The sequence below is a fragment of the Chryseobacterium sp. HNCC26DJ238 genome (genome assembly GCF_057180465.1).
This window is the reverse complement of record NZ_JBXUGI010000021.1, coordinates 1-57,671: the sequence shown is the minus strand read 5'-3', so window position 1 is coordinate 57,671 and position 57,671 is coordinate 1. Positions and strand designations below refer to the sequence as shown.

General features: G+C 35.5%; 49 protein-coding genes. 39 read left to right on the top strand and 10 right to left on the bottom strand.

The genetic code is table 11. The annotated features are described in order from the left end of the window. Positions 1 to 29 precede the first annotated feature (29 nt). The 3 genes from infB to rimP form a co-directional block, all read right to left on the bottom strand. Positions 30 to 3,020 carry a translation initiation factor IF-2 gene (gene infB / locus AC2A07_RS17710; RefSeq protein ID WP_484051484.1) on the bottom strand — a complete coding sequence of 997 codons (2,991 nt, stop codon included), beginning with the start codon at positions 3,018 to 3,020 and terminating at the stop codon, positions 30 to 32. 77 nt (positions 3,021 to 3,097) lie between these two features. Next, complete coding sequence (gene nusA / locus AC2A07_RS17705; protein ID WP_484051483.1) at positions 3,098 to 4,333, bottom strand: transcription termination factor NusA; 1,236 nt, start codon at positions 4,331 to 4,333, stop codon at positions 3,098 to 3,100. Positions 4,334 to 4,350: 17 nt separating this feature from the next. Further along, complete coding sequence (gene rimP, locus AC2A07_RS17700) at positions 4,351 to 4,818, bottom strand: ribosome assembly cofactor RimP (protein ID WP_314493654.1); 468 nt, start codon at positions 4,816 to 4,818, stop codon at positions 4,351 to 4,353. 412 nt (positions 4,819 to 5,230) lie between these two features. Between rimP and AC2A07_RS17695 the strand changes: the two genes are divergently transcribed. The 22 genes from AC2A07_RS17695 to AC2A07_RS17590 all read left to right on the top strand — a co-directional run bounded on the left by AC2A07_RS17695 (position 5,231) and on the right by AC2A07_RS17590 (position 27,193). Continuing rightward, positions 5,231 to 6,541, top strand: coding sequence for a UDP-glucose dehydrogenase family protein (locus AC2A07_RS17695; protein WP_484051482.1), 1,311 nt, complete (start codon positions 5,231 to 5,233; stop codon positions 6,539 to 6,541). A gap of 92 nt (positions 6,542 to 6,633) precedes the next feature. Then, positions 6,634 to 7,713: a dTDP-glucose 4,6-dehydratase gene (rfbB, locus tag AC2A07_RS17690; RefSeq protein WP_484051481.1), complete on the top strand. Its 1,080-nt coding sequence runs from the start codon at positions 6,634 to 6,636 to the stop codon at positions 7,711 to 7,713. 17 nt (positions 7,714 to 7,730) lie between these two features. Continuing rightward, entirely contained in the window at positions 7,731 to 8,591 is an 861-nt protein-coding gene (gene rfbA / locus AC2A07_RS17685) for a glucose-1-phosphate thymidylyltransferase RfbA (protein WP_484051480.1), read from the top strand. 219 nt (positions 8,592 to 8,810) lie between these two features. Beyond that, positions 8,811 to 9,551 (top strand): ABC transporter permease, encoded by a 741-nt coding sequence (locus AC2A07_RS17680; RefSeq protein ID WP_484051479.1) that lies wholly within the window; start codon positions 8,811 to 8,813, stop codon positions 9,549 to 9,551. A gap of 1 nt (position 9,552) precedes the next feature. Then, positions 9,553 to 10,746 (top strand): ABC transporter ATP-binding protein, encoded by a 1,194-nt coding sequence (locus tag AC2A07_RS17675; protein ID WP_484051478.1) that lies wholly within the window; start codon positions 9,553 to 9,555, stop codon positions 10,744 to 10,746. Between the two features lie 8 nt (positions 10,747 to 10,754). Beyond that, positions 10,755 to 11,837, top strand: a complete 1,083-nt coding sequence (locus AC2A07_RS17670) for a DegT/DnrJ/EryC1/StrS family aminotransferase (protein ID WP_484051477.1) — start codon at positions 10,755 to 10,757, stop codon at positions 11,835 to 11,837. A 1-nt stretch (position 11,838) separates the two neighbouring features. Next, entirely contained in the window at positions 11,839 to 12,543 is a 705-nt protein-coding gene (locus tag AC2A07_RS17665; protein WP_484051476.1) for a WbqC family protein, read from the top strand. A 9-nt stretch (positions 12,544 to 12,552) separates the two neighbouring features. Further along, the gene (locus tag AC2A07_RS17660) at positions 12,553 to 13,233 is read left to right on the top strand and encodes an acetyltransferase (protein WP_484051475.1); all 681 of its coding nucleotides are present in this window, start codon (positions 12,553 to 12,555) and stop codon (positions 13,231 to 13,233) included. 4 nt (positions 13,234 to 13,237) lie between these two features. After that, on the top strand, positions 13,238 to 14,167 hold the full coding sequence (locus AC2A07_RS17655) for a glycoside hydrolase family protein (RefSeq protein ID WP_484051474.1): 930 nt from the start codon (positions 13,238 to 13,240) through the stop codon (positions 14,165 to 14,167). Next, the gene (locus AC2A07_RS17650) at positions 14,158 to 15,045 is read left to right on the top strand and encodes a glycosyltransferase (protein ID WP_484051473.1); all 888 of its coding nucleotides are present in this window, start codon (positions 14,158 to 14,160) and stop codon (positions 15,043 to 15,045) included. Before AC2A07_RS17655 ends, AC2A07_RS17650 begins: the two co-directional genes overlap by 10 nt. 47 nt (positions 15,046 to 15,092) lie before the next feature. After that, on the top strand, positions 15,093 to 16,217 hold the full coding sequence (locus AC2A07_RS17645; RefSeq protein WP_484051472.1) for a glycosyltransferase WbsX family protein: 1,125 nt from the start codon (positions 15,093 to 15,095) through the stop codon (positions 16,215 to 16,217). A gap of 1 nt (position 16,218) precedes the next feature. Next, a complete protein-coding gene (locus tag AC2A07_RS17640) occupies positions 16,219 to 17,055 on the top strand; it encodes a glycosyltransferase family 2 protein (RefSeq protein WP_484051471.1) in 837 nt (278 codons plus the stop codon). Then, the gene (locus tag AC2A07_RS17635; protein WP_484051470.1) at positions 17,052 to 17,936 is read left to right on the top strand and encodes a glycosyltransferase family 2 protein; all 885 of its coding nucleotides are present in this window, start codon (positions 17,052 to 17,054) and stop codon (positions 17,934 to 17,936) included. The genes AC2A07_RS17640 and AC2A07_RS17635 overlap by 4 nt, the downstream gene beginning before the upstream one ends. Beyond that, complete coding sequence (locus tag AC2A07_RS17630) at positions 17,933 to 18,832, top strand: glycosyltransferase family 2 protein (protein WP_484051469.1); 900 nt, start codon at positions 17,933 to 17,935, stop codon at positions 18,830 to 18,832. The genes AC2A07_RS17635 and AC2A07_RS17630 overlap by 4 nt, the downstream gene beginning before the upstream one ends. Then, the gene (locus tag AC2A07_RS17625; RefSeq protein WP_484051468.1) at positions 18,829 to 19,638 is read left to right on the top strand and encodes a glycosyltransferase family protein; all 810 of its coding nucleotides are present in this window, start codon (positions 18,829 to 18,831) and stop codon (positions 19,636 to 19,638) included. Before AC2A07_RS17630 ends, AC2A07_RS17625 begins: the two co-directional genes overlap by 4 nt. Positions 19,639 to 19,682: 44 nt before the next feature. Next, positions 19,683 to 20,489: a glycosyltransferase gene (locus tag AC2A07_RS17620; protein WP_484051467.1), complete on the top strand. Its 807-nt coding sequence runs from the start codon at positions 19,683 to 19,685 to the stop codon at positions 20,487 to 20,489. 195 nt (positions 20,490 to 20,684) lie between these two features. After that, positions 20,685 to 21,632, top strand: coding sequence for a glycosyltransferase family 2 protein (locus tag AC2A07_RS17615; protein WP_484051466.1), 948 nt, complete (start codon positions 20,685 to 20,687; stop codon positions 21,630 to 21,632). A 113-nt stretch (positions 21,633 to 21,745) separates the two neighbouring features. Then, entirely contained in the window at positions 21,746 to 22,495 is a 750-nt protein-coding gene (locus AC2A07_RS17610) for a class I SAM-dependent methyltransferase (protein WP_484051465.1), read from the top strand. Positions 22,496 to 22,509: 14 nt separating this feature from the next. Next, entirely contained in the window at positions 22,510 to 24,306 is a 1,797-nt protein-coding gene (gene asnB / locus AC2A07_RS17605) for an asparagine synthase (glutamine-hydrolyzing) (RefSeq protein WP_484051464.1), read from the top strand. Then, the gene (locus tag AC2A07_RS17600) at positions 24,306 to 25,253 is read left to right on the top strand and encodes a glycosyltransferase family 2 protein (RefSeq protein WP_484051463.1); all 948 of its coding nucleotides are present in this window, start codon (positions 24,306 to 24,308) and stop codon (positions 25,251 to 25,253) included. The genes asnB and AC2A07_RS17600 overlap by 1 nt, the downstream gene beginning before the upstream one ends. Beyond that, positions 25,240 to 26,247 carry an acyltransferase family protein gene (locus tag AC2A07_RS17595; RefSeq protein ID WP_484051462.1) on the top strand — a complete coding sequence of 336 codons (1,008 nt, stop codon included), beginning with the start codon at positions 25,240 to 25,242 and terminating at the stop codon, positions 26,245 to 26,247. The genes AC2A07_RS17600 and AC2A07_RS17595 overlap by 14 nt, the downstream gene beginning before the upstream one ends. A 4-nt stretch (positions 26,248 to 26,251) precedes the next feature. Beyond that, a complete protein-coding gene (locus AC2A07_RS17590) occupies positions 26,252 to 27,193 on the top strand; it encodes a glycosyltransferase family 2 protein (RefSeq protein WP_484051461.1) in 942 nt (313 codons plus the stop codon). Here AC2A07_RS17590 and AC2A07_RS17585 read toward each other — a convergent pair. Further along, entirely contained in the window at positions 27,174 to 28,073 is a 900-nt protein-coding gene (locus tag AC2A07_RS17585; protein WP_484051460.1) for a glycosyltransferase family 2 protein, read from the bottom strand. The genes AC2A07_RS17590 and AC2A07_RS17585 overlap by 20 nt on opposite strands. Before the next feature lie 365 nt (positions 28,074 to 28,438). Between AC2A07_RS17585 and AC2A07_RS17580 the strand changes: the two genes are divergently transcribed. From AC2A07_RS17580 to AC2A07_RS17540, 9 genes are all read left to right on the top strand, one after another. Then, positions 28,439 to 28,987 carry an acyltransferase gene (locus AC2A07_RS17580; RefSeq protein ID WP_484051459.1) on the top strand — a complete coding sequence of 183 codons (549 nt, stop codon included), beginning with the start codon at positions 28,439 to 28,441 and terminating at the stop codon, positions 28,985 to 28,987. Continuing rightward, entirely contained in the window at positions 28,984 to 29,823 is an 840-nt protein-coding gene (locus AC2A07_RS17575) for a glycosyltransferase family 2 protein (protein ID WP_484051458.1), read from the top strand. Before AC2A07_RS17580 ends, AC2A07_RS17575 begins: the two co-directional genes overlap by 4 nt. Beyond that, positions 29,824 to 30,981, top strand: coding sequence for a glycosyltransferase (locus AC2A07_RS17570; RefSeq protein ID WP_314493699.1), 1,158 nt, complete (start codon positions 29,824 to 29,826; stop codon positions 30,979 to 30,981). Between the two features lie 3 nt (positions 30,982 to 30,984). Next, positions 30,985 to 31,551, top strand: coding sequence for an acyltransferase (locus tag AC2A07_RS17565; RefSeq protein WP_314493701.1), 567 nt, complete (start codon positions 30,985 to 30,987; stop codon positions 31,549 to 31,551). Then, the gene (locus AC2A07_RS17560) at positions 31,551 to 32,702 is read left to right on the top strand and encodes a glycosyltransferase (RefSeq protein WP_484051457.1); all 1,152 of its coding nucleotides are present in this window, start codon (positions 31,551 to 31,553) and stop codon (positions 32,700 to 32,702) included. The genes AC2A07_RS17565 and AC2A07_RS17560 overlap by 1 nt, the downstream gene beginning before the upstream one ends. A 49-nt stretch (positions 32,703 to 32,751) precedes the next feature. Then, on the top strand, positions 32,752 to 33,312 hold the full coding sequence (locus AC2A07_RS17555) for a serine O-acetyltransferase (RefSeq protein WP_484051456.1): 561 nt from the start codon (positions 32,752 to 32,754) through the stop codon (positions 33,310 to 33,312). 151 nt (positions 33,313 to 33,463) lie between these two features. Then, positions 33,464 to 34,129: a carbonic anhydrase gene (locus AC2A07_RS17550; RefSeq protein ID WP_484051455.1), complete on the top strand. Its 666-nt coding sequence runs from the start codon at positions 33,464 to 33,466 to the stop codon at positions 34,127 to 34,129. Between the two features lie 25 nt (positions 34,130 to 34,154). Then, positions 34,155 to 34,457, top strand: a complete 303-nt coding sequence (locus tag AC2A07_RS17545; protein WP_484051454.1) for a hypothetical protein — start codon at positions 34,155 to 34,157, stop codon at positions 34,455 to 34,457. Positions 34,458 to 34,577: 120 nt separating this feature from the next. Continuing rightward, positions 34,578 to 36,173, top strand: a complete 1,596-nt coding sequence (locus AC2A07_RS17540) for a SulP family inorganic anion transporter (RefSeq protein WP_484051453.1) — start codon at positions 34,578 to 34,580, stop codon at positions 36,171 to 36,173. A gap of 75 nt (positions 36,174 to 36,248) precedes the next feature. Here the strand turns inward: AC2A07_RS17540 and pth are convergent, their stop codons facing one another. The 6 genes from pth to mfd all read right to left on the bottom strand — a co-directional run bounded on the left by pth (position 36,249) and on the right by mfd (position 47,731). Continuing rightward, positions 36,249 to 36,812, bottom strand: a complete 564-nt coding sequence (gene pth / locus AC2A07_RS17535) for an aminoacyl-tRNA hydrolase (RefSeq protein WP_484051452.1) — start codon at positions 36,810 to 36,812, stop codon at positions 36,249 to 36,251. A gap of 87 nt (positions 36,813 to 36,899) precedes the next feature. Next, positions 36,900 to 37,832: a hypothetical protein gene (locus AC2A07_RS17530; protein ID WP_484051451.1), complete on the bottom strand. Its 933-nt coding sequence runs from the start codon at positions 37,830 to 37,832 to the stop codon at positions 36,900 to 36,902. A 199-nt stretch (positions 37,833 to 38,031) separates the two neighbouring features. Beyond that, positions 38,032 to 39,678, bottom strand: a complete 1,647-nt coding sequence (locus AC2A07_RS17525; RefSeq protein WP_484051450.1) for a RagB/SusD family nutrient uptake outer membrane protein — start codon at positions 39,676 to 39,678, stop codon at positions 38,032 to 38,034. A gap of 10 nt (positions 39,679 to 39,688) precedes the next feature. After that, entirely contained in the window at positions 39,689 to 42,802 is a 3,114-nt protein-coding gene (locus tag AC2A07_RS17520) for a SusC/RagA family TonB-linked outer membrane protein (RefSeq protein ID WP_484051449.1), read from the bottom strand. Positions 42,803 to 43,310: 508 nt separating this feature from the next. Next, positions 43,311 to 44,204: a hypothetical protein gene (locus AC2A07_RS17515; RefSeq protein WP_484051448.1), complete on the bottom strand. Its 894-nt coding sequence runs from the start codon at positions 44,202 to 44,204 to the stop codon at positions 43,311 to 43,313. 146 nt (positions 44,205 to 44,350) lie between these two features. Beyond that, entirely contained in the window at positions 44,351 to 47,731 is a 3,381-nt protein-coding gene (gene mfd / locus AC2A07_RS17510; RefSeq protein ID WP_484051447.1) for a transcription-repair coupling factor, read from the bottom strand. Positions 47,732 to 47,978: 247 nt separating this feature from the next. On the opposite strand from mfd, the gene AC2A07_RS17505 reads away from it, so the two are divergent. The 8 genes from AC2A07_RS17505 to AC2A07_RS17470 all read left to right on the top strand — a co-directional run bounded on the left by AC2A07_RS17505 (position 47,979) and on the right by AC2A07_RS17470 (position 57,646). Continuing rightward, complete coding sequence (locus AC2A07_RS17505; RefSeq protein WP_484051446.1) at positions 47,979 to 48,371, top strand: hypothetical protein; 393 nt, start codon at positions 47,979 to 47,981, stop codon at positions 48,369 to 48,371. A gap of 255 nt (positions 48,372 to 48,626) precedes the next feature. Beyond that, entirely contained in the window at positions 48,627 to 48,872 is a 246-nt protein-coding gene (locus AC2A07_RS17500) for a hypothetical protein (protein ID WP_484051445.1), read from the top strand. A gap of 156 nt (positions 48,873 to 49,028) precedes the next feature. Next, the gene (locus AC2A07_RS17495; RefSeq protein ID WP_484051444.1) at positions 49,029 to 50,528 is read left to right on the top strand and encodes a GH3 auxin-responsive promoter family protein; all 1,500 of its coding nucleotides are present in this window, start codon (positions 49,029 to 49,031) and stop codon (positions 50,526 to 50,528) included. 68 nt (positions 50,529 to 50,596) lie between these two features. Beyond that, the gene (locus tag AC2A07_RS17490) at positions 50,597 to 50,959 is read left to right on the top strand and encodes a hypothetical protein (protein ID WP_314493725.1); all 363 of its coding nucleotides are present in this window, start codon (positions 50,597 to 50,599) and stop codon (positions 50,957 to 50,959) included. Positions 50,960 to 51,052: 93 nt separating this feature from the next. Further along, on the top strand, positions 51,053 to 52,288 hold the full coding sequence (locus AC2A07_RS17485) for an MFS transporter (protein ID WP_484051443.1): 1,236 nt from the start codon (positions 51,053 to 51,055) through the stop codon (positions 52,286 to 52,288). A 126-nt stretch (positions 52,289 to 52,414) separates the two neighbouring features. Continuing rightward, positions 52,415 to 53,035 (top strand): hypothetical protein, encoded by a 621-nt coding sequence (locus AC2A07_RS17480; RefSeq protein WP_484051442.1) that lies wholly within the window; start codon positions 52,415 to 52,417, stop codon positions 53,033 to 53,035. A 31-nt stretch (positions 53,036 to 53,066) separates the two neighbouring features. Further along, positions 53,067 to 55,157: a T9SS type B sorting domain-containing protein gene (locus AC2A07_RS17475; protein ID WP_484051441.1), complete on the top strand. Its 2,091-nt coding sequence runs from the start codon at positions 53,067 to 53,069 to the stop codon at positions 55,155 to 55,157. A gap of 101 nt (positions 55,158 to 55,258) precedes the next feature. Next, positions 55,259 to 57,646, top strand: coding sequence for a T9SS type B sorting domain-containing protein (locus tag AC2A07_RS17470; protein ID WP_484051440.1), 2,388 nt, complete (start codon positions 55,259 to 55,261; stop codon positions 57,644 to 57,646). The last annotated feature ends 25 nt before the right edge of the window (positions 57,647 to 57,671 follow it).

Below are 57,671 nucleotides of genomic sequence, written 5' to 3'. Positions count from 1 at the left end.
GTGGGTTTTATATTCATAAAATGAAATAATTACTTCAATTTTTTCTTCACAGCAACTTCCTCATAAACTTCAAGAATGTCATTCTGCTCAATATCATTGTAACCCTTCAGGTTTAATCCGCATTCATAGCCTTTCGTAACTTCTCTCACATCATCTTTAAAACGTTTTAAACTTTCAAGTTCACCATCGAATTTGACAATACCGTCTCTTAACAAACGTACTTTAGACTGTCTTGTTACTTTTCCGGTAAGAACCATACAACCTGCAATAGTACCGATCTTAGAAATCTTGAAGACTTCACGAATCTCTACATTACCGATTACCTGCTCCTGAATTTCCGGAGAAAGCATTCCTTCCATGGCTTCTTTTACCTCATCGATTGCCTTATAGATAATAGAATACGTTCTGATTTCAATTTCCTCACGATCTGCAAGTTCTTTTGCATTGGCTCCAGCTCTTACATTAAATCCTATTATAATAGCATCTGACGCCGCAGCCAGGTTAATATCAGATTCTGTAATCTGTCCTACGCCTGAATGAAGTATATTTACACTGATTTCTTCTGTTGATAATCTTTGCAGCTGATCAGAAAGTGCCTCTACAGAACCATCTACATCACCTTTAAGGATAATATTCAGTTCTTTGAACTCTCCTAAAGCAATACGTCTACCCAATTCTTCAAGCGTCGTATGTTTTTTCGTTCTGATGGAAAGCTCTCTTTGTAGCTGTTCTCTCTTGTTAGCAATCGTCTTACCCTCACTTTCATCTGCATAAACACGGAATTTATCACCAGCTGTCGGTGCTCCGTCAAGACCTAAAATGGTAGCCGGTATCGAAGGACCTGCTTCTTCAAGGTTTTTCCCTCTTTCGTCAAGCAGAGCTTTTACTTTACCGTGATTTTTACCTGCTACAACATAATCTCCAACTTTTAAAGTTCCGGTCTGTACCAACATCGTTGCTACATAACCTCTACCTTTATCTAATGAAGCTTCAATAACTACCCCCTGCGCAACGCGTTCAGGATTAGCTTTTAGTTCAAGCATCTCAGCCTGAAGCAATACTTTCTCTAATAAAGTATCCATATTGTTCCCCATCTTAGCCGAAATTTCCTGAGCCTGAACATTTCCACCCCATTCTTCAACAAGAATATTCATTCCTGAAAGTTGCTGACGGATATTGTCCGGATTGGCATTCGGTTTATCTACTTTATTGATCGCAATAATCATTGGAACTCCAGCAGCCTGTGCATGAGAGATTGCTTCTTTTGTCTGTGGCATTACATCATCATCCGCAGCAATTACAATAATTGCAATATCGGTAACCTGTGCACCTCTTGCTCTCATTGCCGTAAAGGCTTCGTGACCCGGAGTATCTAAGAATGTAATTCTCTGTCCGTTTTCAAGTTTTACATTATAGGCACCGATATGCTGAGTAATTCCACCGGATTCACCTGCAATAACGTTTGTTTTTCTGATATAATCCAATAATGAAGTTTTACCGTGATCAACGTGCCCCATTACTGTTACGATTGGTGCTCTTGAAACAAGGCTTTCTTCAGTATCTATATCTTCTTCAGAATCCGCTTCTTCAAGATCAGCATCTGAGAATTCAATTTTAAATCCAAATTCGTCAGCCACTAATAATAATGTATCAGCTTCAAGTCTTTGGTTCATTGTTACCATTACGCCTAATGAAAAACAAGCAGAAATTACCTCAGTTGCACTTACATCCATCAAACTTGCCAATTCTCCGACAGTAATAAATTCAGTAACTTTCAATGATGTATCTCTTGCATCTGCTTCCTGTTGACGCTCATCCTGCTCTCTACGGTAACTTCTTTTATCTTTTCTGTGTTTGGCAGATTTAGATTTACCTCCTTTATTAGTCAGTTTTTCAAGAGTTTCTTTGATCTGATTTTTAACCTGCTCATCTGTTAATTCAACAGGCATGGTTCTCTGACCCGGTCTGGTATTGTTTCCAAAACGGTTTCCACCTCCCTGTCCTGCCGGACGGTTTTGTCCTCCCTGTCCCGGAGGTCTGTTTCCCTGAGGTCCACCCGGGCGGTTTTGCCCACCTTGTCCAGGAGGTCTGTTACCCTGAGGCCCACCCTGACCTGGAGGACGGTTTCCACCGGGACCATTCTGACCCTGTGGACGGTTTTGTCCGCCTTGATTATTTCCGCCTTGCTGGTTGTTACCTGTATTCTGATTGGGACCACCTGGCTTTTCAATTCTTTTTCTTTTTTTCTTGGCTCCGGAATTTGGCTTTGGCGCAAACTGCGTCAAGTCAATTTTTTCACCAACAATTTTCGGCCCATCTAATTTTTGATAAACCGTTTCAATTTTCTGAGATTCCTGAGGCTCTTCGGCTACAGGTACTGGTTTTTTTTCTTCCACTTTCTCAATTGGTTTTTCAACCGCTTTAGGTGTTTCTTTTACAGGTTCTACAGGTTTAACTTCTGCTTTCACCTCTTCTGATTTTGGTTTATCTTTTCTTGCAGGTCTGTTTCTATTTCCCTCAATCTGAGACAAATCGATTTTATCCAACACTTTGAACTCCTGCTTTTCAGGTGCTGGTTTAGTTTCAGAAACCACTTTTGGTTCTTCCTTTGCCACTTCTTTCACTTCTTCAACTTCCTCTTTCTTTTCCTCGACAGGAGCAGGAGCAGGCTTCGGAGAAGATATTTCTTCCGCAGCTTCAGGTTTTTTAGGTTCAAGATCAATTTTACCTAAAATTCTGGTTTCTGGTTTATTAGCTTTAGCTCTTATTACTTCAGGTGCTTTTTTCTCTTCAATTTCCAGTTTTTCTTCCGGAACTTTTGAAATAACAACCTCATGGGAAGCTTTACGCTGTTCACCATCTTTGGCAAACTCAGCTTCCAATGCAGAATATGCCGCCTCTTCTAATTGAGCGTTAGGATTATTTTCAACCACGATATCTTTAGACTGTAAAAATTCTACCAGTCTCGACATCGATATATTGAATTCCTTAACCGCTTTATTTAATCTTATTTTTGGCATCTATATTATTTACTGTTTTTTTTAATTTTTAAAATTAAAGTGTTCTTTTTTACTGTTTTAAAATTTATTTTTAAATTTTAATCTTCAAATTCTGCTTTCAAGATACTTTTTACGTCATTAATCGTTTCCTCTTCCAAGTCAACCATTTTTAACAGGCTCTCTGTATCTTTATCCAAAACTGATTTTGCAGTCGTAAGACCTACCTTCTTAAATTCATCCAGAATCCACTGTTCGATATCGTCATTGAATTCTCTCAAATCAACATCATCATCTTCGCTGGCCTCTCTGTATACGTCAATTTCATAACCAGTCAACCATGAAGCCAGTCTGATATTCTGACCTTGCTTTCCGATAACTTTAGAAATTTCATCAACAGGGGTATAAACCATTGCATAATTAGCTTCCTCGTTTATATCAATCTTATTGATCGTAACATTGCCTAAAGCTCTCTTCACTAATATTTCAGGGTTATTTGACCACTGAATTACATCAATATTTTCGTTTCTTAATTCTCTTACCACACCATGAATCCTTGATCCTTTTACTCCAACACAAGCTCCTACCGGATCTATTCTGTCATCATAAGCATCAACAGCAATTTTTGCTTTTTCTCCAGGAATTCTGACTGCTTTTTTAAGAATAATTGTTCCATCCTGAATTTCAGGAATTTCCAACTCCAATAATTTTTCCAGAAATTTAGGAGCTGTTCTTGAAATAATGATCTGAGGCTTCGAACCTTTGAAATCGACTGATTCTACTATAGCTCTGATATTTTCACCTTTCTTGAAGAAATCAGAAGAAATCTGATTTTCTTTTGGCAGAATAAATTCATTTTCCTCGTCGTCCAGTAAAATTACATGTTTATGGCGAATATGATGAATTTCTCCTGTTACAATCTCACCGATTTTATCTTTAAACTGCTCATACAGCATCGCATTGTTATGCTCCTGCAATTTCGTAGCCAAGATTTGCTTCAGTGTAAGAATATTTCTTCTACCTAACTGAGCAACCGGGATTTCCATTGTAAAGTCCTCACCAACTTCAAAAGTCGGATCAATTTTTTTAGCTTCGGTAATTTCAATTTCCAGATCATCATCTTCAGACATTTCGTCTTCTACGATAGTTTTATTTAAGAATATCTGAAAATCACCTTTATCAGGGTTTACAATTACATCAAAATGATCATCAGAATCAAATCTTTTTCTTAAAAGAGTTTTCAGAGAATCCTCAATAATTGCCATAAGATCGATCTTACTGATCCCTTTTTCGTCTTTAAAATCACCAAAGGATTCAATCAACGCTATATTATCCATTTATCTTTTTTTCTTTATTAAAATTTAACTACTACCAAAGCTTTTTTGATCTCAGAGTACAAAATATCTTTTTCTTCCTCCACATCCACTTTACCTTTACCAATGTCTTTGGGCTTTCGGTAACGAAGAATCAGCGTAATCTTCTCATCATCTACTTTAGCCAGCTCTCCCTCAACAATTGAAGAATCCTCCAGAATTACTTCGATTTCTCTTCCTATATTTTTATTAAACTGTCTGGGTGTTGCCAAAGGCTCACTCAATCCGGCTGACATCACCTGAAGGCTGAAATCATGTTCATCACGATCTGCATTGAATTCAATGGCACGGCTTGCATCAAGACAGTCCTGTAAAGTTACACCGTTATCACCGTCTAAAATCACAGTAACATCATCTGCTGCGGAAATCTTTAAATCAATAAGAAATAAATCTTCTCTTGTTTCAAGAAAAGCACTTAATAATGTTTCAATATTTTTTCTAAACTCCATATATTTATTATCATGATCTACCTGTACGAAAAAAGGCTTTCTTGCGAAGCCTTTTCATTTTTCCGTAAATCATATGCAAATATAATACATTTTTCTAAAAAAAACAAATAAGTCTAATTATCAAGCAAATAACATTTATTATTATTGCCACAATAAAAGATGCTAATACGGTTACAATAATTCAATAGGACTATTTACAAAACAACATTATCTTATCTATATGATAAAAGCAAATAAAAGCACATTTACATCCAGGCGGCAAAATTATCATCAGTCAGGAGAATTATTAGTGAACATTTTAAGATTCTTACCTTATATATATACCATTGCTCTAATACTTTACCACGATTTAAAAAGACCGTCAAAGTATTTTTTAGTATTTTTGTCAAGAATTTTTAAAAAAACATACATTTTGAATATAACAATAGTAGGAACTGGCTATGTAGGATTAGTTACAGGAACTACCCTTGCAGAACTTGGAAATTCTGTATACTGTGTTGATATTGATGAAAAAAAAGTTACGGACATGAAAAATGGCATAGTGCCGATTTATGAGCCAAATCTTGAAGAAATGTTCCTTAGAAACATCCAGGCTGAGAGGCTTTTTTTCACCACAAATCTACAAGAGGCCTTAGATATAAGTGAAGTCATTTACCTTGCATTACCTACACCTCCGGGTGAAGATGGTTCAGCAGACCTGTCCTATGTCTTAAAAGTTGCCAATGACATCAGTGAAATGATGACCCAATATAAGGTAATCGTGAATAAAAGCACGGTACCTGTAGGAACAGCAGACAAGGTGACACAAGTCATAGCGTCAAAAACAGAGATTCCTTTCGATGTTGTTTCTAATCCTGAATTTTTAAGGGAAGGATTTGCGGTTGAAGACTCTATGAATCCTGCCAGAGTAATTGTAGGATCAAGCTCTGAAAAGGCTAAAGAAATCATGTCTAAGATTTATCAGCCATTTACCACTACTGGGATTCCTATTATTTTTATGGATGAGAAATCATCTGAATTAACAAAATATGCTTCCAACTCTTTCTTAGCTGTTAAAATCACCTTTATGAACGAAATCGCCAATTACTGCGAAAAAGTGGGTGCTGATGTTGATAAGGTAAGACTTGGGATGGGAAGTGATGACAGGATTGGTCACCGTTTTTTATTTCCGGGAATAGGATATGGAGGGAGCTGTTTTCCTAAAGATGTGAAAGCACTCATCAGATCAGGAAAAGATGAAGATTTTAATTTTCAGATTTTAGAAGCTACAGAAAACGTCAATCTTTCTCAAAAAGTCATTCTGATTTCTGAAATAGAAAAGTATTTCGGTGGAAATATAGAAGGAAAAACAATTGCTGTATGGGGACTGGCATTTAAAGCAAATACCGATGACATTAGAGAAGCATCTTCTTTAGACAACATCGATTTACTTTTAAAAAAGGGAGCAAAAGTAACCGCATATGATACTATTGCTGAGAAAAATGTAAACAAAATCCTTGGTAACAAAATAAAGTATGCTAAAACAATGTATGAAGCATTGGAAAACGCAGACGCCTTATTCATTGCTACCGAATGGCCGGAATTTAAAAATCCCAATTTTAAACTGATGGCTGAAAAAATGAATAATAAGGTTATTTTTGACGGAAGGAATTTGTACCCTTTGGAAACTCCTGAGCAAAACGGTTTTTTCTATAAAAGTATCGGTAGAAAAACGGTGCAGTAAATATAATAAGACTGCAGTAAGAAATTTATAATAATAATTAAGTATAAATAAAAAAGAGTCGGAGTTTAACCTCATAACTCATCTCAAATATCATGAAGAATATCATCATCACAGGCGGTGCAGGATTTATTGGATCTCACGTTGTAAGAGAATTTGTTAAAAATAATCCTGACTCAAAAATCATCAATCTTGATGCGTTGACCTATGCAGGAAATTTAGAGAATTTAAAGGATATTGAAAACGAGCCAAACTACGTTTTTGAAAAAGCAGATATTACAAAACCAGACGAATTGAGAACGGTTTTTGAAAAATATAATCCTGATGCTGTAGTGCATCTTGCGGCAGAAAGTCATGTTGACAGAAGCATCACAGATCCGAATGCATTTATCAATACGAATGTTAACGGAACAGCTAATCTTTTGAATCTTTGTATAGAATTTTGGACTTTGGATCCGGATCACACTCATGGAAGGTTCCCGAATGAGCAAAGAAAAAATTTATTTTATCATGTTTCGACAGATGAAGTATACGGAAGTTTAGGTGAAACAGGATTTTTCCTTGAGACGACCCCTTACGATCCACAATCTCCATATTCTGCAAGCAAAGCTGCTTCTGACCATTTGGTGAGAGCGTATGGAAATACATATGGGATGCCGTTTATTTTATCTAACTGCTCAAACAACTACGGACCGAATCATTTCCCTGAGAAATTAATTCCGCTTTGCATTTCAAATATTATCAATGAAAAGCCATTACCTATCTATGGTGACGGAAAATACACCAGAGACTGGTTGTTTGTCATTGATCACGCAAAAGCAATTCATCAGATTTTTAATGACTCTAAAACCGGAGAAACGTACAATATAGGAGGTTTTAATGAATGGCAGAATATTGACCTGGTAAGAGAGCTCATCAGACAGATGGATGAGAAACTTGGAAACCCAGCCGGACACTCAGAAAAACTGATTACCTATGTGAAAGACAGGCCGGGACACGATAAGCGTTATGCAATTGATGCGACAAAACTCAATAAAGATCTGGGATGGAGACCATCGGTGACTTTCGAGCAAGGCTTAGGAAAAACCATTGACTGGTTTTTAGAAAACAAAGAATGGCTGGAAAATGTAACCTCAGGAGATTACCAGAAATATTATAACAAACAGTATAATTAATAACAAGCACCAGATATATGAAAGGAATTATTTTAGCCGGCGGCTCAGGAACAAGACTTTTCCCATTAACCATTGCCGTAAGCAAACAGCTGATGCCGGTTTATGATAAGCCAATGATTTATTATCCGTTGTCTACCTTATTATTAGCGGGCATTAAAGAGATATTGATTATTACCACCCCTCACGATCAGGCAGGGTTTATCAAACTTTTAGGTGACGGTTCACAGCTTGGGTGCAACATCGAGTACGTGGTACAGCCAAGCCCTGATGGTCTGGCTCAGGCATTTATTCTGGGAGACCAATTTATCGGTAATGATTCTGCCGCTTTGGTTTTGGGAGATAACATCTTCTATGGTTCTGAAATGGGAACTCTTTTAAAGAACAAAACCAATCCGGATGGTGGAGTTGTTTTTGCTTATCATGTCGCAGATCCTGAAAGATATGGTGTTGTGGAGTTTGATGAAAACCATAAAGCAAAATCTATAGAGGAAAAACCAACACATCCTAAATCGAATTATGCTGTTCCGGGATTATATTTTTACGACAATGAAGTAGTAGAAATTGCTAAAAACATACAGCCTTCTCCAAGAGGGGAACTTGAAATTACAGATATCAATAATGTTTATTTAAGCAAAGGAAAATTGGAAGTCGGCGTTTTAGATCGTGGTACAGCATGGCTGGATACAGGAACTTTTGATTCCCTTAACGACGCATCAGAATTTGTAAGCGTTATAGAAAAAAGACAGGGTTTCAAGATTGGTTGTATTGAAGAAATTGCTTTCAGAAATGGATTTATCGATGAAGATAAACTTCTTGAAACTGCAGCAAAATATGGAAAAAGCGGATATGGGGAGTACTTAAAAAAACTCGTTATATAAGCTATATCAGATTTAAATTATATCATTATCGTCAAACTGTGAAATCCCCCTCATGATCAGTTTACTATTATCTATACGGTAGTTATTTAATTATTATAAATTTACAAAAAATCTACTTTGAAAACCGTAGTATACACATCTGACAAGAAAACTCATTTTTTCCAGGAGCTTAAAGCAATTTATCAAGACATTAAATCATCTAATTTTTTGGCTTATCAAATGGCAAAAAGAGACCTGCAGTCACAATACCGCCAGTCTTTTTTAGGCTTCTTCTGGGCATTTGCTCCTATACTTACCAATTCTTTAGTCTGGATATTCCTTAGCAGCTCCGGAACCGTTAATGTCAATGCAGACCAAAGCATTCCCTACATTGCATTTGTTGTAATAGGAACGACACTTTGGAGCATTTTTAATGAAACGCTTTTCATTCCTATCACATCGGTGAATGGTGCCAAGGGACTGCTTTCTAAAATTAATTTTCCGAAAGAAGCGTTGCTTATCTCGGGAATCTATAAGATGATATTCAATTTAATTCTTAAACTTCTGCTCATAGCAGGAACTTTAATTGTTTATGGAATTACTCCAGGAATAGAGATCGTATATTTTCCATTGATTATACTTGCTCTCATTATTTTCTCTATCAGTTTGGGGATTTTATTTACTCCGCTAGGACTTATTTATACAGATATTAACAAGATCGTGTCTACCGCTGTTTCATTTTTGATGTATATGACTCCGGTGGTATATGCTGTACCTAAACAGGGAATTTTCAAAAAGCTTTTTGAGTTCAACCCACTTACTTTTATTTTCAATGATGCAAGAAACAGCCTGACAGCCGTAAAACCTGAAAATTTATTATTCTGTTTAATATTGACCTGTATAAGTTTTATTATAATGATGATAGGCATGGTTATTTTCAGAAAATCAATGCCTATTATAATTGAAAAAATCGGAGGATAGTATGAAGTACGATGAAAAAGAAGTTCTGGTCAATGTAGAGAATGTATCCAAGAAGTTTTCAATGGATTTGAAATCTTCTTTAAAATACGGAGCATTTGATATTATCAAGAGTACGTTAGGATTAAAAATAAATAAAGAATTGCGGCCTAAAGAATTTTGGGCAGTAAAAGATATCAGTTTTAAACTCCACAGAGGTGAATGCATCGGACTTATTGGCCATAATGGTGCGGGAAAGAGCACACTTCTGAAAGTTCTGAATGGTCTCTATGCACCTGATAAGGGCCAGATTGTTATGAAAGGAAAAATCGGAGCCCTTATTGAGTTGGGTGCCGGATTTAATCCTATTCTTACAGGCAGGGAAAATATCTATAACAACGCATCTATTTTAGGCTTTACAAAAAAAGAAGTTGTTGATCGTTTAGATTCAATCATTGACTTTTCTGAGATCGGTGAGTTTATTGATATGCCGATTCAGAATTATTCATCAGGAATGAAAGTAAGATTAGGATTTGCTATTGCCGCACATCTCGAACCTGACATTTTAATAATTGACGAAGTGCTTGCAGTAGGAGATTTAGGATTTGTACTCAAATGTTTTAATAAGATAGATGAACTTCTTCCTAATACTGCGGTGATCTTTGTTTCACACAGTATGCCAATGATTTCAAGAATCTGTAATGAAGTCATTTTGATGGATCATGGGCAGGTAGAATATTATGGTAATGATATTGGCAAAGGAGTACAACTATACTATAACAAATTTTCAAACAATACTAAAAATACGGTATTTGACAACAAAACTTTCGAATTGGTTTCTCAACAATCTGACCTGAAAGAAAATACAGTATACCGCAATCATGATTTTAAATTAGCTTTTGTGTTTAAAGTTAATAGAGAAATACGAAAAGCACCAACCCTCTACCTTGAATTTAAAGATAAGGAGCAGCGGCCGATTGCGGGAATTTATGTAAGAGAAGAAAAAAAATTTAATTCACAAAACAATACTATAACGTATACCATAACGATTAAAAATCCGTTGTTTACTTTAGGTAAATATATAACTGATCTTAGCCTTTATGACTCAACCACTCCACATCTTCGAATAAATAATATTTTTGAATTCATCGTTACCGGTGAAGAAGAGCAGTGGATTCCATTTGAACTGGAAGCAGAAAGTAACATCATTTTAAATTAAAAAACACTATGATCCCTGTAACCCGACCTTTCCTTCCCCCACAGGAAGAATATCAAAAATATTTAAGCGGCATCTGGAAAAGAAACTGGCTTACCAATATGGGGCCTTTAGCCAGTCAATTGGAAATGGAACTAAAAAACCATTTAAACATCCGTCATCTTCTTTTTGTAACGAATGGCACTGTTGCCTTACAAATCGCTATTAAGGCATTGGAACTTCAGGGAGAAATTATTACGACTCCATTCTCTTTTATTGCTACCACCAGTTCTATTGTCTGGGAAAACTGCACGCCCGTATTTGTAGATATAGATGAAAAGTCTCTGAACATTGATGCAACTAAAATTGAAAAGGCTATTACTGATAAAACTTCTGCAATCTTAGCGACTCATGTCTATGGAAACCCATGTGACGTGCTCACCATAGAAAAAATTGCAAAAAAGAATAATTTAAAAATTATTTATGACGCTGCTCATGCATTTGGTGTCGAAGTAAACGGAAAATCTATATTTGAGTACGGAGATATTTCTACATGCTCTCTTCACGCGACTAAACTCTACCATTCAATTGAAGGAGGATTATTAGTTACAAAGAATTCAGAGTTATTGAAAAAGCTTGCGACAATAAGAAATTTTGGAATCTCAGGTTTTGACACCTTTTCGGATTTGGGAATTAACGGGAAAAATTCTGAATTTCATGCGGCAATGGGATTAGCAAATCTTAAATACATTCGGGAAATTCACGAGAAGCGAAAAGCTTTAACGGATCTATATGACAAAAGGCTATTAACTTTTAAATTTGAGAAGCCCACCTGGAATATTTACTCTACAAATAATTATGCTTATTACCCTATTATCGTGGAAAGTGAAGAAGTTCTTTTAAAATTAATGAAAGAATTAGAAAGACAACAAATTTTCACCAGACGTTATTTCTATCCAAGTCTTGCTTCGGCCTTACCATACCTTCCAAAACAAGAGTTACCTGTTACTGAAAACATTTCAAAAAGAGTTCTTTGTCTTCCTTTTTATTATGATTTGACATTTGAAGAGATTGAGTATATTTCAAGAATTATTTTAAGATTTCAAAACAATTGATATGACTATTGCAATCATGCAACCCTATATTTTTCCTTATATAGGATATTTTCAGATGATACATGCTGTTGATAAATTTATTTTTTATGATGATGTCAACTTCATAAAGCAAGGATGGATTAACCGAAATAATATTTTAGTTTCAGCAAAAAGTTTTTTGTTTACAGTTCCCCTGTCTAAAGCTACCTCCTTCAGTATGATTAAAGACACACTTATTAATGAAAGTTTATATGAAAAATGGAGGTCAAAATTTTTAGTCACTTTATCACAGAACTATAAAGATGCACCGTTTTTTACATCGACTTACGACTTAATATCACAAATTTTAAATAAAAAACATATTACGATCAGTGAACTGTCGATTGACAGCATAAAATCCATTTCTTCACACCTAGGTTTTACTACTCAATTCATCATATCATCTCAGGCTTATCACAACAAAAGCTTAGAACGGCAAGAACGATTATTGGATATATGCTATCAGGAAAAAGCAGTTAATTATATCAACTCTATTGGTGGTCAGGAATTATATAAAAAGGAAGATTTCAAAAAACGAGGAGTATCATTAAAATTTATTAAATCTTTATCTTTGGAATACAAACAGTTTAAAAATGATTACGTGCCCTATCTTTCGATTATTGACATTCTGATGTTCAACAGTTTAGATGAGATAAAAAGTCTTTTAAATAAATACGAATTAATATAATAACATAAAATGGAAAAAATTGTAATTTTTGGAACCAGTCAATTAGCAAGCTTAGCTCATTTTTATTTTACACATGACTCCCCTCATGAAGTCGTAGCCTTTACATTGGACAGTGATTATATTACTGAAAATGAATATAGAGGTTTGCCAGTCGTGTCTTTTGAGGAAATTGAAAAACAATACCCACCGTCTGAGTACAAAATATTCTTACCGATTAGTTTTAAACAAATGAGTTTTTTACGTAAAAGAAAATTTGAAGAAGCAAAAACAAAAGGATATTCCTGTGTTAGCTATGTATCCAGCAAAGCCACAACATGGCCTGATTTAACGATAGGTGAAAACTGTTTTATTTTCGAAGACAATACGATTCAACCTTTCGTAACAATCGGTGACAACTGCGTTTTATGGAGTGGTAATCACATTGGTCACCATACAAACATTCATGATCATGTATTTATTACTTCCCATGTTGTCATTTCAGGATGCTGTGAAATCGGTGAAAATTCATTTTTTGGTGTGAATGCAACCGTAAGAGATGAAACGAATATCGGAAAAGCTTCGTTAATCGGTATGGGTGCTATTATTACAAAGGATACTCCGGAATATAGTATATGGCTGGGTGCCAAATCAACGATGAGAGACGAAAAGAGTATAGATATCGACAGTATTTCACATAAAACTAAAGGTTAAGAAGATGTGGATAAAAAAAGGGAGAATACATAACGTTAACCATTTTAATGAATGGATGGTTTCACATGCCTGTGTTCCCACTGCACTGTTATTAGATACTGAAACCATAAGAGTATATTATGCTCCGAGAAATTCTGAAGGAAAAAGCATTCCTACTTATATTGATTTGTCTGCAAAAGATCCCGGTATCGTAAAGTATGTGCATGATCAGCCGATACTTGAGCCAGGAGAATTAGGAACTTTCGATGACGGGGGTATTATGCCGTGCTCTGTAGTTCGTTTATCAGACACATGCATCTATCTTTATTATGTAGGATGGAATGCAAGTGTGATGGTTCCTTATCGAAACGCAATTGGTCTTGCGATCAGCCATGATAATGGCAAAACATTTAAAAAAGCCTTTCCCGGGGCAATTGTTGAACGAAACAGAGATGAGCCATTTTTCACAGCATCACCTTGCGTAATCAAGCAGGAAAACAATTGGATAATGTGGTATGCATCAAGTACTGGTTTTGTACTTAATAAAGAAGGCAAGCCTGAACCTTTGTATGAAATTAAATATGCCCATTCAAAAAATGGTATCGATTGGGTTCGCCCGAACATTACTTGTATAGCTCCTGCAGAAAAATATCAATGTACAGCCAGACCTACAGTAATTGTTGAGGATGGGAAGTATAAAATGTGGTTTACATACAGAGGCTCTTTCGATTACAGAGATGGCAAAGACAGTTACAGAATAGGGTATGCAGAGTCTGAAGATGGTATTCAGTGGACACGCAACGATGCTGATGCAGGTATTGAATTTTCATCCGAAGGATGGGATTCCTCCATGCAGACCTATCCTTCCGTAATACAGGTTGACGAAAGAAACTTTTTGTTCTATAATGGTAATGGTTTTGGTAAAACCGGAATAGGGTATGCTGTATGGAAATAAATTTGCGTAAAAAAGTCAGTTGTCACGTAATAACTTATAATCACATCAATTATATATCCCAATGTCTTGATGGAATTCTGATGCAGAAAACCGATTTTGATTTTGAAATTATTATTGGTGATGATCTTTCTGACGACGGCACCAGAGAACTTGTACAGCAATATGCAGATAAATATCCGGATTTAATAAAACTTAACTTAAGAGAAAAAAGAGGAATCGGAATTCCAGGAAAAGAGAATTTCGTATCAACTCTAAATATGTGTCATGGAGAATATATCTCTTTATGTGATGGTGATGATTACTGGACCGATCCTTTAAAACTGCAGAAGCAGGTTGATTTTTTAGAAGCCAATAAGGATTATGTCCTTTGCTTTCATAAGGTTGACATACTACAGCCTGACGGCAAAATTGTGGATGATTTTATTACAAAAATACCTACAGAATATAGGTTACGAAAAAATATCATAAATAATGCAAATTATATTCATTCACCAACAGTTCTTTTTAGAAATCTGATCAGAGATGAAATAAATTCACTTGAGTTTCAGAAAAGTCCTATCGGAGATTATTTTATCTATACCATTCTCACACAATATGGTAAAATAGGTTTTTTGGATATGACAATGGCTGTATATAGGTTTGGTGCAGGAGTTTACAGTTCACTCAATAATTTAAAGATGATTACTGCAGATGCTTTGTTATTTGTTAATTTATATTCTTTTGAAAAAGATACTTCTTACAGAAATGTCTTCTACAATAATATTATAAATACACTTAGTGGTTTTGAATTGATTGTTAAAAAACTTGAAAATGAAAATAAACTGCTTAAGACACGCAGACATATTTTTATTGAAAAGATTTATAAGCTCTTTAAATAAAACCAAGTGATTTCTCAGAATTACCTGAAATTCTAACACAATATAATATGAAAAAAATAAAACCTCTTGCATTTTATCTCCCTCAATACCATCCCATTCCTGAAAATGATCAATGGTGGGGAAAAGGTTTTACAGAATGGACGAATGTCGGTAAAGCAAAACCTTTGTTTGAAGGCCACGAACAGCCCCTCTGTCCGGGAGAACTCGGATATTATGATCTCAGAGTTCCTGAAGTGAGGGAACAACAGGCTCAAATGGCAAAGGATTATGGGGTACATGGATTTATTTATTATCATTATTGGTTTGGAAACGGAGTACAGCTTCTTGAAAGAATTGTCAACGAAGTTTTAGAAACGGGAAAGCCTGATTTCCCATTTTGTTTTTGCTGGGCAAACGAAACCTGGTCAGGAAGATGGCATGGATTGGATAAAAAAATACTGGCAGAACAGGTTTATCCCTCAGAAAAAGATTTAAATGCACACTTCAGTTATCTTTTGCCTTTCTTTAAAGATGAAAGATATATAAAAGTAGACGGTAAACCTGTTTTAGTTATTTATGATCCTTCCGATCTTAATGAAAAAGCTCCTGATTATATCTTAAAATTCCGTGCTTTGGCTAAAAAAAATGGTTTTGATGACCTTTATATAATGGCAAGCAATAAGATGAGTGACAGTCTTCCCTATAAAAAAATGGGCTATGACGGAAAGATTTCCAATGCATTTCAAAAAGCATGGATTCCTTACATTGAAGGAAAAGAATATACTTCAGGAAAAGAATATTATACCAGAAAAGTAAAAAATATTTTAGGAATAAAAAATCAGGATAAAAAACAAGACATTGAAACAAAAACTCTAACACAGGACGCATCTCTGGTGGTCAATGAAATGAATTTTGTGAATGCGGATGTAGAAACATTTCCGATGGTACTGTCAAATTGGGACAATACACCAAGAAGTGGTGATAAAGGAATCATTCTCTCCAATAACAGCCCTGAAGTTTTCAGAAAGCAGTTGGACAAAGCGGTAGAATTTTTAGGAAAAGAAAATCACACAGAAAAATTTCTTATTCTCAAATCATGGAATGAATGGGCTGAAGGAAATATTCTGGAACCTGACCTGAAAAATGGATTTTCATTTATTAAAGAAATAAAAAAAGCGATAAACCGTCAGTAGTATGTCAAATCCAAAAATTTCTGTCATTGTTCCATGTTATAATCAGGCTGTATATCTTGATGAATGTTTGCAATCTGTCTTAGATTCAAGTTTTCAGTATTGGGAGTGTATTATTATTAATGACGGTTCTTTAGACAATACAGAAGAAATTGCAAATAACTGGTTGAAAAAAGATCCACGTTTTTTTTATTACAATAAAAGAAATGAGGGAGTTTCTTCCACAAGAAATTTTGGCATTGAGAAATCTGCCGGAAAATGGATTCTACCTTTAGACGGGGATGATAAAATTGGAAAAGATTATCTGAGTTCTGCTTTAAAAAAAGCTGAGGAGGGATATGATCTTGTTTATTGCTTTGCAGATTATTTCGGATTAGTGAACAGAAAATTTGATTTGCCTGATTATTCATTTAAAGAATTATTAAAAAATAATGTAATTTTTTGTACTGCACTTTTTAATAAAGAAAAACTTCATGGCTTGCAATATGACGAAAAGATGGTCTATGGCCTGGAAGACTGGGAATTTTGGATCAGTTATTTGTCTCAAAATGATATCAAAGTATTTAGATTATCTGAGACTCATTTTTTTTACAGGATAAAGGATATTTCACGAAATCAATCAATTAATGATGATGAAAGCAAAATTAACAGCGCAAGAATGTATGTTCTGACAAAGCACAGAAAATTGTTTGATGAGTTTTATGGCAATTACTTTCACGTAATTGACAGGCTCACAAAACTTGAAGAAGAAAATACTTACTACAAAAAAATCATCAACAGCAAAAAATATAAAATGGTTGACAAAATCATTTCGCTGATTAATAAAATACAATCTCGATGATGTCAGATATAGATCTAAATCCTCTGGTATCCATCTGTATCCCTACATTTAATGGGGAAAAATATCTTCTTGAAGCATTAGATTCGGTCAGCAGCCAAACTTATAAAAATATTGAAGTCATTATTTCCGATGATCATTCAAAAGACGATACAATAAAAATCTGTAAATTATTCAAAGATCGGGCTCCATTCCCGGTACATATTTATCAGCACACTCCTGCCGGAATCGGTTCAAACTGGAATCACTCTATTGAAAAAACAAATGGAGATTATATCAAACTTCTCTTTCAGGACGATATTTTAGAAAAGAACTGTATTGAAGTCATGATCAGAAATCTATTGAAATATAATTTACAGATTGTAGTTTGTAAAAGAAGTATTGTTGATGAAGATTCTGAGCCTATAAATGCCGGTAATTGGTTTAACAAGTATTCTGATTTACAGGAGCTGGCAAATATTGATGTTAATCAATTTTATATCCTTTCCAAAAAAGACCTGAAAAAATTGAACTTTGAGATTTATTCAAGAGAAAATATAATAGGAGAACCTTGTGTGAGCCTTTTTACAAAAAGTCTTTTCAAAAGAGTGGGAAAATTTGACTCAAATCTGAAACAGGCTCTTGACTATGAATACTGGCTGAGAGTTTTAGCTAAATTCGATATTGGAATCATTGAGGAAAAACTGGTTCGTTTTAGATTTCATAAAGATCAGACTACCAACATCAATTCTGAAAATAAAGTGAGTGAAGGCTTTGCCATTGATAAAATCTTATATGGGAAATTGCTTTTTTATATTGACAGAAAATATTCAAAATATTATATTAAAAATAAACATCCACTAATCCTGAAAATATTATCATTAAGATATAAAATATTTCCATGAAACTTGCTATCATTATCCCCTACTATAAAATAACGTTTTTTAAAGAAACGTTACTGTCACTGAAAAACCAGACCGACAGGAGATTCGCTCTGTATATCGGAAATGATGCAAGCCCGGAGAATCCTGAAAACCTTATCAGAGAAATTATACACGATATTCCCTACCTATATTTTAACTACACTGAAAATCTTGGTGGAAGAAATCTTGCTTTGCAGTGGGAAAGAATTCTTGAGAACGTAAGGGAAGAATGGTTTCAGATTCTTGGAGATGACGACGTAATCAGTGAAAATTTCGTTGCAGAATTTTACATGAATCTTGATGAAATTGAAAAAAACAGATACAACGTTATCAAATATGCGCTTTCAAGAATTAATGATGAAAGTATAGTAACGGATGAAGGTCCACGCTTTGAGAAACTTGTTGATCCTGTTGATAATTTCATGGGAAAATTTACTGAAGGAAAGCTAAACAGTTTGAGTGAACATATTTTCAGAAAGAGCAAGTTTGACCAATACGGATTCAAGAAATTTCCTCTTGCATGGGCAACGGATGATCTTGCCATTTTAGAATTCAGTGACAGGAAGCCCATTTTTTACATTGATACAGCCATGGTTCGTGTGCGAGTGAGCGAAATGAGCATCAGTGGGAAACAGGAAAATATGCCTGAAAAATTATTTGCGATTTATCTTTTTGAGCAGTATATTGTTCAGAATTTTTATACCGAAATCCCGAAAAGTTATCTACAGAAACTGATCAACCAACAGATCAGCTATGCCTATAAAAATAAAAAAAAGCTAAAAATAAATCTTTTGAAACTCTATTTTTACCTGAAAGATTATCAAAAACTTTTAGCACTTCCAAAAACATATTATTATTTAGCTGAAAGAAAAAAATGAATCTGTTCTCAAAAATAAAAAAATATTATCACTATCTCCATTATCTTTTTTTGCTCAAAACTAATTCTTTAGTTGCAAGTCAGGTAAAAGATCCGTTGACTATTCCTATCATTATTGTCAACTATAATCAGCTGCATTATCTTAAACAGCTGATACAGTTTTTACTGAAAAGAAATTTTAAAAATATTATCGTACTTGACAATCATTCAGATTATCTGCCACTATTAAATTACTATAAAGAAATCAGCAGTAAAGTAACCGTGGAAATACTTGATCACAACAACGGTCATATGGTCTTTTTTGAAAGTACAAAACTTCGTACAAAATACGGACAAGGATTTTTTGTAGTAACTGATGCTGATATAATCCCTAATGAAAATCTTCCGGAAAACTTTATGAGTATCCTGCTCGGCACTCTTCATACTTACTTTAAAAATGTTACAAAAGTTGGCTTTGCATTGGACCTGAAAACAATCCCTGATCATTATCCTATGAAAGAAAAGGTGATTTCCTGGGAAAAACAGTTTTGGGAAATGGAAGTTGAAAAAGATCTTTATAATGCACAGATTGATACTACTTTTGCGTTGTATAAACCAGGCTATCCTTCTTCTTTCAATGGTCTCAACTTTTTAAAAGGGATGAGACTGGGGGGAAAATTTACCGCCGCTCACGGAGGATGGTATATCAACCCTGATAAATTTACCGATGAAAACCTTCATTACATAAAATCTGTTGGAAAATCAAGCACCTGGAAACTGGATGAACAAGGTCAACATGATAACAAAGGGCAGGCAAATTATGAGTAAATTTGAAAAAAAATTTTATTGACTTATTAATCTCAACACAAATTATGAATTTCACCCATATTATTACGACCTCATTTAATGTTCCCTCCCAAAGCTGGCAGCAGACCAGAGAAGGTAAAAATACACTGACAGATGAATGGTTTACAGACAGGATTGAAATTTTTGACAAATACTGTCTTCCTTCATTTAAAAACCAGACAAATAAAAATTTTTACTGGATCGTATTTTTTGACATCAATACTCCTGATTTTTATAAAGAACGTATAAAAGAAATTGAAAATGAATTTCCTAATTTCAAGCCTTACTTTGTGATTGATCATGATGAAAAAAAAATGAAACTTCTTGAGGTTATCCCTTTATACATAGAAAATTCAACATTTTTAATTTCGACTGATGTTGACAATGATGATATTTTACATAGAGAATATGTAGAAACCATTCAAAACTTATATCAACCTGTTGACGATCTGGTAATTGATCTCAGGCGAGGCCTTCAGCTGACACGTATATCCGATCAGAAAGCATTCATTACAGAATATTATTCTGCCGCAAATCCCTTTGTAAGTCTGGTGGAGAATACAAAAAATTTTAAAACCGTTACCCAATATTTTCATCATAAATACAGAGATTTCAAAAATATAACTGTTTATGACCAGAAAGCACTCTACATCCAGTTCATTCACCAGAATAATCTTATGAATGAAACATTTAACAATAAGAGATTTTCAAAAATCAATTTCGAAGAATTTGGAATACAGCCTGAAAACTATTTCAAGATCTCTTTCATGGAAACTTGTATGTATAATTTAAAGAGGTATTTCTCTCTTTTAATAAAAAAATTTAATCAATAATATCATATACGAACTCTGATAATTTTGCTGATAAAAATTTAAAAGTCTTTAACCTTTTTTGAGAAATAAGGTTTGAAAGCGACACAAATTTAGGAATCAATCTTGTAACTGGATAATTAAAATCATTAAACTTTTACAAGATTTGACATACAAATATTTTTATCTAAAAAGTTATTAATTTAAAAATAAAAAATAATGGAAATATCTGTTGTGATCCCCACATATAACGCCGCTGAATTTATTGAAAAAGCAGTAGAATCCGCCTTACAGTTTGATTTTGTAAAAGAAGTCATTATCGTTGAAGATGCATCTACAGATAATACTCTGGAAAAATGTAAGACACTTAATACCAATCATACCCGTGTAAAACTTTTTCAACATCCTGACGGAAAAAACCACGGAGATTCTGTCACCAGAAATTTAGGAATTGAAAAAGCACAGTATGAATATATTGCTTTTTTGGACGCGGACGATTATTATCTGCCCAACAGGTTTGATGCAGAGTTAGAGTTATTCAAAGATCCCAAAATCGATGGGGTATTTGGAGCAATAGGCACAGACTTTGTCACCGAGAATGGCAAAAAACAATATATTGAAAAATTCGGTGAAAGTTTTTTGTGTACGGTTAATTTTCCAGCTGAAGGAAGAGATATCTTTTATAATATGATTCAGGAACCGTGTCCTTTTGGGAGTTCCTTCTCTATGATTGCTTTAACTGTAAAGAAGACCGCACTCGAAAATCCAAAAATCCGAATGCAGGATCATTTAACAATAGCTCAGGACAAGGAATTTATAATACGTCTGGCATATCATTCCTATCTCAAAACAGGAAGTATTAAACATCCTGTTGCGATGAGGACAGCTCATGATTCTAACAGTATTACAAAAATAAAAAATCACTCCATAAAATACTATCAGAACAACACCCTTCTTTATAAATCCCTGTTCGACTGGGCAAAAAATCAAAAAGAGATGCCTACCGATTCAAAAATTTTCTTTAAATTAAAATTCTTATCTTCAAAAATTGCAGCTCAATCTGGTTTATGGAAATACATTTCATTCATCTATTATATAATTACAAATCCTCAGCTAATAAAAACACGATATCGGTATTATGCGTTAAGGGAAAATCCAAATTATTGAAGAAACGTAAAAATACTGTTAGATCTGAGCTTTTAATACATTGAACAAGTCTTGATTAATATATATTATTAAAACAGAAATTCACGATTACCAACTTAACGAGGACAACAGACATGAGAATCATTACGAGAATCAAAAAAAAAATTAAGCTTCTGTTACATTCCGGGTCAAAATACCACTGTCCGTACTGTGGTTATAATTCGAAAGATCTTAAGATAGTAGGTCATGATCTAAAAGTGCTGAGGGATCTACAGGTAGTTGGTGGAGGCAAAAGAGCAGCAGGATGTTTTAAATGCGGATCACGAGACCGCGAAAGGCTGCTGTATGCTTTTATCATTGGAGAACTTAAGCTTCCACAAAACACCTCGATTCTTCATATTGCGCCGGAGCCTAAATTATCAGGAGTAATCTCAAAGCAGGATTTTGAAGAATATATCTGTGGTGATCTTTTTACAGAAGGTTATGAATACCCTGATTACGTAAAGAATATCAATGTTCTTGATATCCCTTATGAAGAAAACCATTTTGATTTAGTGATATGCAATCATGTTTTGGAACATATCCCTGACGATGAGAGAGCGATAAAAGAAATTTACAGGGTACTGAAGCATGGAGGAAAAGCAGTTCTACAGGTTCCGATTTCTAAGAATCGTAATGTTACTTGTGAGGATTTCTCCATATCTGATCCTAAAAAAAGAGAAGAGATGTTCGGACAGTTTGATCATGTCAGAATCTACGGACAGGATTATATACAAAGGTTAGGAAATGCCGGCTTTCAGGTCAGCAGAATAAATATATCAAAAGATTATAAAAAATTTGGAGTAAATCTGGATGAAGATATTTTCTTTTGTGAAAAACGATGAAAAAATAAATTATTATGTGTGGAATTGCAGGGATTATAACCCGTAATGCAGGAAATCATGCTGAAGAACTCAAAAAAATGACGGATGCCATTGCGCATCGTGGACCGGATTCTTCAGATTTCGAATTTTATGAAAATGCAGCATTGGGTCATCGCAGGCTCTCTATTATTGATCTTTCAGAAAATGGAAAACAGCCCATGTTTTCTTCAACAAAAAATGAATGTATCGTTTTAAATGGAGAAATTTATGGTTATCAGAAATTGAAAAACCAATATTCCGACTATTCTTATCATGGAAATTCGGACACAGAAGTCATTCTGGCAATGTACCACAAAAAAGATGAAAAGCTGATTCATGATCTTCCCGGAATGTTTGCGTTTGCCCTGTGGGATGACAAAAAACAGGAACTTTTCTGTGCAAGGGACCGTTTTGGAGAAAAACCTTTTTATTATGCAATAGGAGAAAAAAACGAATTTATTTTTGCATCCGAGATCAAAGCTATTTTAGCATCAGGATTGATTCAACCCAAAGTGAATCATGAAGCACTTTCTCATTATCTCCAATATGGATACGTAAGTACTTACCATAGTATCTATAAAAATATCTACACACTCCCTCCCGCTCATCAGCTTATCTGGAAGGAAGGAAAAGCCTTCATATCAAGATATTACAGTATTCCTGAAAAAGACAATGTTCTCAGCTTATCTGATGCTAAAGAGGAATTTGTATATCTTTTAAAAAATGCAGTTCAGAAACAACTGATCGCTGATGTGGAAGTCGGAAGTTTTTTAAGCGGAGGATTAGACTCTTCATCAATCGTGGCTTTGGTTTCCGAATTTTCACCTAAGCAGACTACCATAAGTTTCGGATATGATCATACTGACAGCGAACTGAAATATGCCAGGGAGATTGCTGAAAAATACAGGACAAATCATATTGAAATCCATGAAAAAAAGAAAGATCTCGCTACTTCCCTATTAAAGGTAACCCCTTATCTGGATGAGCCGTTTGCAGACCGTTCTTTTATTCCTCATTATGAAATCTGCAAAGCTGCACGGGAAAACCTTACCGTAGTACTGTCCGGAGATGCAGGCGACGAATTATTCGGGGGTTATCATTTTTACAAAGGAGAATATCAATTAAGAAATCATTTCAGCTATCATAATATTATTGCCAAATTTGGTCTCCGCATGTATCAGAAATTAAGACCGGTTTCTTTTTACTCAAAGAAAAATCTGGAGCATGATACTATTTTAGATTTTCATCAGAATTTTGTCAGAAATTCATTTAACAAAACGGAGAGAACCCAACTAGGTGTATCAGCTGATTATCAGCAACCATACAGTTTTACCCCTGATCCTGATTCACTGAATGACATTATGAGAACAGATCTTGAAAAATTTGTACCCGGAAATATGATGGTAAAATCAGACCGTATGGCGATGGCCAATTCTCTGGAAGTAAGAACTCCTTTTCTGGATATCGATTTTGCAGAATTCTGTATCCAGCTTCCGGAACAGTTGAAAATTGAAAAGGAAAATGATAAGATCATTCTCCGGGAATCGATGAATTCTTATTGGACAGAAACCATCAGAAACCGAGATAAACAGGGTTTTGGAATGAGTGCAGAAACCTGGTTTGAAGAAAAAAGTATGATCAGGCTTTCTGATGACCTACTCAGAGATAAAGACCAGAAACTATTTAGTATTATCGATTTTAATGCTGCACAAAAGTTTCTGAAAAAAGATAACAAACATTGGAATCTCCTGCAACTGGCACTCTGGGCATATAATAATAAATCTGTATTGTAATGCTGGAAATCTCTGTAATTATACCGGTATATAACGCTTCTGAATTTTTGGAAAAAGCTGTAGATTCAGCTTTGCAGCATGAAGAAGTAAAAGAAATTATCCTGATTGAAGATAAATCTACAGATAATTCTCTGGAAATTTGTCGAAAATTGGCTTCTAAAAACCCTAAAATATTAGTATATCAGCATCCTGACAAAGAAAATCATGGTGCTGGTGCAACAAGAAATTTAGGTATTGATATGGCTCGTTCTAAATACATTGCATTTCTGGATTCCGATGACTTTTATCTTCCGAACCGCTTTGATGCAGAGAAACAACTTTTTCAAGACCACAAAATCGATGGAGTTTTCGGTGCGATAGGTGTAGAATATTTATCAGAGAAGGGAAAGCAGGAATATGAAATCAAATTTAACAATGCCAGTCTTACCACAGTCAATTATTCAGCAGAAGGGGAAGAGATTTTCAGAGGCCTGTTAGGCTTGACACCGAAGGTTTTCGGCACGTTTTTTCACCTGAATGCATTAACAGTTCGAAAATCTGCAGTTACGGACAATAATCTTAGTTTCAATGGGGATCTACGCGTTCATCAGGATTCTGATTTTATTATTAAACTTGCTTATCACTGTCATTTAAAATCCGGAATTATTGACCGAGCTGTTGCTGTAAGAGGTATTCATGATAACAACAGGATTACGAAAATTATAAAATACTCTTCACAATATAATGAGCGTCAGTTTTTACTTTGGAATTCTCTTTATCACTGGTCAGAAACAGTAGAACTGTCCGCTGATGCCAAAGAATATCTTTTATTACAGAAGCAGGCTTTTGAACTGGCAAATAAAAAGGGGATGCAGAAAATAACAAGTTTACTGTTTGCTGTATTTTCGAATCCCCGAATTTTAAAAACAAAATACAGATTTACCTACACGAACAATGCAGCTCAATAATCTACAGATATTAAGAGGGATTTCAGCATTACTCGTTTGCTGTTTTCATTTTCGTGAGGATCTTAATTTTTCAAAACTGAATTTGGGTGAATTATTATTCAGTCAGGGTGGTGTTGGTGTTCCTGTATTTTTTGTCATCAGCGGTTTCATCATGACTTTTACCACGCAAAAACTAAATTTTGAGCAAGGAAAAACCTTCAAAAATAGTATCCTGTTTTACAAAAAAAGAATCATCCGCATTATTCCGTTATATTATCTGCTTACATTTTTATGGATTCTAATCGGTGGAAATATACTCCTGTATTTCAAAGGAGAACTTTTTTCAAGACTTATCCATTCTTTACTGTTTTTACCGCAGAAGGAGATGTTCCCCATTTTATATCTCGGGTGGTCTCTTAATTTTGAAATGTTTTTTTACCTCATCTTCGGCGTCTCGGTTTTATTTAAATCCTATAGATATTTTTTCATCATCATATTTTTCATGGCAACCTATATTGCAGGTCTATTATTTAAATTTGACAATGCAGTGATGCATATGGTAACCAGCATCCTCAACCTTTACTTTATAACCGGGATTATATTTGCTTTAATTTTGAAGAATAAGACGATTTCTGTTAGAAATGCAAAATTGATATCATGGGCAGGTATTGTTCTTTTTACATTCATGTTTCTCCAGATACTCCCTTTAAAAAATCAGTTCTTATCTCTGGCGATCATCTCACTGTTTGTATTTTCATTTCTTTTATTTGACTTTTCACTACGCATAAAAGCTAACAGGTTTTTTGTTTTTATTGGGAACATATCTTATTCATTATACCTCTCACATCCATTTGCAGATGTTATTTTTAAGAAAATAAAAATAAATTATGAGATCCTGAAGCTACCCTATTTTCTACTCAAAATAATATTTGTAATCGTTATTGCTTCATTTTTTTATTATTTTGTAGAGAAAAAAATAACGCAATACTTAAAAGAAAAGCTAAAAAATGCATAACCTGATGAAAATTTCTGTAATCATCCCTGTATATAATGCCGAAAAATATGTTACCCAGGCAGTAGAATCAGCTCTTCAGTTTGATGAGGTATTTGAAATAATTTTGATTGAAGATAAATCTCCTGACAATGCATTGGAAGTATGTGAAAATCTGGCATTAAAATATAAAAGAGTAAAGCTTTACCGACATGCTGACAAAGAAAATCACGGGGCCGGAGAAACACGAAATCTTGGTATAGCCCAAGCTTCCGGAGATTTCATAGCGTTTCTGGATGCAGATGATTATTATCTTCCCAACCGTTTTGATGCAGAGAAAGAATTATTCAGAGACCCTAAAGTTGACGGTATCTACGGGGCAATGGGTGTTCACTATTATTCAGAGAAAGCAAAGAAAGAGTATTATAAAATTTTCGGAGACCGTTTAACTACTGTGTATGAAAAACATGAGCCAAAGGAAGTATTTCCAGGACAGCTTAATATGAAGGGTAGTTTTGGACTTTTTACGCTCAACTGCCTAACAGTCAGAAAAGAAAGTCTGATCAAAAAATTGAATTCCCATTTTAAAGCTCACCTAAGACTTCATCAGGATACCGAGTTTTTATTCAGGCTTTCCTATTATCTTGATCTTTATCCTGGAATTCTGGATAAAGCTATTGCTGTACGGGGTGTTCATGAGAACAACCGAATCACGGCAGTCGATGCAAAAAAAATAAAGCCCGCGACAACAAAAGTTCTGCTTTGGAGAGCGGTCAACCAATGGGCACAAAGCGAAAATACGATTTCTGATGATGTAAAAATACATATCGGGAGGATGGAAAGGAGTTATGAAATTGCTCTTGCTCCTACATTAAAAAAATGGGCCATGATCTCAAAATATCTTATAACAGATTATCCAAGTATCCGTTCAGGAATTTATAATATTAATTTCAGGGAGTATCTTTTCTGAAAAGTTTTGATTTCAGCTTATTGAGAACCAGTTTTAAGGTCGTGGAAAAGCTGATTTTAGAGAAATCAGTAGTCTGATTGTACAGTTTAATATAAAATTCATGTTCCGTTATAATGAATAGATACTCATCTCTTCTTTTTGTCAGAACAGAATACATTTCATCATCATCTGCAAACTCCCGCTGAAGTAAAGACATCAGCTTTTCTAATTTTCTCATTTGGGCTCCGCCTTTATCGGTCGTCCATATTCCTGTTCCAACTCTGTAGTCAGCCATGTTTAGTGGAATATATTTTATTTTCCCTTTTTTAGCAACCATCATTTGCAGAGGATAATCAAAGAGAGGAGCTTCAGCATACCATTTCGGCAGATTCATGTGTTCCGCTCTCATCATTACGGATGGAGTATACATCATAGATCCTTTAACAAGATCTGTAATGGTATAGGTCGCTTCCTCTTTTTCTTTGGGTGCCTGTCCGATTATTTTCCCGTCTTGGATCCTGTCTACCTGGTGAAAGCATATGGAATAATCGCTGTTTTCTTCTAAAAACTTAGCCTGAACCTGTAATTTTTTAGGATCTGTCCAGTAATCATCTCCTTCACAGAAAGCAATATATTTTCCGCTGCATTGAGAAAATGTATAAATATAATTCGGGAGAACGCCCATATTTTCGTGAGCAAGAAGTTTTATTCTATGTCCATTTTCATGATTCTTGATAAGATCACGTATGATTTTCACGGTATCATCTGTGGAACCATCGTCTGAGATGACAACTTCGTATTCAAATGAGGTTTCCTGCATTAAAAGACTTTCAACGGTTTGTCTGATAAAATTCTGCTGATTGTATGTCAATGTACAGACACTTACTAATGGTTTTTGCATTTTAATCGTTCTTATAAAATTAGCGGTACGGTCAGTGAAAATCCATCAGGCCTCTTCGAAAAGCATTGCTGTTTCACTCATTGTGTTTTAACAAAGGCAAAAATAAAACTTTTTATCTGATTTTAATATCTATAAATATCAGAAGCCTTATTTAAACAATATCATGACGGTTCAAGACAGTAACTTTGTATAAAACGCAATCTGGTTTATTATCGGAATCTGTTGTTTAACCTGCATTGGGTAATTGATTCAAAAATATTTTATCACATCTTACTTAGTGACTTTAGATCAGAAAAGATTTTTTTATGGTATGATTCAAATAATTATCTTTGTATTACAAATATGAATAAAATTAAATCCGGTCTATGCTTCATACTATTTTTGAAAAAATTCAGAGAAAACAGCAGCTCTCATTACTTAAGAAGCACCCTCAGGTATCTTTAGGAAATATCAGACTGGGAATAAACGATCATTTCATACTTTCTCCCGACTTAAACAGAATGATAATCGGGAAATCGGTCAGTCTGAGAAATTATATTCATATACTTGTTGGGAATCGTGCGAACTTAGAAATTGGAGACCATGTTTTCATGAATAACTTCTGCTCAGTCAATTGTCTGGAATCAATATCAATCGGAGAGAATACTTTGTTTGGCGAAAATGTAAAACTGTATGATCACAACCATTCTCACACTGACAGCCCGGAATTTAAAATTCACCATTCTGAATTTAATACAGCTCCCATAAAAATTGGCAAAAACTGCTGGCTTGGAAGCAACGTGACAGTTTTAAAAGGAGTGACAGTGGGTGACAACTGTATTATAGGAGCAGGATGCACACTGTATAAAGATATCCCTGAAAACACGACTGTAATTAATCAGCAGCAGTTAACAGTAAAATCCGCTGTCAGATGAAATTTACTGTTCTTATAGCGCACTATAATAATTCATTATATTTTAAAGACTGCTATGATTCTTTAACCGGGCAAGTTTACGAAAACTGGAACGCTGTAATTCTGGACGACGGATCATCCGAATCAGAAAAAAAAACAATACAGTCAGTTATTGCAGGAGATCACAGGTTTACCTATTATGAAAATGAGAAAAACTCAGGTGTAGGAATTACGAAAAAGAAACTGATCGATCTTGCAGAAGGAGATATATGCGGATTTGTAGATCCGGATGATGCAATTCTGCCATCGGCAATCGAAAATTGCGTAAAGGTTTTCAGACGTAAAAAAGATGCCGTACTGGTCTATTCAAAATTCATGAAATGTGACGATAAGCTTAACCCTTTATTTCCGTTCAAATCTGCTATGCAGGTAATCAACAAAGATCCTTTTTTTTTCAATTATCCGATTCAGATTGCCCATTTCGTCGCTTTTCGAAAAGATATTTATGAGACTACTGAAGGAATGAACAGCGACCTTAAGATCGCAGAGGATCAGGATCTGTATTTAAAAATATACGAAAAAGGAAAAGTATATTTTATCAACGACATCAATTACCTGTACAGAACGCATTCAGGCGGAATTTCTCAAAATGATAACAGAAAAAAATCACATGATTATTTTGCACAGGTTATATTCAATACCATGAAGCGTCGGAATCTCAGAAGCATTAACGGAAAAAAAATCCCTGACTGTTATGATAACGCTCAGCAAATATTTGACCTGATTAATTATCAGAATTCAATCCTTTTCAGAATCAAAAAAAAGATTGTTATTATTCTACAAAAAATCTTCAGCTAAATGTCAGACCAAAAAAAAATAAAAATACTCTTCAGGCATCGTTCCATGGAAATGGGAGGTGTGGAAAAAGTAGTTCTCAGCCTGCTCAACAATCTCAACAGAGAAAAATTTGAAATGACGGTTTGTCTGAATATGAATCAGGGAGAACTCCGTGATGAATTCCCTGATCATGTACGGAAAGTTTACATTGCGGAAGGTAAAGAAAGTTTTTCTAAAAATGAAATCATTAAAAAATTCCAGCTTTTTAAAAGAAGAATAAAACTCTGGAAGGCCGAAAAGAATCCAAAGGTTGCAGATCTTATACTTAAAGAAAAATATGATGTGGAAATTGCTCCTTCTTTTGCTATTTTTTCTGCAGTATTAAATTCTTCGAATAAAAATTCAAAAAAAATAGGCTGGTTTCACTCAGAAATTAATGTTCCTAAACTTCAGCCTGCCGTTCCCAATATTTTAGACAGTTTTCCAAGGTTTGATCATATCATTTACTGTTCGCAGAAAATTAAAAATATGATGCATCATTATTATCCTGATTTAAAGTATCCTGCTGAGGACGTTGTTATCAACGCTATTCCTATTGATGAAATTAAGAGAAAAGCTGAAGAAAAGACTAAACAGTTTCCTGAAGGTCCTGTATTTATCTCTATCGGAAGGCTTCACACGAGAAAAGGGTTCCATAAATTAATTGATGCCCATAAAAAACTTACGGATGAAGGTTTCCGGCATTCCGTAATTGTGATCGGTGGTGGCGAAGAGATGGAGAACCTCACCCATCAGATTGAGCAGAATGATGTAAAGAATACCTTCTTTTTATATGGAAATCAAATGAATCCCTATCCGTACATTAAAAAAGCTGATTATTTTATTTTACCTTCAGAGTCTGAGGCATGGCCATTAGTGATTGCAGAGGCACTCATTCTTCAGAAACCAATCATTGCAACGAATGTAGGAGATGTAGGGGATATGATAGAGGATGGAAAAACGGGTTATCTTATTCAGTATGATACTGAAGAAATATATCAAGCCATGAAAAAATTCCTTACAGAGCCTAACCTCGTTTCTCATATTAAACAAAATCTGACAGATATTGAAAAGCAGTTTGACAATCAGAAGATTTTTGATGCTGTTGAACATATCATTACTAACTTAGTAGAAAATTAGAATATGCTGTTATTATTATACCGTATAATTCTCAAGATGCATACTTCTTATCAGTATATGATTCAGAGAATTTATCTGAAGGTATGCATTGCCAAAGGATTAAAAGTAGGTAAAAATGTACGCTTTGTCGAAGTTCCTGAATTTGGCACAGAACCATTTCTTATTGAAATCGGTGATGAAACTACGTTCTCAAATAACATCAGATTCGTTAATCACGACGGTGGGCAGAATGCCTTACACTTTTTTGAAAAATATAAAGATGTAAGAACCTTTGGGAGAATTAAAATAGGTAAACAATGTCTTATAGGAGCCGACACGATTATCATGCCTGGTATAGAAATGCAGGACAACTGTGTTTTGGGAGCAGGATCGATTTTGACAACATCAATGCCCAAGGGAAGTGTATTTGCAGGAGTGCCTGCTAAATTCATCTGTACCATCGAAGAATATGGCGACAAATTACTGAAAAACAATGTAATGTACCCAAGAGAACTTGAAGCATCCCGGACCAAACTCGATGCATATATTAAAGTACATCTTCCCAAAACTTATAAACCTGTAAGAAAATAATGGCCGAAAAGAAGAAAATACTTATCCGGATAGGATCTCTGCGTCATGGCGGAGCTGAAAAAGTACTGGTGACTTTTCTGAAAAATCTTCCCGAAGACAAATACGAAATTGACTTACTTTTAAATTTATATTCCGGTAAATACCTGAGTGAAGTACCGGATTGGATCAATGTCATTTACCTGAATAAGGGAGAAATGATCACCACCAACCGCCTTCAGGATATTCCTGAGAAAGCAGCGAGAGTGATTTTCCAGGGAGTTTTAAAGGAATTTCCTGATCTTCTTTATACGTTGATACTTAAAGATAAAAAATACGACATTGAGTTTGCAGCAATCCATGGGATGAGAGACGAAATACTGCATTCAACCAATCACTCCTCAAAAAAAATTATTTGGATCCACAACGATCTTTCTCAGGTAAAAGAATATACTGATGAAGAAATCCAGAAATTTTTTGGGTTTGATTCTATTATGGTAATTTCGAAGAAAATAGAAAAGCTTTTTTATGATTTAGCAAGAAATGAAACTGAAAGACAGAAAATCATCAAGATTTATAATCCTTTGGATACAACAGAAATCTTAGCTAAGTCTCAGCAGCCGGTTATCAGTTATACGTTTGATGAAAAAATCCCGACATTCATTTCTGTTGGAACTGTTTTTCCTCAGAAAGGTTTTGACCGACTTTTAAAAGTCCACAAAAAACTGCTTGATGAAGGTTTAAGACATAAGATTTTAATCATAGGGGACGGTTATGATTTTGAAAACATCAAACATCTGAAGACAGAACTTGGAGTTGACGAAACCGCAACAATGCTGGGTTTCACAGACAATCCTTATCCTTACTTTAAGAATGCTGATTTTTATATTTTAAGCTCAAGGTATGAGGGCTTCCCTACTGTTCTGTTTGAGGCTATTACATTAAAAAAGAAAATCATAGCAACGGAAGTTTCGGGAGTCAATGAAATGCTGAATAACGGAGAGCTGGGTTTAATTATAGAAAATTCGGAAGAAGGAATTTATCAGGGAATGAAAAAAGGCCTGACAGATCCTGAATATTTTACCGTCTTCACAGAGAAACTTCAACATTATACAATGCCGTTTAATCTTGATCATTCTGTGGCGAGAATAGTATCTGTTTTAGATGAATTATAATTAAAATTTAATCTGAATAAAAATAAAAGAGAATCCTTAAATTTGCTGCATGCCCAAGAATTATTCAATCATACAAAAAGATTTTTACAGAGAAAGCGGAGAATGGCTTTCCCCTATTCAGATTTTACTGAAATGTATCAATCCTAACCTTCATTTTATATATCTTCTCAGAAAGGCTCAAAAATTTGATAAAACCCCTCTGTTAGGATTTTATTGGAAAATTGTTCTTAGACATTTTCAGATTAAATATGGTTTTCAGATTTATCCGGAAACTCAGATTGGAGAAGGATTGTATTTAGGACACTGGGGAAGCCTGGTGGTAAACCCTAAAGCTGTAATCGGGAAAAATTGCAACATAGCACAAGGCGTGACCATAGGACAACAGAACCGTGGCAAAAATGAAGGATTTCCTGTTATCGGTGACAATGTATGGATAGGTCCCAATGCTGTCATTGTTGGCAGTGTCACTATCGGAAATAATGTTTTGATTGCACCGAATTCCTATGTAAATACCGATGTGCCGGACAATTCTATTGTTGCAGGCAATAAAGCTAAAATATATCCAACGGGAAATGCTACAGACGGATATATCAATAACAGGGTAGAATAATTGGATATTATCCTAATTTTTATATTAAATAATGTTAAAAATGATGATAAAGTAACAAAAAGATATATTTTTGTATGATTATTGATACAATCTATTGAATTTAAAAATAATATTAAACGAAACAATAATTACAAACTTAAAATTTTAATTTATGACAAATTCGTACGAAGTTATTTTCGAAAACAACAGAAAATGGGTAGAGTCTAAAATCGGTGATAATCCGAATTTTTTCGAAGAACTTGCCAAAACTCAGACTCCTGAATATCTTTATATCGGATGTTCAGACAGTAGGGCTACAGCAGAAGAGCTTATGGGAGCTAAACCGGGAGAGGTATTCGTTCACAGAAACATTGCCAATGTAGTGAATGCTTTGGACATGAGTGCTACAGCAGTAATTGAATATGCGGTACAGCATTTAAAAGTAAAGCACATTGTGGTATGTGGACATTACAATTGCGGCGGTGTAAAGGCAGCAATGACTCCTCAGGATCTCGGAATTTTAAATCCATGGCTGAGAAACATCCGCGACGTTTACAGAATTCACCAGACTGAATTGGATGCTATCGAAGATGAAGACAAGCGTTATGACAAACTTGTAGAGCTGAATGTTCTTGAACAGTGCATTAATGTCATCAAAATGGCTTGTGTACAGGAAAGGTATATCCTTGAAGAATATCCTATTGTACATGGATGGGTTTATGATCTAAGAACCGGTAAAATCATTGATCTTGAAATCGATTTTGAAAAAGTGTTGAAAGACATCCAGAAGATTTATAATCTCAGTGAAGATTCATGGATCATGAGCAGAAGAAAATAACCAAACCGTGGTAAATTTTTGAATAATGAAATTCTGGAGTATTATTACTTTAATGATCGTCCTCAACTTTACAGCATTGCCCAGCATTGCTGCTATTGCTGACTGGGATATCATGAGAACAAATGTAATAGTCAACGAAGAAGAAACTCATTCCCATTATTCATCCCTATTTTCAGTTTACGAAAAAACACTTCCAAAAACTTTAAATGTTTATGATCATCTGAAGTTTTTTGAGCCTGATCTGGAAGGCAGATCTTTTTTAGTGGTAGATGACACTTTTCACCTTCCACCTTTTCTTACTGTATTTTCACCTCCGCCAGAAGCTTAATTTTATATCTATAAAATATTCATAATCGTAATGATGTTGAATATTTTGTGTTTTAAAATTATTCCCAATTTTGTATGTTTGATTGTAACCAATCACCCTGCATCTTCTTTTTCGTTATTCATGAAAAAATCAAAATCTTTCTTTGGAGGAATTCAGGAGAATTTCCCGTCAGGCCTCGTTGTATTTTTAGTTGCGCTTCCGCTCTGTTTAGGTATTGCATTAGCGTCAGGCGCACCTCCTTTATCAGGTATAATATCCGGTATTGTCGGAGGGATATTGATAGGAGCAATCAGCAATTCGAATGTATCTGTATCGGGGCCAGCTGCAGGGCTGACAGCAATTGTTTTAACAGCTATCACAGATCTTGGGGCATTTCAGCTTTTTCTTTGTGCCGGGATTATTGCAGGTTTTATCCAGCTTATTTTAGGATTTATAAGAGCAGGAAGTATTTCCAATTATTTCCCGAATAACGTGATTGAAGGAATGCTTGCCGCAATAGGAATTATCATTATTCTGAAACAGATTCCTCATGCATTGGGATTCGATAAGGATTATGAAGGGCATGAGTCTATTTTTGATAATGGATTGAATTTCGGGTATTTTAACGAATTACTGGAAGCAGTTCATCCTGGTGCCATTACTGTAACGTTGGTTTCTGTTGCACTTCTCTTAGCTTGGGATAAAATTCCATTTTTAAAAAGAAAGAAAATGCTTCCAGGTGCTCTGGTGGCGGTAGCAGCAGGTATTTTACTGAATGAACTTTTCAAAATGACTGGTAGTTCTTTCGCAATTAGCACGACTCATCTGGTTTCTCTTCCTGTCCCTCAAAGTATTTCAGATTTCAAAAATCTGATTGTGATGCCTGACTTTAATGGATTCACCAATATAAAAGTCTGGATAGCGGGAGCGACTATTGCAATTGTTGCATCGATTGAAACCCTGCTTTGTATTGAAGCTTCAGACCGGTTGGATGTACAGAGAAGAATAACCGATACGAACCTTGAACTGAAAGCTCAGGGAATCGGAAATCTGGTAAGTTCACTGATTGGAGGACTTCCTATGACTTCCGTGGTGGTAAGAAGTTCTGCTAATGCTAATGCCGGAGCAACTTCTAAATTTTCTACGATGATTCATGGTGTTTTGCTGTTGGTCTGTGTACTCTCTATCCCTTTTTTATTAAATCTGATTCCATTAGCTACATTGGCAGCAGTATTAATTTTAGTAGGATACAAGCTGGCAAAACCGGCGACATTTTTACATTTCTGGCACTTGGGAAAATTTCAGTTTATCCCATTTGTTGCTACAGTTGTCGCAATTGTTGCCACTGATCTTCTGAAGGGCGTGGGAATCGGTCTTGCTATTTCAGTATTTTACATTCTCCAGGGAAACATGAAGCGTGCCTATTATCTAAGCAAGGAGAGACTGGATAATGCTGACGGGATTACTATCAGATTAGCTGAAGAAGTTTCTTTTCTCAATAAAGCAGCCATAAAGAAAACATTGAAAAACATTAAGGCAAATTCAACAGTAACTATTGATGCAACAGGAACCTCGTATATTGCCACCGATGTACTGGAAATGATTCAGGATTTTGCCAATATCAGGGCAAAAGAAGAAGACATCAATGTAGAACTTATGGGTTTTAAAACTTCATACAGAGATTATGAGACTGATGAAGAGTCTCATATCATTATCACACATACGAGAGCGATGTAAGTATATGGACAGATTACCTATCCAAGTTTGGTGGGTAATCTGTCTTTATAAAATTTTGTAAATATATTTTTGTGATTATTTACCATTGAATGCCGACATGGTATTCCCTATTCCGGCAAATACAAAGGACAGGCATGCTTTAGAAAACTTTTCAATTCTCTCTTCTAACTTTTCTGATTCTTCTCCGCTCCATGTTCCCAAAACATAATCCACCTGCTTACCTTCAGAAAACTCAGCAGAGATCCCAAAGCGAAGTCTTCCGTAATTTTGGGTCTTTAAACTTTCATGAATACTTTTGAGACCGTTATGTCCTGCATCAGAACCCTTCATTTTCATTCTTAAAGTCCCAAAAGGAAGGGCCAGATCATCGGTAACAATCATCACATTTTCCAAAGGAATATTTTCTTTCTGCATCCAGAACTTCACTGCATTTCCTGATAAATTCATATAGGTGTCAGGTTTCAGTATCAAAACTTTTCTTCCTTTATATTTTCCTTGAGCCATCCAGCCAAAGTTAGAGGTATTAAAAGAGGTCTCAAGAATTTCCGCTATTTTGTCGGCGATCTTAAAACCTATATTGTGACGTGTATTTTCATATTCCGGACCTTTGTTGCCCAGCCCGACAATTAAATATTTCATTGAGAAATTTTTTGTAAAATTAAGAGATATTAAACAAAAAGCTCAATCCTGTGGAGGATTGAGCTTTTTTATTTTTAAAATAAAATATTACAAAGGCTTGTAAATATAATTTACACTGAATCCCTGGGTCATATAAGTCTGAGCATCATATCTGTATGCTGTTGACAAAATCACCGGACTTGGGATAATATCCATTAAGTCTGTGATGGATATTCTCTTCGGACTGTTCGGAGATAGAATAAATGATTCAGCATCACCTGAAGGCTCTGAGATAAGTCTCGATACTTTATATGCAAAAGGCAGTAATGTAAAAGGGCTGATCTGAGAATCATAGTTAAGAAATTCATAACTGTATTTTTCAGTTACAGGACCATTGACACCAGCATTAATTTCACCATAATGTCTTTCAGCTTTTGAAACATTATCACCTAAATAAGTGTACCACGTTTTGCTGTAATCTTGATACACAAAAGGAACCCCGGATACTTCTACACCGGTTCTCATATTGATCATATCAAATTTACCTGTTGTAGAGCTGTATGACAGATCATAAAGTGATTTTGTTCTTTCACTGAGAAGGTATGGGCCTGCAGGTGTAGTGGGTGGTACTGCAGGTGTTCTTTTGTAAGTTGATCTGTTTTCAGAAACAATTGTTAATCTTCCTAAATTACCATATGTGAATAATTGTGAATAAACAATACTGTCATCATCAATTGTTCCGTTATTATCAAGATCCAAGTGGCCGTTAAAAGTAATCTGGCTGATCTTATCGCCACTCCACATAACATTGATCACAGAGTTTTTCCCTGCAATAACTTTAGACAAAAGTAATCCGTTATATTGATATTCTGCGATAGTTGCAGCATCGGTAACTTCTCTGAATAAGGCTCTCGGACCGTTAAAACCACTTGTTTGATTTAGGTCTACCAAAGGATTACCTTCTTCATCAGTCAGATCTTTACATGAATGAACAGACGAGATGCCTGCGACAAGTAAAATAAAGTAGAAAAGTTGTTTCATTTCAGAAAGATTATTTATAATTCCACAAATATAATTTTTTTTTAAATAAAAATTGTGTTTTACTTCACATTCTCGTAAAATAACCGTAAAAAAATTAGTATTCAAATATCGATTCCTGATTAATCCTGAAATATTATCATACAGCTTTTTAATTTTAAAAGCTGATGGGACGATATGATCATCCCATCAGCCAGGTAATCTAATATGCTGGATTTTGAGGAAAATTCTTATTCTGATTTAAATCAATCACCGTTTGTGGAATCGGTCTCAAGATTTTCTGGGTTCCGTTATTTCCACTGAAATTTCCGGCGCTGGTGATCTTATAATTATAAAGCACTGTTCTTGCCACCAACGTACCTGTCCGCTTCAGATCAAACCAGCGGTTATACTCACCCAGCATCTCCCTACCTCTTTCATCCAATATATAATTTATGTTAAATTCAGCTAAATCTGCATTCGGAACGCCCGCTCTGTTTCTGACAACGTTTAACCTTGCGAGACCCGTAACCGGATTTCCCGCCTTAAGATACGCTTCTGCAGCGATAAGATAAGTATCTGCCAGTCTTGAAACAATAATATCTCTTGTACTTACAGGTCCTGTACTTGAAGGAGTCGTTAAAGCGGGATCGTCAAATTTTTTCACAGGAATTGTCTGATAATCTAGGTTTTTGACCAATGTATACGCCGCATCATACGTCCCTTTGTCATGATAAACAAATCCCGCAGCCAATTTTGAGGCATTGGCAGTCATCCAGGCTGATTTATCTGCTGCAGTATACCATAGTGGCTCATAAAAATGTTTTATTTTCAGATTGGTCTTATCTGCAACCCGGAAAAAATCATAATATTTTTCATAAACGACATTCATAAAAGTTGATTCCCATCTCAAATCTCCCTGCTTAAATAATTCTAAAGCATATTTTGTAGGACATAGATTATAACTTCTCAGCGGAGCAGAGCCCTGAGTTTCGGCACCTCCTAAATAGGAACTAAAGTAATAAAACTGTTTGTTTCCCAATGTTGAAGGAGAAGTAGTTGTCGATTTTAAATCATACTGTACAGAGAAAATTGTCTCCGCATTCAGATCATTTCCCGGATAGAAAAGTTGAGAAGGTGCCACCGTCAGAGCCTGACCTGCTATGGCAGCATCGGCATGAACTGCTGCTGCCGCAAAATCTGCAGGAGAACCGAAAGATTCATAACCTCTGGTTAAATAAACTTTTGCAAGCAGATCATTAACTGCCTTTTTATTGACTCTTCCACTGGAGGAATATGCTGTCGTTCCTACTGCCGCAAGTGACGCTTCAAGATCACTGATGATAAAAGCATACACTTCCTGCGCTGTATTTCTGTTAAACTGCAAAACGGGAGTAGTAAAATTTTCAGTAACGATCGGAACTCCACCATACGTCTGAACCAATAGAAAATAAGCATTAGCTCTGAGAAATTTCGCCTCTCCTACTAAAACCTGCACATTTGAATTCTGTTCTGTAACTGTTGAATAGTAAACCGTTTTATTTACCGATTGAATAAGCTGATAACAGGAATTATAGAGTTGATCCACTCCTTCTGCAGCAGGAATAAGCTGCTTATACTGACTTAACCCTGCAGGTTCTGGTGTCCTGCCTTCAGCATACATATCTGTACCTGATACAAAAAGCCAGGGATCTCCGCCATAAATACCTTTCAGCCACGCATAATTTGTATTGACCAGTAACTGAAATCCTGAGGCTGTTTTATAGGTTTCATCTGCTGAAACATACGATAAGCTTTCTTCCTCTATAAAATCGTTACAGGAATGTAATAATATCCCTGCAAGTCCTAATACTAATACTATTTTTTTCATGATAATCTAATTAAAATTTAACACTTAAACCTAACTGAGTCGTCACTGAAGCCGGTCTGTTGATTCCAAGACCTGCAGAAGCCCATTCAGGATCATATCCTTCGAACTTAGTAAATACGAAAGGATCTAAAACATTTACATATATTCTGAAACTGTTCATTTTCACTTTCTTCAGAAAATCTGAATCAAATGTGTATCCTAAGGATATATTTTTAATTTTCACAAAAGAGGCATCCCTGTAGTAGGCAAAACCGGTTCCCCAAAATGCTCCCGCGCCTGTGGCAACCGGCCCAGGTCTTGGATTTTCGCTGTTTGCATTTGCTGCAAGGCCAGCATTGTTGGATGGGATAAAATAATCCATAGCCATTTTCTGACGCCCTCTGTCTGAAACATCAGCAAAATTTTGATGGAACGTGCTTAATACAGTTTGTCCCTGACTGGTGATCACAGAAAAATTGAAATCAAATTTTCCAATAGTCAGTCTTGAGTAAAAGCTTCCCTGCCATTTTGGAACAGAACTTCCGATTACTGTTCTGTCATTCTCGTCAAACTTTCCGTCACTATTCAGGTCTTTGGGTCTTGCCTGACCGGGAGCCTGACCATAAGATGCGGCCTGTACAGCTTCACTTTCCTGCCAAACACCATCATAAACGTAATTAAAGTTGGGATTTAAATTTGATCCCAAAATAAGCATATTCCCCCTATCGCTTACCTGATCCTGATTATAAATAGATTCTAATTTATTTACATTTTTACTGAAAGTAAAGGTAGTTTCCCAGGTTATAAATTTATTTTTGATGTTTTTTGTAGTCAGTAAAACCTCCACTCCTTTGTTACTTACTGAGCCAACATTTGAAAAAGTATACTTCCAACCCATCTCTGCGGGAAGCTGCTGTCTGTAGATAAGATCCTCTGATAAACGGTCATAAACATCTACCGTACCGGTGATTCTGTTTTTAAAGAAGCCAAAATCCACTCCAAAGTTGAGTTCTCTGGTTTTCTCCCACGTAAGTGTAGGGTTTGCCAGAGTTTCAGATTGAAATCCCGGAACCAGTACAGAGCCGTTTGCATAAAAAGTCTGCTGATTAAGTAAAGCCTGCGAAGTATATGGTGACACATTATCATTTCCTGTGTATCCTATACTTGCCCTTAATTTAAAATCAGAAATGACTTTGACATTTTCTAAAAAAGATTCTTTATTCACCTTCCATCCTAATGCGAGGGATGGAAAGTTTGTCCATTTGTTTCCTTCGGACAGGACTGAAGAACCGTCCCATCTTATAGATGCAGCCAATAAATACTTATCTGAATAAGCATAATTTACTCTTGCAGCATACGAATTCAAAGTTTTCTTCAGATAGGGCGGCGACTGAATCTGGAAGCTCGTCTGCAGTCCGGATCCGGGATTATAATATCCTGTATTGAATGGCTGGCCATTTGAATAAGCATAAGATGCCTCATCTGTTGTTGAATATATGCTTTGAAGCAATAATAAACTTACATCATGATTATCTCTGAAAGTATGTTTTAGATCGACCTGATTATCCCATGTATAATTGAAATTTTCTGATCTCAGAATAGAAGATGAAATCAAATTATTGAGTGCGATTCCTGCATTGGTTTCTGCGCTGTTTGAAATCCCTAAAGATGAGTTTGAGACCCCGGCAGAGAATGTCGTTTTCAACGACATCCATTTTAAGGGCTGATACTGGAAAAAAATATTTCCTATACTCTGCCAGATTTTTTCAGTCTGTCTGGAATTGGCTATTTCAAGCAGTGGATTGATTGTACTGGTCTTATTAATAGCCCAACTGCCGTCCGGATAGGTAAGTTTCCCTGGGAGTAAAAATAGTTTTCCATTAATTTCATTACCTGCGGTATCGATTGCATAAGGTGACATTAGAGGGCTGAAACTGAATGCAGACCTCATGGCCAGATCACTTCCATATTCTGTAACTATTCTGGCAACAGTTATATTGGCACCGGTCGTAAATTTATCATTTACTTTATGATTTACTCCTAATTTAAAAGTGTATTTGTCACTGGAATCATTATCAATGAGTCCTTCATTTCCCTGAGCTCCAAATGCCAAATTATATCCGAATCCACCTTCTGATCTGCCGGAAATATTGACATAGTGATTCTGCATGGCACCTGGCCTTAAAACAGCGTCATACCAATCAAAATTATATCCATTGTTGGCTCTTGAAACCAGTAATGGACTTTGATTTCCTGCCAATGAGGCTAACTGGGCCGGAGTCTGCGTAAGTGGCGTAGCACTCAGATAAGCAGCCTGATGGAATTTCCACCATTCAGATCCTGACATCATTTGAGGTAATCTGGCTGCCGTTTTTACTCCATATGAAGTTTCCAGAGAAACATTAATTCCTGACTTTGCAGTAGCACCGCTTTTCGTTGTTACGATAACAACACCACTGGCACCTCTTGATCCGTAAATTGCCGCTGAAGATGCATCTTTCAAAACATCCATACGTGCAATGTCCTGAGGATTCAGAAAGTCAATATTCTCACTTGGTACTCCGTCTACTACATAAAGAGGGTTGCCCGATGAGATTAATGAGTTGCTTCCTCTGATTACCATTTTAAAACCGTCTCCCACCCTTCCTGAGTTTGATGTAATCTGTACACCCGGCATGCTGCCCTGTATTGCTTCTAGCGGACTGTTCGTATTTCTTTCTACTATTTTATCAGCACTCAATGTATTCACAGAGCCTGTAAGATCCGTTTTTTTAACACTTCCGTATCCTACTAAAACAATCTGCTCGATACTTTTTACTTTTTCGTCTTTAAGAGGTATATTAATGTACGTGCGATTATCAATAGGTACGGTAATAAATTCATAACCTTCGTTTTCTACAGCAAGTGAAGACTGATCTCTCTGAAGAGTAATGGCAAAGTTACCATCAGTATCAGTAGTTACTGAATTTTCAGTTTCAGCTTCTTTTATCACTACGTTTGATAAGGGAGTTTTTTTATCATTTGTAATTTTTCCGCTTACTTCTTTACCCTGCTGTGCAAAGACAGCAACAGAAGAAAAAAGGAATAGGACTGCAAGCTTCTTACGGATAAGAAAACCAGATGTCGTCAGTTTTTCAAAAGACATAATATTGAGTTTTTTGGTTAAATTTTAAATTCAAAAACAGCAAATTATCATGAATGCAAGTTTTTGTCTGTTTCAAAAAAATGTAAAAATCATAGTGTAATCGATTGCGCAAAACATTATAATTTTTATTTGCCCTATATTAATCTTTTTTTAATACAATTTTAATTTTTTTTAACATGAAATTGTGAATTACAGCATAACATTTTAATATTCAATTCATTAAATTCAAATAAAATATATCTTAAAATATGATTTTTATCAGTTTTTCAGTAATTTCAACTCATCTGTTTTATCCAAAAAGTATGGTCAGCATTCCATTTTTCCTACTTACATGAAAAAAAATCTTAGAATTTTTAAAAATATCTTATCAATTTTTACTCTGAAAATTTTTGCCCGCTCAAGCCTGACAGAAACAAAAAAACCATCATTTTCAAGATGGTTTTTTAATAAAATTTCAACAATGACTTTTGTAATTTCATTGTAACAGATTCATGATCTATTTACTATCTTATAAAGCCTTATAGATATATTTTTGAGCCTGTGTTTGATCTGAAGTCGGATAATTCATAGAATCATAAAGATAAGTGAAACTGCCAGGAATGACAGGAGCAGGGGAAGGATACACAACACTAAAACTGGTAATGTTATTAGCAGATAATGAAGAAAAATTAAGAGGATGTAATAAACTCCACATGACAAAAAATGTTTTTGGCAGGGTTGAGTACGGATTGATTTTACTATCATACGCAGAATAATTATAAGAAACCGTTATTACAGAAGACATATCCGGAACACCCGCTGCACTGGTCACCCCACTTTCTGTCGTTAACTTTGTTATATTATCTCCTGTGTTTATCAGGTTATAATTGATAAAATGTGTATAAGTCGTTCCTGATTTTTTCTTTTCGACAATTTTTGTCATTTTTCCGGAACTGTCGTACGTATAAGTATATTCGCTGTTAAATGTAGGCGTTGTTCCCATACTGGTACTGCAGGTAGTGTAATTAATTTTTCCGTTTGAATCGTAAGTTATAGTAAAGTCATACGTCAAATTATTAGCCGGAACAGCACCATTTACTTCCTGACCGAATTTCACTTTTGTAATTTTACCTGAAGTATAGGTCACATTTCCTATAAGAAATGAATTAGGCCCGCTGGCCTCTTTGAAAATTGCTTTTTCAAGAACATTTCCTGTGGTTACAAATTCTTGATTTGTAACATTACTGACAGAAATTTTATGCAAGATTCTTGGACCGGTGATCATGGGAGCAGAGCCTCCGTTTCCGCTACCACCCGGATTGTTGTTATTCTGATTAATAGGATCTGCGGTTGTATTATCGCATGAAAAAAGAAAGCAGAGAAGTAACATTATTCCTCCTCTTAAAAAATTAATTTTTAGCATAGATTTTCAGTTTTTGATTTCCGTAAATATAATTATTTATAATCATATCTTAGTAAACCTGATTTTTTTACAAAAAAAAACTGAAAAATTTCTATTTTACATCCTCATCTTGCTAAAACATTAGGATTATAAAAATAAACATTTTTTTACAAAGATAAAATAGACTTTAACAGTACATTTACTTCATCCACATTCTGTACACTTTCTTTTCTCATCATCAGCTGATTACCTTCTTTTCCTATCTTTTCCTTAAGCTGCGCCTGGGAAGGATTTTGAGTTAAATAACTGATGATATGTCTGAATTTATCAGTCTGATAAAATTTATCCTGTGGATTTGGAGGAAAATATCCTATGAAAATGCTGTTTTTCATCACTATTTTTTCGAAACCAATATCTGCGGCCAGCCATTTCAGAGCGACACTCTTTAACAGATTAGTCGCCTCATCAGGTAAAGTCCCGAAACGGTCTTTAAGTTCAGATTCAAATTTCTGAAGGTCAGTTTCATTATCAATTTCAGCTAATTTTTGATACAGCAACAGTCTTTCTTCCGTACTTGAGATATATGAATCCGGAAGCATCAGCTCAAGATCCGTATCTATATTAACATCTTTTACTGTTTTGAATAACTTCTGACGGTCTTCTTCATTTTCAAACAGATTTTCAAAATCTTTATCGTCTTTTAATTCTTCCAGAGCTTCCTGCATCATTTTCTGGTAGGTTTCAAAGCCCATTTCATTGATAAAACCACTTTGTTCACCACCTAATAAATCTCCTGCACCACGAATTTCCAGATCTTTCATTGCAATCTGGAAACCACTCCCCAAATCCGAAAACTGTTCAATGGCTTCCAACCTTTTTCTTGCATCAGAGGTAACCATATCTAAAGGAGGCGTAATCAGATAACAGAAAGCCTTTCTGTTACTGCGTCCCACTCGTCCTCTCATTTGATGAAGATCTGCCATTCCGAATCGCTGCGCATCATTAATGAACATTGTATTTGCATTGGGTACATCGACTCCGCTTTCCACAATAGTAGTTGCAACCAAAACATCAAATTTACCTTCCATAAAATCAAGAACATTTCTTTCAAGCTGTTTGCCTTCCATTTGTCCATGTCCGGTAATCACTCTTGCATCGGGAACGAGCCTTTGAATCAATCCGGCAATATCTTTCAGGTTTTCAACCCTGTTATTGATAAAGTAAACCTGCCCATCCCGTTGTAACTCATAGGAAACTGCATCACGGATGATTTCTTCACTGAAACCGATCATCTGAGTTTCAACCGGTTGCCGGTTGGGTGGTGGCGTTTTAATGACAGACAAATCTCTTGCAGCCATGAGGGAAAACTGCAAAGTTCTCGGAATAGGGGTTGCCGTGAGTGTCAGCGTATCAATATTTGATTTTAATGTTTTTAATTTGTCTTTAACCGATACGCCAAACTTGTGCTCTTCATCGATAATCAATAAACCTAGATCCTTAAATTTCACTTTCTCAGATGCCAGCTGATGTGTTCCGATGACGATATCCACTTTTCCGTCTTTTAAACCGGCGATCGTTTCAGATTTCTGCTTGGCCGTTCTGAATCTGTTTAAATAAGAAATATTCACTGGAAAGTCTTTCAGTCTTTCTTTAAAACTTCGATAATGCTGGAATGCAAGTATAGTTGTAGGAACCAAAATTGCAACCTGCTTTCCGTCCGTAGCTGCCTTGAATGCTGCACGGATTGCGACTTCCGTTTTACCAAAGCCTACGTCCCCGCAAACCAGCCGATCCATCACCGTATCTGCTTCCATATCATTTTTTACATCAATGGTCGCCTTTTCCTGATCGGGAGTGTCTTCATAGATGAAACTTGCTTCCAGCTCATTTTGAAGATAAGAATCCGGGGTATAGGCAAACCCCTTCGCCGTCTTCCTTTCTGCATATAATTTGATCAGATCAAAAGCGATCTGTTTTACTTTGGCCTTCGTCTTCTGTTTTAAAGATTTCCATGCAGGCGAACCCAGTTTACTTAAAACAACTTCTTTTCCGTCAGGACCGTTATACTTTGAGATTTTGTGCAGTGAATGGATACTTACGTATAATAAATCCCCATTTTTGTAGGTCAACTTAAAGCATTCCTGGATTTTACCGTCGTTGTTAACCTTGACCAATCCCATGAATTTTCCTATGCCGTGGTCAATGTGCGCAATACAATCTCCTACTTTCAAAGACATCAGATCTTTGAGCGTAAGCTGCTCAGATTTAGCAAAAGTATTTTTAGCCTTATAGCGTTGATAACGGTCAAAAATCTGGTGGTCAGTGTAGACCAGAATTTTATGATCGCTGTCTACAAATCCTTCATGCAGTTCTGATTTAAAACTTTTGAAAATAATTTTTGAGGTATCTGGATGAGTAAAATTAAAATCTTCAAATATAGATTCCAGCCTTTCTTTCTGTTTATCAGTAGAAAATGAAATCCAGATATCAAAACCCTGTTCCTGTTTTTCCTCAAGATCCTCAATTAACAGTTCAAAATTTTTGTGAAACGATGGCTGTTGTGTCTGCCTAAGCTCAAACTGTTCTGAACTTAAACCTTCTACAGGCTGCAGTCCAAAATCTACAGTCCTGAATTTTTTATAATCAAACAGAAATTCTTCATCGGAAATAAACAGTTCCTGAGGTTTCCTATGAGAAATATCTTTACTTAAAGTATCATACCTCTCTAAAGATTTCTCATAAAAACTTCTGAGTTTCTGCAATCCGATGAAAGCATTTTTAGAAACAACAAAACTATCTTCGGGCAAAAGTTCCAATAAAGAAACACGGCTTCCTGATACTGAGTAATTCATATTGGAAACAAGCTGAAATTCTTTCACTTTATCTATTGAAAGCTGCGTCTCAATATCAAAGGTCTTTATATTTTCAACTTCATTCCCAAAAAATGTTATCCTGTAAGGCTTTTCGTTTGAATAAGAGAACACATCTACAATTCCTCCACGTACAGAAAATTCGCCAGGCTCAGAGACAAAATCAGTCTGCTGAAACTTATAGTGACTGAGCAATTCATCCACAAAATCAAAATCCAGTTGATCACCTACTTTTATATGATGAGAAATCGATTTAAAATCTTCTTTCTTTAAGACCTTTTCCGACAGAGCACCCATATACGCAACGATTACTTTAGGAGACTTTTCAGAATTTATTCTGTTAAGAACATCGGTTCTTAACACCAAGTTGGCATTCTGTGTTTTCTCAACCTGATAAGCTTCAAGATGTGTCGCCGGAAAATACAGCACTTTTTCTTTTCCGATCAGATCCTCCATTTCTGTATTTACATACAAAGCATCCTCCTTATCATCAACCAGATATAGAATGTTCTTTTTACGGGTAAGAAATAGCTCAGCAGTAAAAATAGAAACGGAAGAACCTGCACTTCCCCTGACCGTGAGGTGAGGGTGATTTTCTATCTGTATAAAAATTTCTTTCGCAAATTCTTTTTTCAGCAGATCAGGAAGAAAATTTTCTTTTATGGTTTTCAGATGCATAAAAATAATAATAGGATAAACGACGAAATCGATTTCGAGAGAATCCCGAAACCGTTTTTTATCATTACAAAGATAGTGCTATTTTTTTCTTTGCCTAAAAAGCTTGCAAAATTAAAATCATTAATAATAAACTTTTATTATTCACAAAAACCCAGTATAAACTCTAAAAACAGTTAAAATAAATCTTTTTTTAATCAATGGCATAGTGTTTGAAAAACCTTCATCCGTAAACCAAAAAAATAATTTTATGAAAAGTGCAATCAAAATTTTAGGTGTTTTTATGCTGGTCATGTTTACCGCAATCTCATTTACTTCATGCAGCGATGATGATGATCCTGCCAACAATGATTTCTTTGCAGGAACATACAAGGGTAAAATAAGTTACAATGACGGTTCAACTACTATTTCTGAAGATAACGGAAGTGTTTTTGTAACAAAAATTGCAAGTGGTACAAAGTATAACTTCGCTTTCTCAAACAGTATTCCTGATCTTAATGGTGTAGAATTTGAAAAGCAGGGTGACAACACATTGGTAAGTGTAGGCTCAAGCGCTACATCTTATATCAGAATCGATAACAATGAGTTAAAGATTTTATATTCTAAAGATGGTAAGATCTGGACAGCTAACTGTACGAGATAATCAATTCGTTTAACAAAAATCACAACCTGTTTCTGGAAAATGAAACAGGTTTTTTTGTTTAAAAGGGCAGAAAATTTATTTGTATCCGGCAATCAACAGTTATTACCATATCTTTTCATAAGCCACTGAATATAAACACGCATAGCCGGACAATTAATCTTTTTTTAAGCTGTGATAAACTTAAGTTAAGGATTGAAATATTGATTTTTATATTGAGATTTTACATAACTTTACTTAAACAAAAATCATTAAGACATGAAAAAATTTCTCACCGCAATGTCGATCGTTTTAGGATTAGGACTTGCAAATGCTCAACAAACTGTTCCTGCTGCAAAAAGCACAGTACAAAAAACTTCCAAAAATGTACAGTCATTAAAAGCTGAACCGGCAAAACCCGCCGTAAAAATGAAAAAAGACGGAACCCCAGATAAAAGATATAAGGAAAATCAAAAATTAAAGAAAGACGGAACACCGGATAAAAGATATAAACAGAACAAATAATCAACATTAAAATATTGACTTTCATAATCAAATTTTGAAGAACCGATAAATTTATTTGTCGGTTTTTTCTTTGCATGTTTTTCTTAGAGAATCATAAAATTTAATTTAAAGTTTAAATTATTGATACAATTCTGTACTTATTTATAAATTTGAAGTATGTTAAACTTCTTCAAGAAAAAAGCTGCAGTGATCTGGGCTGACAGCCATGTACAGAAAGCAAACGATTTTAAGCAGAATGCAGAAAAAGATCAGCACAAAATACTGCTGTCTCTCTTGAAAAATGCTGAAAAAACGCTTTTCGGACGGGAGCATCAATTTGAAAATATTAAATCTGTTGAAGATTTTCAAAAAAACATAGCAATCTCAGACTATGAAGACCTGAAACCCTATATCGAAAAAGTAAAAAAAGGACAGCGGAATATTCTCTGGACAGAAACTCCAGAGTATTTTGCTAAAACTTCCGGCACTACTTCCGGGTCAAAATATATTCCGATCTCAAAAGAAGGAATGCCCTATCAGGTTGTGGGAGCACAGAGTGCATTATTTCATTATATTTCAAAAAAGAGAAATGCTGATTTTGTCAATGGAAAAATGATTTTTCTTCAGGGCAGTCCTGAACTGCAAGAGGTTTTTGGAATCAAAACAGGCCGTCTGTCAGGAATTGTTGCGCATCATATTCCATCTTATCTGCAGAAAAACCGGTTACCGAGCTGGGAAACCAATCTTATAGAAGACTGGGAAGCAAAAGTGGACAAAATTGTTGAAGAAACTGAAAAAGAAAACATGACCCTGATTTCCGGAATTCCCCCCTGGCTCATCATGTATTTTGAAAAACTGATTGAGAAAAACGGAAAAAAAATAAAACAGCTCTTTCCAAATCTCCAATTAATTGTTACCGGTGGAGTCAATTATGAGCCATACCGTGAAAAAATGGAAGAGTTGTTGGGAGGAGAAGTTGACATTATCCAGACTTTTCCTGCATCAGAAGGCTTTTTTGCTTTTCAGGATGATTACACCAAAGAAGGTCTTCTTTTACTGACCAATCATGGTATTTTCTATGAGTTTATTCCTTTGGAACAATATGGCAAACCAAATGCACAGAGACTGACTTTAAAAGAAGTTGAGCTTAACAGAGATTACGCTTTAATCCTAACAACAAATTCAGGGTTATGGGCGTATTCCATAGGTGATGTAGTACGTTTTATTGACAGGAATCCCTATCGTATTTTAGTAAGCGGAAGAACCAAGCATTTTACTTCAGCATTTGGAGAACACGTTATAGCATTTGAAGTAGAGGAAGCCATAAAAGCTACAGTGGAAAAATTCCCGGCATCGGTAACAGAATTCCATCTTGCTCCGGAAGTCAATCCTGAAAATGGTCTTCCCTACCATGAATGGTTTATCGAATTTGAAAAAGAACCTGAGAATTTAGATTCATTTATAGATGAACTTGACCTGCAGATGAGAAACAGAAACACTTATTATGATGATCTGATTTCAGGAAATATTCTTCAGAAGTTAAAGATCAGCAGACTTTTAAAAAATGCGTTTCAGGAATATGCAAAATCTGAAGGTAAACTTGGCGGACAAAATAAAATTCCCAGATTGGCGAACGACAGAAAAATAGCGGATTTATTGAAAATGTATAAAATTTAATCACATTTTCCTGATTCCGAAACATATATTCAAAAAAAATTATAAATTTGGAAAACTAAAATTTAATAATGAAAGCATCTGTACTTTTAAAATCATCTTTACTAACAGGTTTATTAATCTTCTCATCTTGTGCTACCACAAAGTACAGCGAAAATATTTCAACAAATAATTATTCTAATCTTGAAGCTGGCAAAATTTATGTTGTAACGCCGAGAGACGGATCAAAAAAGCAGACCATTCTGTTCAGAAACATCAGTGGTGACAATGTCATCGGAACAGCAGGAAAAAAAGACAGTACAGAAGTGGTAATTCCAAAATCGAATATCGCCTCTGTAAAAGACAGATCGAAAGGACGAGTTCTGGGAGGAGCGGTGCTTATCGGAGCGGCGGGAGCGGCAGCAATTGTCATCAGTGCCTTGAGAGCAGACTAAAAAAAAGATCTCATTCAGATAAAATAATCATTTTCATTTGAAAACATCACATACTGATAGCCCTAAATGAATTTTTAGGGCTATTTTTGCGGTATGATTTCTCTGACACCTCTCAAAACTTTAAACAATACAGAATTCAGAAATCTTCTTACCGGAAGATTTTTCATCGTTTTAGCATTCCGTATGCTGGCTACTTTGTTAGGATGGTGGGTATATCAATTAACAAAAGATCCGTTTTCTATTGGATTAATTGGACTGTCAGAAGTTATCCCGGCAGTCAGTTGCGCTCTTTACGCCGGCCATGTCATTGATATGAATGAAAAGAAGAAACTGCTCATGATCTGCACCTATCTGTATGTTTTTCTGATAGGACTGCTGCTAATCCCGGCATTTTTTAATGTGGAACTTCATTTTTCAGGCCATCAAATCACTTACTTTATCTACGGAGTCATTTTTTTCACAGGAATTGTACGGGCTTTCATAGGTCCGATTGTTCCGTCAATGATTCCAAAAATAGTTCAGAAAGTTAATCTCCCAAGTGCCATCACCCTAAATCAGGCAACATTTTTGATTTCTTCAGTTTGTGGTCATGCCGCTGGAGGCTTCCTGATCGGCCTGGTCGGCGTTAAATGGACATTGATTGTTATTATTTCTTTAATATCAGTTGCTTCCATTTTCTTCTGGCAGCTGAACAAACAGTTTTCTGAACACAAAAAAGACGAAATAAAGGTTTTTGAGAGTATGCGAGAAGGAATTGCCTACATTTTTAAAACCAAAGAAATCCTGGGAGCGCTCTGTCTTGATATGTTTGCCGTACTTTTCGGAGGTGCGGTGGCAATGATTCCTGTATTTGCAACAGATATTCTTAAATCTGGAGCTGAAGGTTTTGGACTGCTGAATGCTGCATCAGACATTGGTTCAATGATCATTATTACCACCTTATCGATTATTCCTCTGCGGAAAAACCAAGGGAAGGTTTTACTTTCAGTAGTTGCAGGATTCGGACTCTGTATTATAGGTTTCGGATTATCGCACTATTATTGGTTATCATTCATGTTTTTGGTTTTGAGTGGCATGCTGGATGGAATTTCAGTTGTAATCAGAGGAACGATTGTTCAGCTTAAGACTCCTGATCACATCAGAGGACGTGTTTTAAGTGTCAATTCCATCTTTATTATGTCGAGCAACGAAATGGGACAGTTTGAAAGCGGACTTGCCGCAAAATTAATGGGAGTGGTGAGATCAGTTGTTTTTGGCGGAAGCATGACGTTACTTATTGCATTGGCCGTAGCTGCCACTAATCCAAAATTAAGAAAAATGCAATATTAAAAGATATATATTGACAATATTTTATTGAGTGACACGTTTTTTGGCAGATTTTTAAAAATTACTCAAAAAAATATTGTACGTTATCAACTATTTATATACTTTTGTTTTTACTTTTATATCAATTTTATGAATAAATTTCACTTAATAATAATCTTTGTAACAGCATCAATAATTACGAATGCTCAGACATTCACAACTCAGGATCTGCAGAAAGATGTATTAAAAATCAATACCTCAAATGCATCAGCAAATTATGATGCCTTATATAAAAGATTTTCAGCAGTGACTTCAGAAAAAATAACGGCACGCTACTATGCTGCCGTATCTCAATACCTTAAAACTGAAGTACTCAAGGAAAAAACACCCAATCAATCTCTTCTGGAGAGTAATGCACTTGCTTATAAAGATGCAGTAAGTATCTTAAATTCACAACCGGATAATATTGAGATTACAACATTGATAAGTCTTGTTATTCTGCAGAAAATTACTTTAAATGCATCTAACAACATTCAAAAAGATAAGGATCAGATTATGCAGTATATAGTAAAAGCAGAATCTGTTTCGAAAAATAATCCAAGACTTACCTTACTTAAAGCATTAATGAAAAAGCAATTTCCTGAAGAAAATTTTGGAAACATGAGCACTGTACAGTTGTATCAAAAAGCGGCAACTGATTTTGCAGCAATCAATACAGCAGATACCTCAGCACCTAACTGGGGAAAACAGTTACTTCCACTAATACAATAATCTATAGATTATAACAATCAAGATCTAAGAAATGAAAAAACATCTACTCCTTTTTGCTTTTTTTATCACACAAATACTTTCTGCCCAGCAGGATTGTGTCAGTGCAATACCTATCTGCCGTAACGCAGATATCGCACTCACCCCCGGCGGAACCGGAAATGTAGCAGAAGCAGGATCCGGAGGCTGCTTAAGTGGAGAAAGTAATTCTATATGGCTTACATTCAGTGTTGAAACTGCCGGAACATTAACCTTTCTGATTACCCCTACAGGTCCGGGATCCAATAATATCGATTATGATTTTGCACTCTATGGTCCCAATCATAACTGTGCTAACGTCAATGCGACTCCCCTGAGATGTTCATTTGCAGGATTAGGTTCACCATTTGCTCCGTTGACAGGTCTGAATATGACCGCAACAGACACTACCGAAGGCGGTGGAGGTGACGGTTTTGTAAAATATATTGACGTGCTGCCGGGACAGGTCTACTATCTCCTTTTAAATAACTATTCAACGACTGTTGCCCCGTTTTCACTTACATTTGGAGGGACAGCTACTCTTCTGACTCCATTTGATAATAATTCTGCGCAGGTTTATCAGCCTAATCCATTCTTAGAACCAGGAATCAACCATGATGGTGAAATTCTTATCTGCAGCAATCCCGCATTATTTGATTTTACTACACTGTCAGCAGAAATCATCAATTCGAATCCAAACTTTATTGTAAAATACTACCGAACTGCCACAGATGCTTTGGATGATGTCAATCCTATTATCGGACCTATCGTTGTCAACACTGCAAACACTTATCATTATTCTATCTCATATGTAGATCCTACAAGGCCCACGAGCTTTTTAAATCAATGTAGAGAATATGGGACAATTACATTTTTAGATAAATCTTTTCAGCTGACTCCTGTAACCCTTACTTCATGCAGTAATAATAACTCAGGAACCGCTTTATATGACTTATTTTCCGCCGCAATCGGCGCAACACCTAATCTTACCGTGCAATATTATCCGTCAATGGCCGCTTTAAATGCAGGCACAAACGAAATAACAACTCCTTATGCTTATACTTCCCCTGTCGGATCTGTTTTTGTAAAAGCGACCAATGAATTCGGATGTGTAACAATCGTTGAAATCAAATTGGCTTTCCATCCGATTGTTACGGTAATGGAAGCAACTTTAAGAGCCTGTTCCATCGAGACAAATCCTTCTACAGGACTGTTTAATTTACCTACGGCAGCAGTCACTTTAGACAACGGCGCAACAAAAAAATATTATCCGTCCGAAACAGATGCGATTAACCAAACGAACGAAATTTTAAATGCGTCAAATTATATTGCACCCAATGGAGTCATTTATGTAAGGGTAATAAACTCAAACGGCTGCTATACTGTGGCTAAAGTAACATTGGTTGTAATACCTCCTGTTTATTCAACCGTACTGATTGATAAGCTCATCTGTATTGAAGACAGAACAACTTTAGACGCAGGAGCCGGGTTTGATGGTTATGAATGGAGCACCGGTGCAACAACCCAGGTTGTAAGCAACATAGGTGTGGGAACCTATTGGGTAAAACTTAAAAAAGGTGACTGTATTGCAACTCAGAATGTAAAAGTGTATGCTACTGAACAGCCGGTTGTTTCCAACATTGAAATTACGAACAACTCTATAGCTGTTAATGTAACAGGAGGAACACCAGCTTACCAATATTCAATAGATAATGTAAACTGGCAGGATTCAAATGTATTCACAGGTCTTACCAGAGGAGACTATACTGTATACGTCAAAGATTCTTATGACTGTAATCCAATGGAAGTTACTGTCATAGTGCCTAATATTATCAATGTCATTACTCCGAACGGTGACGGAATAAATGACGTGATCAATTATTCTGCACTAAGTGGTAAAGGTAATTTAGTACTGAATATTTATGATCGGTACGGCACCAAAATCCATCAGGCAGACAAATCAAATAATTATACCTGGGATGGAAAAATTGGAGGAAAAAATGTACCGACCGGAAGCTATTGGTATTCTGTAACATGGAACGAAAACAATAAAAACAACACACCTGTTAAATTTTCAGGATGGGTAATGGTTAAAAATAGAGATTAATATTCATATCAAAATAGAAAGGAATCGCTCAGAGGGCGGTTCCTTTATTGCAAACCTATTTGCATTGTTTTACCTAAATTTGTAATTAAATTCATTTTCACATGAAAAAACTACTACTGTTTTTTATTTTTATAACATCACAGTTATTGTATTCACAGTCTGATTGTGTATCTGCAATTCCTGTCTGCGGAAATTCAAATATTTCGTACACCCCTACAGGTTCAGGCCTTACTCCTGAAATTCTGAATCAGAATGGTGGTTGTTTATCTTCCAATGAACGTTATTCTGTATGGTATAGCTTTACGGTTCAAACAACGGGAAATCTGGCATTTACGATTATTCCGAATGCCCAGCAGGATGACTATGATTTTGCAGTATACGGACCAACAACGAATGGCTGTACATCTATTCAGACAAATAATGTTTTTGTTACTCCCATACGATGTAACTATTCAGGAACTCCCGGAAATACAGGATTAGATCTTAACCTTCCTCTTCCTGCACCCCCGCCTGTTGCTCCTAACTATGGAAATAACAACCAGTGGAGTCCTTACATGAATGTGATTGCAGGAGAAAAATATTATTTAATTATAACCAATCACAGTTTATCCAGCAACGGTTTCTCCCTCAACTGGACAGGTACAGCAAGTTTAACCTCTGCGTTCAATAATCCTGCACTGACACCTAATCCATTCATCACGCCGGGAACGCCGGGACCAACTCCTACTTCGCCTAATGAAATTTTAAAGTGTGCGCTTCCGATGCAGTTTGACTTTACAACACTTACTGCCGGCATCCTTAATGGGAATACGAATTTTACAGTAACTTATCACAATGTAGCCAATGATGCAATTACGGGTAATTCACCACTTACAACTACACTGGTCAACGGAACCACCATTTATTATTACAGATTAAAATATACGGATCCAACCAATCCGGCCAACCCAATAAACGGCTGTTTCCAGACAGGACAGTTCAAATTTAAACAGGGAAATATTGTAGCTTCTGACGTCACCCTCCAGGCCTGTAACACAAACGGTTTTGGAACAGGAACATTCAATTTAAATCTTGCCAATGTATTCGCAGACCCTACCGCTACGAAAAAATATTATCCTACACAAAATGACTTAAATGCAGGGACTAATGAGATTACAAATCCTACCGGGTACATATCTGCTGCTCCTAAAATTATTTATGTAAAAGTAACCTCCGTTGAAGGATGTACTGATACAGCTGAAATTACGCTGCAGTTTTTACCGCCACTTCCTGTAAATAATGTAATCCTGAATACCTGTAATAACAATAATACAGGTTCGGGTGTATTTGACCTGACATCCGCCAATGTTTATACAGGCGCAAATATTACTAAAAAATATTACCTGACCCCTGCAGATTTAGCAGCAGGAACAAACGAGATCACCAATCCCGCAGCATACACTTCAGGAGTACCTAAAAAGATTTATGTAAAAGTGATAAATGCGGAGGGCTGTACCGGTAATGGGGAAATTACACTACAGTTTTATCCGACCGTGATCGTAAATGAGGCAACACTGGAATCCTGCTTCATTGAAGCAAATATTACAACGGCAACCTTTGACCTGACTACGGCAAATGTCAATTCACAAACAGGAAATACAAAAAAATACTATACTACGTTTGCCAATGCAACCGCGGCAACGAATGAAATACTTAATTTCACCAACTACATTACGACTAATGGAGAAGTGTATGTAAAAGTATTCAATTCAGATGGCTGTTATTCTATTGCGAAAGTTATTTTAAAGGTTCTTCCCCCTGTTAAATCAACCGTCTTAAAAGACAAAACAATCTGTATAGAGGACCGAACAACATTAGATGCAGGTCCTGGATTTGACGGATATGAATGGAGCACCGGAGAAACCACGCAAAAAATTGAGGGGGTTGGTGTCGGATCCTACTGGGTAAAATTAAAGACAAGTAAATGTTTCACACTGCAACAGGTAAATGTCTATGCTACTCAACAGCCTGTCATTGCAAGCCTGGATATTACAAATAATACGATTACAGTTAATGTATCTGGTGGAACAGCTCCTTATCAGTATTCTGTTGATGGTGTTACCTGGCAGAATTCAAATATTTTAAATAATCTTCCAAGAGGTGAAAACAAGATCTATGTTAGAGATTCATTTGACTGTAATCCGATCACAGTACAGATAACCGTTCCGAATTTAGTGAATGCCATTACGCCAAATGGAGATAACGTAAATGATGTATTGGATTATTCAGCACTGGCATATAAGAAAAATCTTGTATTTACCATCTATAACAGATATGGTAACAAGATCTATGAGTCTGATAAATTAAGAAATTATAAATGGGACGGAACTTCAGGCGGTAAAAAAATTGTAACCGGGACATATTGGTATACAATTACGTGGGAAGAAAGTGACCTGAACAATACCCAAACAAAATATACCGGATGGATATTGGTTAAAAACAGAGAATAAAAATAAAATTTCATCACCTTATTAT

Coding starts and splice junctions, on each gene's coding strand:
- infB (WP_484051484.1), bottom strand. CDS start 3,020: ATGCCAAAAATAAGATTAAATAAAGCGGTTAAGGAATTCAATATATCG.
- nusA (WP_484051483.1), bottom strand. CDS start 4,333: ATGGATAATATAGCGTTGATTGAATCCTTTGGTGATTTTAAAGACGAA.
- rimP (WP_314493654.1), bottom strand. CDS start 4,818: ATGGAGTTTAGAAAAAATATTGAAACATTATTAAGTGCTTTTCTTGAA.
- rfbB (WP_484051481.1), top strand. CDS start 6,634: ATGAAGAATATCATCATCACAGGCGGTGCAGGATTTATTGGATCTCAC.
- rfbA (WP_484051480.1), top strand. CDS start 7,731: ATGAAAGGAATTATTTTAGCCGGCGGCTCAGGAACAAGACTTTTCCCA.
- AC2A07_RS17680 (WP_484051479.1), top strand. CDS start 8,811: ATGGCAAAAAGAGACCTGCAGTCACAATACCGCCAGTCTTTTTTAGGC.
- AC2A07_RS17675 (WP_484051478.1), top strand. CDS start 9,553: ATGAAGTACGATGAAAAAGAAGTTCTGGTCAATGTAGAGAATGTATCC.
- AC2A07_RS17670 (WP_484051477.1), top strand. CDS start 10,755: ATGATCCCTGTAACCCGACCTTTCCTTCCCCCACAGGAAGAATATCAA.
- AC2A07_RS17665 (WP_484051476.1), top strand. CDS start 11,839: ATGACTATTGCAATCATGCAACCCTATATTTTTCCTTATATAGGATAT.
- AC2A07_RS17660 (WP_484051475.1), top strand. CDS start 12,553: ATGGAAAAAATTGTAATTTTTGGAACCAGTCAATTAGCAAGCTTAGCT.
- AC2A07_RS17655 (WP_484051474.1), top strand. CDS start 13,238: ATGTGGATAAAAAAAGGGAGAATACATAACGTTAACCATTTTAATGAA.
- AC2A07_RS17650 (WP_484051473.1), top strand. CDS start 14,158: ATGGAAATAAATTTGCGTAAAAAAGTCAGTTGTCACGTAATAACTTAT.
- AC2A07_RS17645 (WP_484051472.1), top strand. CDS start 15,093: ATGAAAAAAATAAAACCTCTTGCATTTTATCTCCCTCAATACCATCCC.
- AC2A07_RS17640 (WP_484051471.1), top strand. CDS start 16,219: ATGTCAAATCCAAAAATTTCTGTCATTGTTCCATGTTATAATCAGGCT.
- AC2A07_RS17635 (WP_484051470.1), top strand. CDS start 17,052: ATGATGTCAGATATAGATCTAAATCCTCTGGTATCCATCTGTATCCCT.
- AC2A07_RS17630 (WP_484051469.1), top strand. CDS start 17,933: ATGAAACTTGCTATCATTATCCCCTACTATAAAATAACGTTTTTTAAA.
- AC2A07_RS17625 (WP_484051468.1), top strand. CDS start 18,829: ATGAATCTGTTCTCAAAAATAAAAAAATATTATCACTATCTCCATTAT.
- AC2A07_RS17620 (WP_484051467.1), top strand. CDS start 19,683: ATGAATTTCACCCATATTATTACGACCTCATTTAATGTTCCCTCCCAA.
- AC2A07_RS17615 (WP_484051466.1), top strand. CDS start 20,685: ATGGAAATATCTGTTGTGATCCCCACATATAACGCCGCTGAATTTATT.
- AC2A07_RS17610 (WP_484051465.1), top strand. CDS start 21,746: ATGAGAATCATTACGAGAATCAAAAAAAAAATTAAGCTTCTGTTACAT.
- asnB (WP_484051464.1), top strand. CDS start 22,510: ATGTGTGGAATTGCAGGGATTATAACCCGTAATGCAGGAAATCATGCT.
- AC2A07_RS17600 (WP_484051463.1), top strand. CDS start 24,306: ATGCTGGAAATCTCTGTAATTATACCGGTATATAACGCTTCTGAATTT.
- AC2A07_RS17595 (WP_484051462.1), top strand. CDS start 25,240: ATGCAGCTCAATAATCTACAGATATTAAGAGGGATTTCAGCATTACTC.
- AC2A07_RS17590 (WP_484051461.1), top strand. CDS start 26,252: ATGAAAATTTCTGTAATCATCCCTGTATATAATGCCGAAAAATATGTT.
- AC2A07_RS17585 (WP_484051460.1), bottom strand. CDS start 28,073: ATGCAAAAACCATTAGTAAGTGTCTGTACATTGACATACAATCAGCAG.
- AC2A07_RS17580 (WP_484051459.1), top strand. CDS start 28,439: ATGCTTCATACTATTTTTGAAAAAATTCAGAGAAAACAGCAGCTCTCA.
- AC2A07_RS17575 (WP_484051458.1), top strand. CDS start 28,984: ATGAAATTTACTGTTCTTATAGCGCACTATAATAATTCATTATATTTT.
- AC2A07_RS17570 (WP_314493699.1), top strand. CDS start 29,824: ATGTCAGACCAAAAAAAAATAAAAATACTCTTCAGGCATCGTTCCATG.
- AC2A07_RS17565 (WP_314493701.1), top strand. CDS start 30,985: ATGCTGTTATTATTATACCGTATAATTCTCAAGATGCATACTTCTTAT.
- AC2A07_RS17560 (WP_484051457.1), top strand. CDS start 31,551: ATGGCCGAAAAGAAGAAAATACTTATCCGGATAGGATCTCTGCGTCAT.
- AC2A07_RS17555 (WP_484051456.1), top strand. CDS start 32,752: ATGCCCAAGAATTATTCAATCATACAAAAAGATTTTTACAGAGAAAGC.
- AC2A07_RS17550 (WP_484051455.1), top strand. CDS start 33,464: ATGACAAATTCGTACGAAGTTATTTTCGAAAACAACAGAAAATGGGTA.
- AC2A07_RS17545 (WP_484051454.1), top strand. CDS start 34,155: ATGAAATTCTGGAGTATTATTACTTTAATGATCGTCCTCAACTTTACA.
- AC2A07_RS17540 (WP_484051453.1), top strand. CDS start 34,578: ATGAAAAAATCAAAATCTTTCTTTGGAGGAATTCAGGAGAATTTCCCG.
- pth (WP_484051452.1), bottom strand. CDS start 36,812: ATGAAATATTTAATTGTCGGGCTGGGCAACAAAGGTCCGGAATATGAA.
- AC2A07_RS17530 (WP_484051451.1), bottom strand. CDS start 37,832: ATGAAACAACTTTTCTACTTTATTTTACTTGTCGCAGGCATCTCGTCT.
- AC2A07_RS17525 (WP_484051450.1), bottom strand. CDS start 39,678: ATGAAAAAAATAGTATTAGTATTAGGACTTGCAGGGATATTATTACAT.
- AC2A07_RS17520 (WP_484051449.1), bottom strand. CDS start 42,802: ATGTCTTTTGAAAAACTGACGACATCTGGTTTTCTTATCCGTAAGAAG.
- AC2A07_RS17515 (WP_484051448.1), bottom strand. CDS start 44,204: ATGCTAAAAATTAATTTTTTAAGAGGAGGAATAATGTTACTTCTCTGC.
- mfd (WP_484051447.1), bottom strand. CDS start 47,731: ATGCATCTGAAAACCATAAAAGAAAATTTTCTTCCTGATCTGCTGAAA.
- AC2A07_RS17505 (WP_484051446.1), top strand. CDS start 47,979: ATGAAAAGTGCAATCAAAATTTTAGGTGTTTTTATGCTGGTCATGTTT.
- AC2A07_RS17500 (WP_484051445.1), top strand. CDS start 48,627: ATGAAAAAATTTCTCACCGCAATGTCGATCGTTTTAGGATTAGGACTT.
- AC2A07_RS17495 (WP_484051444.1), top strand. CDS start 49,029: ATGTTAAACTTCTTCAAGAAAAAAGCTGCAGTGATCTGGGCTGACAGC.
- AC2A07_RS17490 (WP_314493725.1), top strand. CDS start 50,597: ATGAAAGCATCTGTACTTTTAAAATCATCTTTACTAACAGGTTTATTA.
- AC2A07_RS17485 (WP_484051443.1), top strand. CDS start 51,053: ATGATTTCTCTGACACCTCTCAAAACTTTAAACAATACAGAATTCAGA.
- AC2A07_RS17480 (WP_484051442.1), top strand. CDS start 52,415: ATGAATAAATTTCACTTAATAATAATCTTTGTAACAGCATCAATAATT.
- AC2A07_RS17475 (WP_484051441.1), top strand. CDS start 53,067: ATGAAAAAACATCTACTCCTTTTTGCTTTTTTTATCACACAAATACTT.
- AC2A07_RS17470 (WP_484051440.1), top strand. CDS start 55,259: ATGAAAAAACTACTACTGTTTTTTATTTTTATAACATCACAGTTATTG.